The 55743-nt window shown below is 72.1% G+C and carries 55 protein-coding genes and 1 riboswitch (1 of these 56 only partly in view); of the genes, 13 read left to right on the top strand and 42 right to left on the bottom strand.

The genetic code is table 11. The features are described 5' to 3' along the window. Positions 1-22: 22 nt before the first annotated feature. Positions 23-1252 carry a spermidine/putrescine ABC transporter substrate-binding protein gene (locus ACFYXS_RS09570; RefSeq protein WP_389245650.1) on the bottom strand — a complete coding sequence of 410 codons (1230 nt, stop codon included), beginning with the start codon at positions 1250-1252 and terminating at the stop codon, positions 23-25. Positions 1253-1333: 81 nt separating this feature from the next. Beyond that, entirely contained in the window at positions 1334-2851 is a 1518-nt protein-coding gene (locus ACFYXS_RS09565) for a gamma-aminobutyraldehyde dehydrogenase (protein ID WP_389245648.1), read from the bottom strand. Positions 2852-3159: 308 nt separating this feature from the next. Between ACFYXS_RS09565 and ACFYXS_RS09560 the strand changes: the two genes are divergently transcribed. Next, positions 3160-4857, top strand: coding sequence for a PucR family transcriptional regulator (locus tag ACFYXS_RS09560; RefSeq protein WP_389245646.1), 1698 nt, complete (start codon positions 3160-3162; stop codon positions 4855-4857). A 1-nt stretch (position 4858) separates the two neighbouring features. On the opposite strand, the gene ACFYXS_RS09555 is transcribed toward ACFYXS_RS09560, so the two are convergent. Beyond that, complete coding sequence (locus ACFYXS_RS09555; protein WP_389245644.1) at positions 4859-6475, bottom strand: DUF4352 domain-containing protein; 1617 nt, start codon at positions 6473-6475, stop codon at positions 4859-4861. A 114-nt stretch (positions 6476-6589) separates the two neighbouring features. Here ACFYXS_RS09555 and ACFYXS_RS09550 point away from each other — a divergent pair, with 114 nt between their 5' ends. Together ACFYXS_RS09550 and ACFYXS_RS09545 are read left to right on the top strand one after the other, a co-directional pair. Continuing rightward, a complete protein-coding gene (locus tag ACFYXS_RS09550; RefSeq protein ID WP_389245642.1) occupies positions 6590-7624 on the top strand; it encodes an adenosine deaminase in 1035 nt (344 codons plus the stop codon). Beyond that, positions 7612-8295 (top strand): glycerophosphodiester phosphodiesterase, encoded by a 684-nt coding sequence (locus ACFYXS_RS09545; protein WP_389245640.1) that lies wholly within the window; start codon positions 7612-7614, stop codon positions 8293-8295. Before ACFYXS_RS09550 ends, ACFYXS_RS09545 begins: the two co-directional genes overlap by 13 nt. A 23-nt stretch (positions 8296-8318) precedes the next feature. Here ACFYXS_RS09545 and ACFYXS_RS09540 read toward each other — a convergent pair whose 3' ends face one another. Both ACFYXS_RS09540 and ACFYXS_RS09535 read right to left on the bottom strand, forming a co-directional pair. Then, complete coding sequence (locus ACFYXS_RS09540; RefSeq protein ID WP_389245638.1) at positions 8319-8843, bottom strand: hypothetical protein; 525 nt, start codon at positions 8841-8843, stop codon at positions 8319-8321. 84 nt (positions 8844-8927) lie between these two features. Further along, complete coding sequence (locus tag ACFYXS_RS09535) at positions 8928-10379, bottom strand: gamma-aminobutyraldehyde dehydrogenase (RefSeq protein ID WP_389245635.1); 1452 nt, start codon at positions 10377-10379, stop codon at positions 8928-8930. A 178-nt stretch (positions 10380-10557) separates the two neighbouring features. On the opposite strand from ACFYXS_RS09535, the gene ACFYXS_RS09530 reads away from it, so the two are divergent. The 5 genes from ACFYXS_RS09530 (at position 10558) to ACFYXS_RS09510 (ending at position 15752) form a co-directional block, all read left to right on the top strand. Beyond that, positions 10558-11046 carry an Lrp/AsnC family transcriptional regulator gene (locus tag ACFYXS_RS09530; RefSeq protein WP_389245633.1) on the top strand — a complete coding sequence of 163 codons (489 nt, stop codon included), beginning with the start codon at positions 10558-10560 and terminating at the stop codon, positions 11044-11046. 2 nt (positions 11047-11048) lie between these two features. Continuing rightward, positions 11049-12410: an aspartate aminotransferase family protein gene (locus tag ACFYXS_RS09525; protein WP_389245631.1), complete on the top strand. Its 1362-nt coding sequence runs from the start codon at positions 11049-11051 to the stop codon at positions 12408-12410. A gap of 222 nt (positions 12411-12632) precedes the next feature. Next, on the top strand, positions 12633-13358 hold the full coding sequence (locus ACFYXS_RS09520; protein WP_384286591.1) for an ABC transporter ATP-binding protein: 726 nt from the start codon (positions 12633-12635) through the stop codon (positions 13356-13358). After that, positions 13340-14494 carry a hypothetical protein gene (locus tag ACFYXS_RS09515; RefSeq protein ID WP_389245628.1) on the top strand — a complete coding sequence of 385 codons (1155 nt, stop codon included), beginning with the start codon at positions 13340-13342 and terminating at the stop codon, positions 14492-14494. The genes ACFYXS_RS09520 and ACFYXS_RS09515 overlap by 19 nt, the downstream gene beginning before the upstream one ends. Positions 14495-14624: 130 nt before the next feature. Beyond that, positions 14625-15752, top strand: coding sequence for an LOG family protein (locus tag ACFYXS_RS09510; protein ID WP_389245626.1), 1128 nt, complete (start codon positions 14625-14627; stop codon positions 15750-15752). A gap of 165 nt (positions 15753-15917) precedes the next feature. Here ACFYXS_RS09510 and ACFYXS_RS09505 read toward each other — a convergent pair whose 3' ends face one another. From ACFYXS_RS09505 to rlmN, 4 genes are all read right to left on the bottom strand, one after another. Beyond that, positions 15918-16946, bottom strand: a complete 1029-nt coding sequence (locus ACFYXS_RS09505) for an ABC transporter ATP-binding protein (RefSeq protein WP_389245624.1) — start codon at positions 16944-16946, stop codon at positions 15918-15920. Further along, the gene (locus ACFYXS_RS09500) at positions 16946-18577 is read right to left on the bottom strand and encodes an ABC transporter permease (RefSeq protein WP_389245846.1); all 1632 of its coding nucleotides are present in this window, start codon (positions 18575-18577) and stop codon (positions 16946-16948) included. The genes ACFYXS_RS09505 and ACFYXS_RS09500 overlap by 1 nt, the downstream gene beginning before the upstream one ends. Positions 18578-18636: 59 nt before the next feature. Beyond that, positions 18637-19713 carry a thiamine ABC transporter substrate binding subunit gene (locus tag ACFYXS_RS09495; protein WP_389245622.1) on the bottom strand — a complete coding sequence of 359 codons (1077 nt, stop codon included), beginning with the start codon at positions 19711-19713 and terminating at the stop codon, positions 18637-18639. Continuing rightward, positions 19705-19809, bottom strand: a riboswitch (TPP riboswitch). Its footprint overlaps the gene before it by 9 nt. A gap of 69 nt (positions 19810-19878) precedes the next feature. Next, on the bottom strand, positions 19879-20985 hold the full coding sequence (gene rlmN, locus ACFYXS_RS09490) for a 23S rRNA (adenine(2503)-C(2))-methyltransferase RlmN (RefSeq protein ID WP_389245620.1): 1107 nt from the start codon (positions 20983-20985) through the stop codon (positions 19879-19881). A 311-nt stretch (positions 20986-21296) separates the two neighbouring features. Here rlmN and ACFYXS_RS09485 point away from each other — a divergent pair, with 311 nt between their 5' ends. Beyond that, the gene (locus tag ACFYXS_RS09485) at positions 21297-21788 is read left to right on the top strand and encodes a hypothetical protein (RefSeq protein ID WP_389245618.1); all 492 of its coding nucleotides are present in this window, start codon (positions 21297-21299) and stop codon (positions 21786-21788) included. Positions 21789-21978: 190 nt separating this feature from the next. Here the strand turns inward: ACFYXS_RS09485 and ACFYXS_RS09480 are convergent, their stop codons facing one another. Together ACFYXS_RS09480 and ACFYXS_RS09475 are read right to left on the bottom strand one after the other, a co-directional pair. Then, positions 21979-23259: an MFS transporter gene (locus ACFYXS_RS09480; protein WP_389245616.1), complete on the bottom strand. Its 1281-nt coding sequence runs from the start codon at positions 23257-23259 to the stop codon at positions 21979-21981. Between the two features lie 149 nt (positions 23260-23408). Beyond that, complete coding sequence (locus tag ACFYXS_RS09475; protein WP_389245614.1) at positions 23409-23987, bottom strand: TetR/AcrR family transcriptional regulator; 579 nt, start codon at positions 23985-23987, stop codon at positions 23409-23411. 323 nt (positions 23988-24310) lie between these two features. On the opposite strand from ACFYXS_RS09475, the gene ACFYXS_RS09470 reads away from it, so the two are divergent. Both ACFYXS_RS09470 and ACFYXS_RS09465 read left to right on the top strand, forming a co-directional pair. Further along, positions 24311-25576 carry an APC family permease gene (locus ACFYXS_RS09470; RefSeq protein ID WP_389245612.1) on the top strand — a complete coding sequence of 422 codons (1266 nt, stop codon included), beginning with the start codon at positions 24311-24313 and terminating at the stop codon, positions 25574-25576. 149 nt (positions 25577-25725) lie between these two features. Next, positions 25726-26196 (top strand): hypothetical protein, encoded by a 471-nt coding sequence (locus ACFYXS_RS09465; protein WP_389245610.1) that lies wholly within the window; start codon positions 25726-25728, stop codon positions 26194-26196. A gap of 7 nt (positions 26197-26203) precedes the next feature. On the opposite strand, the gene ACFYXS_RS09460 is transcribed toward ACFYXS_RS09465, so the two are convergent. The 7 genes from ACFYXS_RS09460 to rpsB all read right to left on the bottom strand — a co-directional run bounded on the left by ACFYXS_RS09460 (position 26204) and on the right by rpsB (position 31850). After that, positions 26204-26527: a DUF6233 domain-containing protein gene (locus ACFYXS_RS09460; RefSeq protein ID WP_389245608.1), complete on the bottom strand. Its 324-nt coding sequence runs from the start codon at positions 26525-26527 to the stop codon at positions 26204-26206. An 87-nt stretch (positions 26528-26614) separates the two neighbouring features. Continuing rightward, the gene (locus ACFYXS_RS09455) at positions 26615-27082 is read right to left on the bottom strand and encodes a DUF1348 family protein (RefSeq protein WP_389245606.1); all 468 of its coding nucleotides are present in this window, start codon (positions 27080-27082) and stop codon (positions 26615-26617) included. An 84-nt stretch (positions 27083-27166) separates the two neighbouring features. Then, positions 27167-28087, bottom strand: a complete 921-nt coding sequence (locus ACFYXS_RS09450) for a phosphatidate cytidylyltransferase (protein ID WP_389245604.1) — start codon at positions 28085-28087, stop codon at positions 27167-27169. Between the two features lie 233 nt (positions 28088-28320). Further along, complete coding sequence (gene frr, locus ACFYXS_RS09445; RefSeq protein ID WP_319660044.1) at positions 28321-28878, bottom strand: ribosome recycling factor; 558 nt, start codon at positions 28876-28878, stop codon at positions 28321-28323. Positions 28879-29020: 142 nt separating this feature from the next. Beyond that, entirely contained in the window at positions 29021-29791 is a 771-nt protein-coding gene (gene pyrH / locus ACFYXS_RS09440; protein WP_389245602.1) for a UMP kinase, read from the bottom strand. Positions 29792-29955: 164 nt separating this feature from the next. Then, a complete protein-coding gene (tsf, locus tag ACFYXS_RS09435; protein ID WP_389245600.1) occupies positions 29956-30792 on the bottom strand; it encodes a translation elongation factor Ts in 837 nt (278 codons plus the stop codon). 116 nt (positions 30793-30908) lie between these two features. Next, positions 30909-31850: a 30S ribosomal protein S2 gene (rpsB, locus tag ACFYXS_RS09430; RefSeq protein WP_389245598.1), complete on the bottom strand. Its 942-nt coding sequence runs from the start codon at positions 31848-31850 to the stop codon at positions 30909-30911. Positions 31851-32137: 287 nt separating this feature from the next. Between rpsB and ACFYXS_RS09425 the strand changes: the two genes are divergently transcribed. Next, positions 32138-32785 carry a murein hydrolase activator EnvC family protein gene (locus ACFYXS_RS09425; RefSeq protein ID WP_389245596.1) on the top strand — a complete coding sequence of 216 codons (648 nt, stop codon included), beginning with the start codon at positions 32138-32140 and terminating at the stop codon, positions 32783-32785. On the opposite strand, the gene ACFYXS_RS09420 is transcribed toward ACFYXS_RS09425, so the two are convergent. From ACFYXS_RS09420 to proS, 18 genes are all read right to left on the bottom strand, one after another. Then, positions 32754-33311: a TetR/AcrR family transcriptional regulator gene (locus ACFYXS_RS09420; protein WP_389245844.1), complete on the bottom strand. Its 558-nt coding sequence runs from the start codon at positions 33309-33311 to the stop codon at positions 32754-32756. The genes ACFYXS_RS09425 and ACFYXS_RS09420 overlap by 32 nt on opposite strands. Before the next feature lie 79 nt (positions 33312-33390). Beyond that, positions 33391-34227 (bottom strand): RNA polymerase sigma factor WhiG, encoded by an 837-nt coding sequence (gene whiG, locus ACFYXS_RS09415; RefSeq protein WP_389245594.1) that lies wholly within the window; start codon positions 34225-34227, stop codon positions 33391-33393. Between the two features lie 150 nt (positions 34228-34377). Then, positions 34378-35610 carry a DNA-processing protein DprA gene (dprA, locus tag ACFYXS_RS09410; protein ID WP_389245592.1) on the bottom strand — a complete coding sequence of 411 codons (1233 nt, stop codon included), beginning with the start codon at positions 35608-35610 and terminating at the stop codon, positions 34378-34380. After that, a complete protein-coding gene (locus ACFYXS_RS09405) occupies positions 35610-37235 on the bottom strand; it encodes a YifB family Mg chelatase-like AAA ATPase (RefSeq protein WP_389245590.1) in 1626 nt (541 codons plus the stop codon). The genes dprA and ACFYXS_RS09405 overlap by 1 nt, the downstream gene beginning before the upstream one ends. Then, entirely contained in the window at positions 37235-37609 is a 375-nt protein-coding gene (locus tag ACFYXS_RS09400) for a YraN family protein (protein WP_389245588.1), read from the bottom strand. The genes ACFYXS_RS09405 and ACFYXS_RS09400 overlap by 1 nt, the downstream gene beginning before the upstream one ends. A gap of 111 nt (positions 37610-37720) precedes the next feature. Further along, a complete protein-coding gene (locus tag ACFYXS_RS09395) occupies positions 37721-38047 on the bottom strand; it encodes a DUF2469 domain-containing protein (RefSeq protein WP_018562949.1) in 327 nt (108 codons plus the stop codon). A 39-nt stretch (positions 38048-38086) separates the two neighbouring features. Further along, positions 38087-38569 (bottom strand): NUDIX hydrolase, encoded by a 483-nt coding sequence (locus ACFYXS_RS09390; RefSeq protein WP_389245586.1) that lies wholly within the window; start codon positions 38567-38569, stop codon positions 38087-38089. A gap of 2 nt (positions 38570-38571) precedes the next feature. Beyond that, positions 38572-39345 (bottom strand): signal peptidase I, encoded by a 774-nt coding sequence (gene lepB / locus ACFYXS_RS09385; RefSeq protein ID WP_389245584.1) that lies wholly within the window; start codon positions 39343-39345, stop codon positions 38572-38574. 43 nt (positions 39346-39388) lie between these two features. After that, the gene (gene lepB, locus ACFYXS_RS09380; protein WP_389245842.1) at positions 39389-40207 is read right to left on the bottom strand and encodes a signal peptidase I; all 819 of its coding nucleotides are present in this window, start codon (positions 40205-40207) and stop codon (positions 39389-39391) included. Further along, positions 40185-41312, bottom strand: a complete 1128-nt coding sequence (lepB, locus tag ACFYXS_RS09375) for a signal peptidase I (RefSeq protein ID WP_389245582.1) — start codon at positions 41310-41312, stop codon at positions 40185-40187. Before lepB (ACFYXS_RS09375) ends, lepB (ACFYXS_RS09380) begins: the two co-directional genes overlap by 23 nt. Further along, on the bottom strand, positions 41305-41943 hold the full coding sequence (gene lepB, locus ACFYXS_RS09370; RefSeq protein WP_389245580.1) for a signal peptidase I: 639 nt from the start codon (positions 41941-41943) through the stop codon (positions 41305-41307). Before lepB (ACFYXS_RS09370) ends, lepB (ACFYXS_RS09375) begins: the two co-directional genes overlap by 8 nt. 42 nt (positions 41944-41985) lie before the next feature. Further along, positions 41986-42336: a 50S ribosomal protein L19 gene (gene rplS, locus ACFYXS_RS09365; protein WP_389245577.1), complete on the bottom strand. Its 351-nt coding sequence runs from the start codon at positions 42334-42336 to the stop codon at positions 41986-41988. 132 nt (positions 42337-42468) lie between these two features. Beyond that, positions 42469-43278 (bottom strand): tRNA (guanosine(37)-N1)-methyltransferase TrmD, encoded by an 810-nt coding sequence (trmD, locus tag ACFYXS_RS09360; RefSeq protein WP_389245575.1) that lies wholly within the window; start codon positions 43276-43278, stop codon positions 42469-42471. Next, entirely contained in the window at positions 43278-43850 is a 573-nt protein-coding gene (gene rimM / locus ACFYXS_RS09355) for a ribosome maturation factor RimM (protein WP_389245573.1), read from the bottom strand. Before rimM ends, trmD begins: the two co-directional genes overlap by 1 nt. Positions 43851-43941: 91 nt before the next feature. Further along, positions 43942-44181 carry an RNA-binding protein gene (locus ACFYXS_RS09350; protein ID WP_319659722.1) on the bottom strand — a complete coding sequence of 80 codons (240 nt, stop codon included), beginning with the start codon at positions 44179-44181 and terminating at the stop codon, positions 43942-43944. Between the two features lie 2 nt (positions 44182-44183). After that, entirely contained in the window at positions 44184-44615 is a 432-nt protein-coding gene (rpsP, locus tag ACFYXS_RS09345; RefSeq protein ID WP_389245571.1) for a 30S ribosomal protein S16, read from the bottom strand. Positions 44616-44835: 220 nt separating this feature from the next. Beyond that, positions 44836-45426, bottom strand: a complete 591-nt coding sequence (locus tag ACFYXS_RS09340) for a hypothetical protein (protein WP_389245569.1) — start codon at positions 45424-45426, stop codon at positions 44836-44838. A gap of 190 nt (positions 45427-45616) precedes the next feature. Then, a complete protein-coding gene (proS, locus tag ACFYXS_RS09335) occupies positions 45617-47029 on the bottom strand; it encodes a proline--tRNA ligase (protein WP_389245567.1) in 1413 nt (470 codons plus the stop codon). 226 nt (positions 47030-47255) lie between these two features. Between proS and ACFYXS_RS09330 the strand changes: the two genes are divergently transcribed. Beyond that, on the top strand, positions 47256-48080 hold the full coding sequence (locus tag ACFYXS_RS09330) for a class I SAM-dependent methyltransferase (RefSeq protein WP_389245565.1): 825 nt from the start codon (positions 47256-47258) through the stop codon (positions 48078-48080). Positions 48081-48103: 23 nt separating this feature from the next. Here the strand turns inward: ACFYXS_RS09330 and ftsH are convergent, their stop codons facing one another. From ftsH to ACFYXS_RS09300, 6 genes are all read right to left on the bottom strand, one after another. Beyond that, complete coding sequence (gene ftsH, locus ACFYXS_RS09325; protein WP_389245563.1) at positions 48104-50053, bottom strand: ATP-dependent zinc metalloprotease FtsH; 1950 nt, start codon at positions 50051-50053, stop codon at positions 48104-48106. Positions 50054-50089: 36 nt separating this feature from the next. Beyond that, on the bottom strand, positions 50090-50605 hold the full coding sequence (locus ACFYXS_RS09320) for a GNAT family N-acetyltransferase (protein ID WP_389245561.1): 516 nt from the start codon (positions 50603-50605) through the stop codon (positions 50090-50092). Positions 50606-50679: 74 nt separating this feature from the next. Continuing rightward, entirely contained in the window at positions 50680-52212 is a 1533-nt protein-coding gene (gene ffh / locus ACFYXS_RS09315) for a signal recognition particle protein (RefSeq protein WP_389245559.1), read from the bottom strand. 84 nt (positions 52213-52296) lie between these two features. Further along, on the bottom strand, positions 52297-54774 hold the full coding sequence (locus ACFYXS_RS09310) for a [protein-PII] uridylyltransferase (RefSeq protein ID WP_389245557.1): 2478 nt from the start codon (positions 54772-54774) through the stop codon (positions 52297-52299). Between the two features lie 61 nt (positions 54775-54835). Then, entirely contained in the window at positions 54836-55174 is a 339-nt protein-coding gene (locus ACFYXS_RS09305) for a P-II family nitrogen regulator (RefSeq protein WP_319659731.1), read from the bottom strand. Next, on the bottom strand, positions 55171-55743 hold the 3' end of the coding sequence (locus ACFYXS_RS09300) for an ammonium transporter (protein ID WP_389245554.1). The gene runs 780 nt beyond the window's last position; only the last 573 of its 1353 coding nucleotides appear in the window; its start codon lies beyond the right edge, outside the window; its stop codon occupies positions 55171-55173. The genes ACFYXS_RS09305 and ACFYXS_RS09300 overlap by 4 nt, the downstream gene beginning before the upstream one ends.

Genomic DNA, 55743 nt, shown 5'->3' with positions numbered 1-55743 from the left:
GATCCCTAACTGCGGTGGCCGGTCAGGCGCCGATGAGCTTGGCGAACTTGCCCTCGAAGGCGGTCTCCTCGTCGGCGGAGAGCGACCGGAAGGGGTGGGCCTTGGCCTTCATCTCCGCGTTGGGGATGATCAGGGCGTTGTTGGCCACGTCCTTGTCGATCTTGAGGAGCTCCTCGTACACCCCTGTGCAGGGGGTGATGTAGTTGACCCATGCCGCGAGTTCGGCGGCGATCGCGGGCTGGTAGTACCAGTCCATGAGCAGCTCGGCGTTCTTGCGGTGCTTCGAGCCCGCCGGGACCAGCATGTTGTCCGTGGAGTAGATGTAACCGGCGTCCGGGACCACGAACTTGATCTCGGGGTTGTCGGCCTGCAGCTGGACCAGGTCACCGGCCCAGGCCACGCACGCGGCGATGTTCCCCGAGGCCAGGCCGTCGGTGTACTCGTTGCCGGTGAACTGGCGGATCTGCTTGCTGTCCACGGCCTTCTGGACCCGGGCGACGGCTGCGTCGAAGTCGTCCGCGGTGAAGGACTCCGGCTTCTTGCCGAGGTCCAGCAGCGTCATGCCGATGGTGTCGCGCATCTCGCTCAGCATCGCGACCTTGCCCTTGAGGGCGGGGTCGTCCAGCAGCTGGGAGACGCTGGCGACCTTCTTCCCCCTGGTGGCCTTCTCGTTGTACGCGATGACCGTGGCGATGCCCTGCCAGGGGTAGGAGTGGGCGCGCCCGGGGTCCCAGTCGGGGTTGCGGAAGCGCTGCTCCAGGTTGGTGTAGGCGTGCGGCAGGTAGGTGGGGTCCAGCGGCTGGGCCCAGCCCAGGCGGATCATCCGGGCGGCCATCCAGTCGGTGAGGACGACCAGGTCGCGGCCGGTGGACTGGCCGGCCGCGAGCTGCGGCTTGATCTTGGCGAAGAACTCGACGTTGTCGGTGATGTCGTCGGTGTACTTGACCTTGATCCCGGTCTTCTTCTCGAAGGCCTCCAGGGTCGGCATGTGCTTCTCGTCGTCGCTCATGTCGATGTAGAGCTGCCAGTTGGAGAAGACCAGCGACTTGTCCTTGTCGGACAGGTCGTCGCTCTTGACCCCGCCCTGGTTGTTGGTTGCGGCCGGGATGCCGCACGCGCTCAGCGCCCCGGCGCCCGCGACGCCGAGACCGGCGCCGAGCACCCGGCGCCGGCTGAGCGAGGCCCTTCCGCTGGTCAGGCTGCGTTCCCACGCGTTGCGTACGGGCTCGGACAGGCCCTCGAACATCTCCATGGCGGTGCTGCCTCCAGGGGCGGTATTGCGTGGGACGGACGGGCGTACGGGCCGGTGGGGGGCGGTCCGGGGGCGACCGGGTCAGCGGTCGCCGAAGACGGTGCGGTGCCACTCCTTGCGGGCCACCGCGGTGTTGTCGTACATCACGTGCTTGACCTGGGTGTACTCGTCGAAGGAGTACGCGGACATGTCCTTGCCGTAGCCGGAGGCCTTGGCGCCGCCGTGCGGCATCTCGCTGATGATCGGGATGTGGTCGTTCACCCAGACGCACCCCGCCTTGATCTCGCGGGTGGCGCGGCCGGCCCGGAAGACGTCCCGGGTCCAGGCCGACGCCGCCAGGCCGTACGGCGTGTCGTTGGCCAGATCCAGACCCTCATCATCGCTGTCGAACGGCAGCACGACCAGTACCGGACCGAAGATCTCGGACTGGACGATCTCGCTGTCCTGGGCGGCGCCGGTGATCAGCGTCGGCCGGTAGAAGGCGCCCGGCGCCGCGGGGGCCTCGCCGCCGGTGACGACGGTGGCGTAGGAACGGGCACGCTCCACGAAACCGGCGACGCGGTCGCGCTGGGCGTGCGAGATCAGCGGCCCGAGGTCGGTCTTGGCGTCAAAGGGGTCGCCCACCCGGATGCCGGCGAAGAGGTCGGCGACCCCGGTGACAAAGGCGTCGTACAACGGGCGCTGCACATAGGCGCGGGTCGCCGCCGTGCAGTCCTGACCGGTGTTGATCAGGGCGCCGGCGACGGCGCCGTGCACGGCGGCCTCCGGGTCGGCGTCGTCGAAGACGACGAACGGCGCCTTGCCCCCGAGCTCGAGGTGCAGGCGCTTGACGGTGGCGGTCGCGATCTCCGCGACGCGCTTGCCGACGGCGGTGGAGCCGGTGAAGGACGTCATCGCCACGTCGGGGTGGCCCACCAGGTGCTCCCCCGCGGGCCGGCCGGCGCCGGTGACGATGTTGACCACGCCGTCCGGGATGCCGGCCTCGCCGGCCGCCTGGGCGAACATCAGCGAGGTCAGCGGCGTCAGTTCGGCGGGCTTGAGCACGATGGTGTTGCCCGCGGCGATGGCCGGCAGGATCTTCCAGGCGGCCATCTGCAGCGGGTAGTTCCAGGGCGCGACGGAGCCGACGACACCGACCGGCTCGCGGCGCACGTAGGACGTGTGGTCGCCGGAGTACTCGCCCGCGGCCCTGCCCTCCAGGTGGCGGGCCGCCCCGGCGAAGAACGCGGTGTTGTCGATCGTGCCGGGGACGTCGAACTCGGTGGTCAGCCGCAGCGGCTTGCCGCACTGCAGGGACTCGGCCCAGGCGAACTCCGCCGCCCGTTCGGCCAGCACGGCCGCGAAGCGGTGCATGGCGTCGGAGCGGGCACCGGGGGTGGCGCCCGCCCAGCGGGGGAGGGCGGCCTTCGCGGCGGCGACGGCCGCGTCCACGTCGGCGGTGCCGGCCAGTGCGTACCGGTGCACCGCCTCGCCGGTGGCGGGGTCGGTCACGGTGTGGTCCTGGCCCGACGTGCCGGGGCGAAGTCCTCCGGCGATGTACTGGGCCCCCTCGGCGAACCGTTCCTGCACATCGAACGCGCCATGCGCACTGAGGGCCATCGTCTTCTCCTCGGATCCGCTCGGGCTGCGTGGCCAAAGCCTGGATTGGTGGACGATCCTGACAGAGTAGGCTCGCCCCAACAAGTGATTCCGTTGTTGCCTTTTGGTTACGCGACGAAATCTGTCTTCACCGGCGACGATCAGCGGGTCGCCACGGTGGACAATGCCGAAAGCGGCCCGCGCCCGGCAACCGACACATCGCATGCCGTGCCCCGGCCGCCCTTACACCCTGCGGGCTACGGTGACAGTGCCGCCCGCGGCCGGGCCCGCCCGTCCGACCCGCCCGTCCCTCCCCCGGAGGTCGCACCGTGTTCCCCACCGTCGCCGAGGTCCTGCAGCTCGACGCGCTCCGGCGAGGGTCGCCGCAGGTCGTCGCGGGCGCGCAGGGGCTCAACCGGCCGGTGCGCTGGGTGCACGTCAGCGAGCTCGCCGACATCGCCGGCATGCTGCACGGCGGTGAACTGGTGCTGACCACGGGCGTCATGCTCCCCGGGGACAAGGAGCCGCTGGCCCGCTACATCGACGACCTCGCCGACGTCGGCGCCGCGGGCCTGGTCGTCGAACTCGGCCGGCGGTACGCCGACACCCTGCCGCGGCCCCTGGTGCGGGCCGCCGAACGGCGCGGGCTCACGCTCGTGGCGCTCCGCAACGAGGTGCGGTTCGTCGCCGTCACCGAGGCCGTGCACGCGCACGTCGTGGACGCCCAGCTCGGCGAGTTGCGGGCCTCCGAGGCGATCCACCAGACCTTCAACGAGCTGTCCGTGGAGGGCGCCGAGGCCGACGAGATCGTCCGCGAGGTCGCGCGCATCGCGGGCGCGCCCGTCGTCCTGGAGAACCTCTCCCACCAGGTGCTCGCCTTCGACCCGGCCGGGCACGACCCGGAAGGGCTGCTCGACGGCTGGGAACGCCGCAGCCGCGGCGTCGCCCCGGCGGGCCGCACCGGCCACGACCCCCGCACCGGCTGGCTGGTCACCGGGGTCGGGGCCCGCGGCCGCGACTGGGGGCGGCTGGTCGTCGTCGGCGAGCCCGTGCCGGACTCCGCGGCCGCGGCGGACGAACGCCCGCATCCGCACACCGTCCTCCTGGAACGCGGCGCCGCCACCCTCGCCCTGAACCGCCTGCTGGAACGCGACCGGGAATCGCTGGAACGGCAGACCCACCGCACGCTGCTGTCCGGAGTCCTCACGCACGCCCTCACCGTCTCCGACGTCGCCCTGCGCGCCCGGGCGATCGGCGTGCCCCTGGAAGGGCGCCGGCTCGTGGGCGTCATGCTGCGGCTGCGCGGCGCGGGCGTCGCCGCGGCACTGGAGGCACAGGCCAGGCTGCGGGACTTCACCGAGACCGCCGCCCAGGCCGTGCGCGACCGGGGACTCACCGCACTCACCGGCACCCTCGACGACGGCGCGGTCGGCGTCCTGGTCTCCCTCGGCCCCGCCGACGACGAGCACACCGCGCTGGAGGGCTTCGCCGCGGCGCTCACCCGGCTCACCGAGACCGCCCCTGACGGCGGCCCCACCTTCGTCATGGCCGCCGGCTCCTCCGTCGGCTCGCTGCGCGACGCCCGCCGGACCCTTCTGGAGGCCGCCCAGGTCGCGGACGCCGCGCTGCACGGGGGCCGAAAGGAGGGGGGCAGGGCGCAGCCCTCCGACACAAGGGTGGTGGCGGGCGGCGGGCGGGCGTACTACCGGCTGCCGGACGTGCGGCTGCGCGGACTGCTGCATCTGCTGCGCGACGACGCCCGCCTGCAGACGTACGTCGAGCGCGAACTCGGCCCGCTGCTGGCGCACGACGCCGAACACGGCACGGACCTGGTGCGCATCCTCGGCGTCTACCTGGAGAGCGGCCGCAACAAGTCCGCGGCGGCGGACGCCGCACACCTGTCACGGCCCTCCTTCTACGACCGGCTGCACCGCGTCGAGCGCGTCCTCGGCGTCGACCTGGACCAGGTGGAGTCCTGCCTGTCGCTGCACGTGGCACTGCTCGCGCTGGAGGCGGTGCGGCGCTAGATCATGGGAGCGGCAACTCCCAGTAGGTGTAGTCGTAGTCGTAGCCCGGGGCGATCTCGACCTGGAACCTGCCGTCCGGGTCGTCGTCCGGCACGATCACGGTGACGTCGGACGTCATCGTGGCACCGGAGCCCAGCTCACCGGACAGCTGGGCGCCCTGCGAGACGTCCTCCAGGGTGTCCTCGTCCTCCTCATCGGCATAGGCGTTGGCCTCGGCGTCGGACATGTCGGCGGTCTCGTCACCCGTGTTCTCCACGGTCACGATGAACGTCACCGCGGTGCCGTCGGGGGCCGCCCCCGCGGGCACGTCGTCGGCCCGCCGCGCGGCGGAGACGGTCACCACCACACCGTCGTCGTACGTCACGGACCTGCCGGCGACCACCGGCGAGCCGTAGTCGCCGCCGTCCGCGCCGATGAGCTCGTCGTCCGTCGGGTCGAACCAGCCGCCGTTGATCCCGCCGATCACCAGCGCGATCATCGCGCCGGAGACCACCACGGACACGATGCCGAGGATCAGGCCGGTGAGCGCCTGGCCGCGGTTGGTCGCCTCGCCGCGGCGCGCGATGCGCAGGCCCACGATGCCGAAGGCGAGCGCCGCCAGCCCGAGCGGAAGGCCGAGGAACGCCCCGAAGCACGCGATGCCGAGGAGGGTGCCGATGATGCCGAGCACCATCGCGGTGACCCCGAACCCGTTGCGCGGCGAGGGCTGCCCCCAGGCCCCGTACGGGCCCCCGGGGTAACCGGGGTAGCCCGCGTGTTCGGGATATCCGGGATAGCTGGGATAGCCCGGGTAACCGGGATAGCCGGGGTATCCCGGATGCTGCCCCTGCGGGGGAACCGTGCCCCACGCTCCGTACGGGTGGGGCTGCGTCGGTGGCTGGGTCTGCGGCTGCGGTGCCGGCGCGTCGGCGGGCACCGGCCGCTTCGTCATCTCCACGCCGGGCGCCTGCGGTATGGGCGGCGGGACCCACGGGTCCCCCGGCGCCGCGGAGTGCGCCTGCGCCTGCGCGGGCACGGCGGCCGCGGGATACGCCCACGGAGCCGGCTGCGGCGGCGCCCACGGGTTCCCCTGCTGCGGTGCGGCGGCGTATCCGGCCCCGGGCACCGGCGGCGCCCACGGATCGCGCGCCACCGCGGCGCCCTGGTCCGCAGGTCCCGCCGGCGCCTGCGGCGTCGCGCCGAACTCCTGCGTCTGGACGCCGTCATCCGGTTCGACGCCAGTACTCGCCGGCGCAGCGGCATCCGCCGGTACCTCAACGGCGCGGTGGTCCGCAGGTCCCGCCGGTTCCGGCGCCTGCGGCAGCACCGCGCCGAACTGCCGTGTGGGCACGTCCTCGACCGGGTCGACGGCGGTGTCGGCGGCGGCCGTGGGCGGCACGTCCTCAACGGGCTCGGCGGGCTCGACGGCCGGGCTGAGGGACTCCTCCGTGTCGTCCCGGTCCGGCGCGGCAGCGGCCTCGGGTGCGACGTCCTCCTCCGCCGCCGCGTCCTCGGCCGCGTCCACCGCGGGGCGGCGGAAGGCGCGGGTGCGGTCGTCGGGGGTGTCGTCCGGCGGCGGGACGGGGGGTCGGGCGGGGGAGGCGTCGTGGGGCCCCGGGGTCTCGCGGTCGTCGGACATCGCTGGCTTCCTCCTGGCTACGTCGGGCAATGCTATGGCCTGCGAAGACGGCGGATCGCAACATTTTCGCGTCTACCATGGCCGTTGCCGCCGAGCCCTCAGGAGGATCACCGCATGTCCGACACCGTGCCCGCCCTCGACGCGTTCATCGCGGGGATGCCGAAGGCCGAACTCCACGTCCACCACGTGGGTTCCGCCTCGCCCCGCATCGTGGCCGAGCTGGCCGCGCGGCACCCGGATTCGAAGGTGCCCTCCGACCCCGCCGCGCTTGCCGAGTACTTCAGCTTCCGGGACTTCGCCCACTTCATCGAGGTCTACCTGTCCGTCGTCGACCTGATCCGCGACGCGGAGGACGTGCGTCTGCTGACGTACGAGGTCGCCCGGGACATGGTGCGGCAGAACATCCGCTACGCCGAGCTGACCGTGACCCCGTACAGCTCGGTGCGGCGCGGCATCCCGGACCGGGCGTTCGTGGAGGCCATCGAGGACGCGCGCACGGCGGCCGAGAAGGAGCTCGGCATCGTGCTGCGCTGGTGCTTCGACATCCCCGGCGAGGCCGGCCTGGCCTCAGCGGAGGAGACCGCGCGCATCGCCACCGAACTGCGCCCGGAGGGCCTGGTGAGCTTCGGCCTCGGCGGCCCGGAGATCGGCGTGCCGCGCCCGCAGTTCAAGCCGTACTTCGACCGTGCCCGCGCGGCCGGCCTGCACAGCGTGCCGCACGCGGGCGAGACCACAGGCCCGCAGACGATCTGGGACGCGCTGAACGAGCTGGGCGCCGAGCGCATCGGCCACGGCACCAGCGCCACGCAGGACCCGCGGCTGCTGGAGCACCTGGCCGAGCATCGCATCCCGCTGGAGGTCTGCCCGACCTCCAACATCGCCACCCGCGCGGTGGCCACGCTCGACGAGCACCCGATCAAGCAGATGGTCGCCGCGGGTGTGCTGGTCACGGTCAACAGCGACGACCCGCCGATGTTCGGCACCGACCTCAACTCCGAGTACGCGGTCGCCGCCCGTCTGCTGGAGCTGGACGAGGCGGGCGTGGCCGCGCTCGCCAGGAACGCCGTCGAGGCGTCCTTCCTCGACACCGACGGCAAGGCCCGGCTGTCCGCCGAGATCGACGCGCACCTGGCCGGATGGCAGCGGTAGCCGTCGCCCATCGCGGCGACCCGTACCGCCACCGCGAGAACACCCTGCCCTCGCTGCGCAGCGCGCTGCGCGCGGGGGCGGACGCGGTGGAGATGGACGTGCGGGTGACCCGCGACGGCGTGCCGGTGCTGCTGCACGATCCCACCCTCGCGCGGCTGTGGGGCGTGGACGCCGCCCTCGCCGAGCTGCCGGCGGCCGACCTGCCGCCGGGGGTCCCCACGCTGTACGAGGCGCTGGGCGCCGTCGAGGGCTGCCGGGCGCTGGTCGACATGACCGTGCCGGAGTCGGCGCCCGCGGTAGTGGCCGCGGTGCGCGACGCGGGCGCGGAGGACCGGACGTACTACTGCGGCGATGCCGCGGTGATGCTCGCGGTCCGCGACCGCGACCCGGCCGCGGAGATCGCGCTGACCTGGAAGACGGCGGCGCCGGTACCCCCGCTGCTGCTCACGGAGTTGCGGCCGCGGTGGATCAATCTCCGCTTCGGCCTGGTGCGCAGCCCGCTGGTGGCGTGGGCGCGCGGCGAGGGCCTATTGGTGGGCGCGTGGACGGCGGACCTGCGCCGCACGATGCGCCGGCTGGAGCGGCTGGGCGTGGACGCCATCACCTCCAACCGCATCGACGTGCTGCTCGACGCGCTCGGCGACCGGCAGGACCCGCCCGCTCGGCGGTGACCGCCGGCCCGCCCGCCCCGGCCTCAGGCCGGGGCGCCGGCGCCTGACACCGGCTCGGCCGGGGCGGTGGCCGCCGCGGGCATCGCCTCCAGCCGCTTGATCATGCGGCGCAGGATCAGCAGCGGGACGACGCCGAAGACGCCGAACGCCATGTCGACCGGCATCCACCACAGCGGCAGGCCCCGGATCGGGATGCAGATCGCGGCGAGCGGGATGATCCCGGCGCACGCGATCATGGCCCACTCCACGATCCAGATGTTGCGCACCGCGTCGCGCCAGACACCGTAGAAGGCGACGGCGATCACCAGGTGGGCGAAGGCGAGCCAGTCCGTCCCGTAGAACAGGAACGGGTACTGGGCGTCGGTGGCGTCCGCCCCCTCCCGCACCTGGGAGATCCAGTCGCCGACGAAGCCGGGCAGACCCCATCCGTCCACCCACCGCACCTCGTGGACCAGCGGGAACGCCGTCACGCCGCTGAGCACCAGGCACACCACGAAGACGACCAGCCATAGGCGAATGCGCTGTTCGAGCGCTCTTCGTTCCTCCATGATCCGGAGCGTACGCGGACATGCCACGGCCCCGGACACAGGGGGTGTCCGGGGCCGGCGCGGGTGCCCGCGGGGGCGGCGGGGTCAGCCGTCGAGCGAGGTCATGACGTGCTTGACGCGGGTGTAGTCCTCGAAGCCGTAGCCGGAGAGGTCCTTGCCGTAGCCCGACTTCTTGAAGCCGCCGTGCGGCATCTCGGCGACCAGCGGGATGTGGGTGTTGATCCACACGCAGCCGAAGTCCAGGCGCTTGGACATCCGCATCGCGCGCGCGTGGTCCTTGGTCCACACCGAGGACGCCAGCGCGTAGTCGACGCCGTTGGCCCACGTGACGGCCTGGTCCTCGTCGGTGAAGGACTGGACGGTGATGACGGGGCCGAAGACCTCGTTCTGGATGATCTCGTCGTCCTGCTTGAGGCCGGACACCACGGTCGGGGCGTAGAAGTAGCCCTTGTCGCCGACCCGGTGACCGCCGGTCTCGACCTTCGCGTGCGCGGGCAGTCGCTCGATGAAGCCGGTGACCAGGGCGAGCTGGTTGGCGTTGTTGAGCGGGCCGTAGAGCACGTCCTCGTCGTCCGGGGCGCCGGTCTTGGTGTCGGCGGCGGCCTTGGCGAGCTGGGCGACGAACTCGTCGTGGATGGACTCGTGCACCAGCACGCGGGTGGCGGCGGTGCAGTCCTGGCCGGCGTTGAAGTACCCGGCGACGGAGATGTCCTCGACGGCCTTGGCGATGTCGGTGTCCTGGAAGACCACGACCGGGGCCTTGCCGCCCAGCTCCAGGTGGACCCGCTTGACGTCCTTGGCGGCGCTGGCCGCGACCTGCATGCCGGCCCGTACGGAGCCGGTGATCGAGGCCATGGCGGGGGTGGCGTGCTCGACCATCATCCGGCCGGTGTCGCGGTCGCCGCAGACGACGTTGAAGATGCCCTTGGGCAGGTCCAGTTCGGCGAGGACGCCACCGATGATCCCGGCGATCAGCACAGTGGAGGCGGGAGTGGTGTCCGAGGGCTTCAGGACGACGGTGTTGCCCGCGGCGATCGCCGGGGCGAACTTCCACACGGCCATCATCATCGGGTAGTTCCACGGCGCCACCTGCGCGCAGACGCCGACCGGCTCGCGGCGGACGATGGAGGTCATCCCGTCCATGTACTCGCCGGCGGAGCGGCCCTCCAGCATGCGGGCGGCGCCCGCGAAGAAGCGGATCTGGTCGACCATCGGCGGGATTTCCTCGCTCGCGGTCAGCCCGATCGGCTTGCCGGTGTTCTCGCTCTCGACGGCCACCAGCTCGTCCGCGCGTGCCTCGAAGGCGTCGGCGATCTTCAGCAGCGCCTTCTGGCGCTCGGAGGGCGTCTTGTCGCGCCAGACCGGGAAGGCGGCCTCGGCCGCCGCCATGGCGGCGTCGACGTCGGCGGCACCGGACAGCGGGGCGGTCGCGTAGGCCTCGCCGGTGACCGGGTTGACCACGTCCGTGGTGCGCCCGTCTGCGGCGTCGCGGAATTCTCCGTTGATGTAGTTGCGCAAGATACGGAGCTCGCTCACTGCACCTCTCCCTGTCCTGTCCGATGTGTGAGACGCCCCCAGAGTACCCACATCACTGCCGTATTCGACATAGCCGAAACTCCGCGACAATGGATTCCGTGTGTTTAGAGCTCCGAAACTGCGGATTTCATTGATCAGGGGTTGCGCGACTGCTGACCTCTCATGCACAGTGTGGTCCGTGGCCACTCGTACTCCGGATCCCAGGGGCGCCAACGGCGCCTTTGTGATCGACTCCGTCTCCAAGGCGATCATCGAACAGCTCCAGGAGGACGGCAGGCGTCCGTACGCCGCCATCGGCAAGGCCGTGGGCCTGTCCGAGGCGGCCGTGCGGCAGCGCGTCCAGAAGCTGCTCGACCAGGGCGTCATGCAGATCGTCGCCGTCACCGACCCGCTCACCGTGGGATTCCGGCGGCAGGCGATGGTCGGCATCAACGTCGACGGCGACATCGAACCCGTCGCCGACGCGCTCGCCGGGATGACGGAGGTCGAGTACGTCGTCGTCACCGCCGGCTCCTTCGATCTGCTGATCGAGATCGTCTGCGAGGACGACGACCACCTCCTGGAGATGATCAACAAGCGGATCCGCACGCTGCCCGGCGTGCGGTCCACCGAGAGCTTCGTCTACCTCAAGCTCCGGAAGCAGACCTACACCTGGGGAACCAGATAGCCATGAGCGCGGACCTTTCCAAGACCGCGTACGACCACCTGTGGATGCACTTCACCCGCATGTCGTCGTACGAGAACGCCCCTGTGCCGACCATCGTGCGCGGCGAGGGCACGTACATCTACGACGACAAGGGCAAGCGGTACCTCGACGGGCTCGCGGGCCTGTTCGTGGTCAACGCCGGTCACGGCCGGGTCGAACTCGCCGAGACCGCCTACAAGCAGGCCCAGGAGCTGGCCTTCTTCCCGGTCTGGAGCTACGCCCACCCCAAGGCCGTGGAACTCGCCGAGCGGCTGGCGAACTACGCCCCCGGCGACCTGAACAAGGTCTTCTTCACCACCGGCGGCGGTGAGGCGGTCGAGACCGCCTGGAAGCTGGCCAAGCAGTACTTCAAACTCAAGGGCAAGCCGACCAAGTACAAGGTCATCTCCCGCGCCGTCGCCTACCACGGCACCCCGCAGGGCGCCCTGTCCATCACCGGCCTGCCGGGCCTGAAGGCCCCCTTCGAGCCGCTGGTCCCCGGCGCCTTCAAGGTGCCCAACACCAACATCTACCGCGCCCCGATCTTCGGCGACGACCCCGAGGCCTTCGGCCGCTGGGCGGCCGACCAGATCGAGCAGCAGATCCTCTTCGAGGGCCCCGACACCGTCGCGGCCGTCTTCCTGGAGCCCGTGCAGAACGCCGGCGGCTGCTTCCCGCCGCCGCCCGGCTACTTCCAGCGGGTCCGCGAGATCTGCGACCAGTACGACGTGCTGCTCGTCTCCGACGAGGTCATCTGCGCCTTCGGCCGGCTCGGCACCATGTTCGCCTGCGACAAGTTCGGCTACGTCCCGGACATGATCACCTGCGCCAAGGGCATGACCTCCGGCTACTCCCCCATCGGCGCGTGCATCATCTCCGACCGCATCGCCGAGCCCTTCTACAAGGGCGACAACACCTTCCTGCACGGGTACACCTTCGGCGGCCACCCGGTGTCGTCCGCGGTCGCCCTGGCCAACTTCGACATCTTCGAGCGCGAGCAGCTCAACCAGCACGTCCTCGACAACGAGGGCGCGTTCCGCGCCACCCTGGAGAAGCTGCACGACCTGCCGATCGTCGGCGACGTCCGCGGCAACGGCTTCTTCTACGGCATCGAGCTCGTCAAGGACAAGGCCACCAAGGAGACCTTCACCGACGAGGAGACCGAGCGCGTCCTGTACGGCTTCCTCAGCAAGGCGCTCTTCGAGAACGGCCTCTACTGCCGCGCCGACGACCGCGGCGACCCGGTCGTCCAGCTCGCCCCGCCGCTGATCGCCGACCAGTCGACCTTCGACGAGATCGAGGGCGTCCTGCGCACGGTGCTGACGGAGGCCTGGACCAAGCTCTGACCTGGTGTCGGGGACTCGGTTCGCCTCCTGGGCGCTCCCGGCCGGTGCGCGGACACCGGCCGGGTTCTCCTTCGGCCCACTCGCGGGAAGCCCACCAGGTCACAACAGCTAGGCCGCACGGGTGGCCGCGCGCGGGATGCCCCACGGCCACCGCGGCCCGGGGGCCCCGGGCGCGTAGCGTGCCCCAGTGACCCGGACTCCCCGCGTTCGTTAGAGGCCAACGTGAACCCACCCGACAACGACGTGCTGTGGGCCCGCGGCCTGCGCCACACGCACGACCGCTCACCCGCCCTGCTCGGTGTGTCCCTGGGCGTGCGGGAAGGCGAGATCCTCGGCATCCTCGGCCCGCACGGCGCCGGGAAGACGACCCTGCTGCGCTGCCTGTCCGGCGAACTGCTGCCGGAGCAGGGCGAGGTGTGGTTCAACAGCGCACCCGTGCACACCCTCGGCAGCGCCGCGCGTGAACGGCTGCGCCGCGAGCGGTTCGGCTGGGTCGAGAGCACTCCGCAGCTGCTGCCCGAACTGACGGTCCGTGAGAACGCCGCGCTGCCGCTGCTGCTGGCCGGCATCCCCTACCGCACCGCCCGCGCCGCCGCCCAGGACTGGCTGGACCGCCTCGACATCGGCGGCGCCGCCCGCAAGCGCCCCGGCCAGCTGCTCCAGGCCGAACGCCAGCGCGTGGCGATCGCCCGGGCCCTGGTCAACCGGCCGGCCGTGGTGTTCGCGGACGAGCCGACCGCCCCGCTGCACCGCGCCGACCGCTCCCAGGTGCTGCGCATGCTGACCAGCGCCGCGCGCTCGCACGGCATCACGGTCGTCCTGGCGTCCAACGAGCCCGAGGTCGTCTCGCTCGCCGACCGGGTCATCACCCTCATCGACGGACGCCCCGTCGCGGGCATGCCGCAGCAGGACCGGGAGGGCGCCGACTCGTGCTCAGCCTCCGTGTAGCGCTCGGCTCGCGGCCGGCCGTCCTCGCACGCCGGCTGCTGGTCGTGGCGGCGGCCGCGGGCACCGGCTTCCTGCTGCTCGCCACCTTGGGCCACGCCCTCACCCACACCGGGGACACCGCCCGCGGGCTGCTCCGGCTCGCGTGGTGCGCCGTGCCGTTCGCCGCCACCGTCCACCTGTCGGTGTTCGTGGCGCGGACGGAGCCGAGCGGGCGCCTGCACGCCGGCCTGTCCGCGGCCGGGCTCGGACGGCATGGACTGCCCCTCCTGGGCGCGGCGAGCACCGCGCTCAGCACCGGGCTCGGAGTCCTGCTCGCGCTGCTGACCTTCCTCCACCTGCGCGGCGACCTGCCCGGCTCGCCGCTGAGCGGCGCCGCCGCCGGACCGCTCGGCGCGGACCGCCCGCTGCCGGTGGTGGGCGCGCTCACGCTGCTCGCCCTGGTGCCGGTGGTCTCCGCCGTGGCGACCGCGTACTGCCTGCGGGCAGCGCGCACGGCGGCCACCGACGAGGCGGTCGTCCGCACGCCGCCCACCGGGCTGCCCTGGGGAGCGGCGCTCACCACGATCGGCCTCGCCGTCGAGATCACCGCCGCCCACGACGCGCGCCGGGCCGCGAGCGGCACCCTCTTCCCACTGCCCGGCGGCCTCGGCGGGGTCGCCCCGGCCGTCGCGGGCGGCTGGATCCTCATCGCCATCGGCCTGGTCCTCGCCATGCCGGGTCTGCTCCACGAGTGCGGCCGCCTCCTGGCCTCCTGCCGGCCGACCGCGCTGCGCCTGCTCGCCGGGCGCGCCCTCCAGGAGGAGGCCCCGCGCGTCGGACGGCCCCTTGGAGTGCTCTGCGCGGTGTGCGCCGCCGGCCTGGCCACGACAGCCCGGCTCGACGCGGGCGCCGAGCCGCTCGGCCCGCTGACCGTCCTCGGCGCCACGCTCGTCGCCGTCGCGGCCGCCGCCACCGCGCTCACCGCGACGGTCGACGCCAAGCGGGCCCGGCGCCCCTCGACGTCGGCCCTCACCCGCCTCGGCGCGCCCGCCTCCCTGCTGCGGTCCGCCGCCACCCTGCGCACGACCACCGCGCTCGTCCTGGTGGCCCCGGTCACCTGGCTGGTCTCCCACCTCGGCACCCTCCCGCTGCCGTAGTGGGCCCCGGGCCCGGCACCGTCCGGACCCCACGATGAACCGGGGCGCCCGATTCCCCTCCTCGAACCGGGCGCCCCTCATCCCCCGGTCCCCCGACCCCCGGCGGACCCGTGCGCGGGCGCTCGCTATCGTGGCGGGCGTGCAACAGCCGCCCCGCGACATCGAGATCGAGACCCTGGACGAGTTCGACCGCGTCGCCGCGTCGGGCTCCCTGCGCGGACACCGCGTGCAGTCGGTCGATCTGACGACCCGTACCTTCGCCCTGCTCTCCGCGGACACCGCCGAGGCCGTGTTCCTCGGCTGCCCGATGGAGCCGGAGGCCGCCGCGCACGTCCGTTCCACGGGCGCCCTGGTCTTCCCGCCCGTCCCGGAACTGCCCTTCGACCCGTACCGGGGCTCGCTCTACACCCCGGACGCCCTGTACGAGGGCCTGACCGGCCCCGACGGGTACGACGCGACGCCCGACGCGCACGCGTACCAGTGGTTCCTGCGCACCCGCGACACGGGCGACATCCTCGGTTCGATGCTCCGCAGCATCCACGACGACGCCGTCTCCGACGCCTTCGACGAACTCCTCGCCGGAGCCCGTGTCGTCGGCGTGATGGGCGGCCACGCCATGGCCCGGGGCACCGACGCCTACGCGGGCGCGGCCCGCCTCGGCCGTGCGCTGGCCCGCGAGGGCCTGACGGTGGCGACCGGCGGCGGACCCGGCGCCATGGAGGCGGCCAACCTCGGGGCCTACGCCGCTCCCTTCGACGACGCGATGCTCAAGGACGCGCTGGACACGCTCGCGCAGGTCCCGTCCTTCCGGCCCTCCATCACCGAGTGGGCCCGCGCGGTCTTCGCCGTGCGCGACCGCTACCCCGGCGGCGGCGCGTCGGTCGGCGTTCCGACCTGGTTCTACGGTCACGAGCCGCCGAACGCCTTCGCCGCGCACATCGCCAAGTACTTCGCCAACGCCACCCGCGAGGACGGCCTGCTGGCCCGCTGCACCGCGGGCGTGGTGTTCCTCCCGGGCGCGGCCGGCACCGTGCAGGAGATCTTCGACAACACCACGCCCAACTACTACGAGTCGAACGGCGCCCCGCGCCCCATGGTGCTGGTCGACGAGGAGCACTGGACGACCCGCCTCCCGGCCTGGCCGCTCCTCCAGTCGCTCGCCGCGGGCCGCAGTATGGCGCCGCGCATCGCGCTGGTCGACTCCATCGAGGACGCCCCCAGGGCGCTGGCACGCCTGTCGGCGGAAGCGGACCGGTAGACCTGCGTCCCGGCCCCCGCGGTGCGGGGGCCGGCCGGGACGCGATCGCGCACCAGGCGGCGGACACGACCCGCCCCTACTGCCGGGGCGCGGACCCGAGCCGGCGTGTCGCCCGGCGCCACCCGGCGCCGGTCCACCCGCACTCGCTCGTCCGGTGCACCGGCCTCAGGAGTCCCCGAGCACGACGATCTCGTCGGCGCCGAAGGCGACGCCGACCGTCTCCCCTTCGGCGGGCGCGTCGCGCAGGGCGCACGCGGCCTCCAGGCGCGGCCCACCGGCGGGCTCCAGCAGGAGGGTGACCTGGTCGCCGCGGAAGGTGCGGGCGACCACCGTGCAGGGCAGTCCCTGTTCCGCGGGCACGAGCCGCACCCCGGCGGGACGCACCAGGAGCCGGCCGGGCCCCTGCGGCGACCCGGGCGGTACGGGGATCTTGCCCCAGGGGGTGTCGGCGGCGTCGCCGATGACGGTCACGGCCGGCACGTTGCCGAACCCGAGGAAGCGGGCCACGAACTCCGACGCGGGCCGGCGCCACACCTCCAGCGGCGTGCCGGCCTGTTCGACGCGCCCGTCGCGCATGACGACGACGCGGTCGGCGAGCGCGAAGGCCTCGCCCTGGTCGTGGGTGACGGCGAGCACGGTCGTGCCCAGCCGGCGGAAGAGTTCCCGCAGTTCGACCACGAGACGTTCGCGCAGCCCGCGGTCGAGCTGCCCGAGCGGCTCGTCCAGCATGAGCAGTCGCGGCTCGGGCGCGAGCGCGCGGGCCAGCGCGACCCGCTGCTGCTCACCGCCGGACAGGGACGCCACGGCACGCCGCTGCGCGCCGGGGAGTCCGACCAGCTCCAGCAACTCCCCCACCGCGCGCTCGCGTTCACCTCGTTCCGTGCCGCGCACGCGCAGGCCGAAACCGACGTTGCCCGCGACGTCGTGCTGCGGGAAGAGCTGGTGGTCCTGGAACATCAGGCCCACCCCGCGCCGGTGCACCGGCACGCCCGTCTGGTCCCGTCCGCCGAGCAGGACGCGCCCGGCATCCAGCGGCTGCAGACCGGCCACGGCCCGCAGCATCGTGGACTTGCCACCGCCGCTGGGCCCGAGCACGCACACGGTCTCGTGCTCGGCCACGTCCAGGTCCACGGCGTCCAGGGCGGCCCGTCCGCCGAAGCGCACGGTCGCGCCGTCCAGTCGCAGCAGGGCCATCAGAACTCCCCCGAACCGTCGTCGCTGTGGACGCCGTGCATGCGGATACGTTCCAGCGCCAGCAGCGCGCCCGCGCACACCAGCATGAGCACGGTGCTCAGCGCCATCGCCTGCCCGTGGTTGAGCTCGCCCGCCCGGCCCAGCAGCCGGGCCACCGCGACCGGCAGCGTGGGGTTGTCGGGCCGCGCGATGAAGACCGTCGCCCCGAACTCGCCCAGCGAGACGGCGAAGGCGAAGCCCGCCGCCACCAGCAGGGACCGCCGCACGAGTGGCAGGTCCACCTCGCGCCACGCGCGCAGCGGCGACGCGCCGAGCACCGCGGCCGCCTCGCGCAGCCGCTCGTCCACGGCACGCAGCACCGGCAGAACGGTGCGCACCACGAAGGGCACGCCGACCAGCGCCTGGGCGAGCGGTACGAGGATCCACGAGGACCGCAGGTCCAGCGGGGGTTCGTCGAGGGTGATCAGGAAGCCGAAGCCGATGGTGACGGCCGAGGTGCCCAGCGGCAGCATCAGCAGCGCGTCGAAGCCGCGGACGAGCCGACCGGCGCGCCGGGTGAGCGCGGCCGCCGCCAGACCGCCGACGACCAGGGCGATCGCGGTGGCCGCGGCGGCGTACTCCAGTGAGTTCCACACCGCGCTCACCGGCGCGACCCCGAAGGTGCCGCCACCCGCGCCCGCCGAGCCGAGCGCGCGGTAGAAGTCCAGGCCGTAGCCGTCGGGGCCGTCCAGCGACCGCTCCACCAGCACGCCGAGCGGCACCAGGATCAGCAGCGCGGCCGGCCCGAGCGTCCCGGCCAGCAGCGCCCACTCGCCCGTGCCGCGCGGCCGCCTTGCCGTTCCGGCCGGGTCGACCAGCCGCAGCGCGCTCTCGCGGCGGCGAACGGTCCGGGCGTGCACGGCCAGGATGCCGGCGACGGCGGCGAACTGGACGATCGTCAGCACGGCGGCCGTCGGCAGGTCCAGCAGTTGGGCGGTCTCCCGGTAGATCTCCACCTCCAGGGTGGAGTAGGTGGGCCCGCCGAGGATCTGCACGACACCGAAGGAGGTGAAGGTGAAGAGGAACACCATGACCGCGGCCGCCGCCACGGCCGGCGCGAGCGCCGGCAGCGTCACGCGCCGCCACGCCGAGAACCGCCCGGCGCCCAGTACCCGCGCGGCCTCCTCCTGCCGTGGGTCGAGCTGCGACCACAGGCCGCCCACGGTCCGTACCACCACGGCGTAGTTGAAGAAGACGTGCGCCAGCAGGATCGCCCACACCGTGGTGTCCAGGCGCACCCCCCACAGCTCGTCCAGCAGTCCGCCCCGGCCCAGCAGCGCGAGGAACGCCGAGCCGACGACCACCGTCGGCAGCACGAAGGGCACGGTCAGCACCGCCCGCAGCAGGTGCCGCCCGGGGAAGTCGAAGCGCGCGAACGCATAGGCGCCCGGCAGGGCGATCGCCAGGGTGAGCACGGTCGAGGCGGCCGCCTGCCAGCAGGTGAACCACAGCACGTGCAGGATGTCGGGGTCGCCCAGCACGTCCGCGAACCGCCCCAGCCGCCACCGGCCGCCCTCGTGGAGCCCGCGGGTGACGATGGCGGCGACCGGATAACCGAAGAACACCGCGAAGAAGGCGGCCGGCAGGGCCATCAGGCCGAGTCGCACGGCGTGCGGCCGCAGGGCCGCCGCCTTCTTCCGGGGCGCTCCGGTTACTTCAGCACGAGCGAGGACCACGTCTTGACCCACTGCTCACGGTTCGCGGCGATCCTCTTCGGCTCGACGGTCGCGGAATCGCTGATCACCGGCGCGTACTTGGTGAAGACCTCGGGCAGCTTCGCGTCGTCCCGGGCGGGGTTGACGAACATGGTGAGCGGCATGTCCTCCTGGAAGGTGCGGCTCAGCAGGAAGTCGACCAGCGCCTTTCCGCCCTCGGTGTTCTTCGCGCCGTCCAGCAGCCCGGCGAACTCGATCTGCCGGAAGCAGGTGGCCGTGGCCACGCCCGTCGGGCCCTCCTCGGGCTGCTCCTTGAGTGCGAGCACCTCGGCGGGCGGGCTGGACGCGTACGACACGACCAGCGGCTTGTCGCCCTTGCCGCCGCCGGCGCCGGAGAAGTCGTCGTAGTAGGCCTGCTCCCAGCCGTCGACGACCTGGACGCCGTTGGCCTTCAGCTTGGTCCAGTAGTCCTGCCAGCCCTCGTCCCCGTACTTCGCGGTGGTCGCCAGCAGGAAGGCCAGGCCCGGGGAGGAGGTCGCGGCGTTCTCCGTGACCAGCAGGTCCTTGTACGCCGGCTTGACCAGGTCGTCGAAGGTCTGCGGGACGGGCACCTTGTGCGCGGCGAACCAGGCGCGGTCGTAGTTGACGCACACGTCGCCGAAGTCGATGGGCGTGACGCGGTGCTCGGCGGCGTCGAGTTGGAGGGCGGCGGGGACCTTGTCCAGGTCCTTCGCCTCGTACGGCGTGAACAGGCCGTTGTCCAGGGCGCGGGAGAGCAGGGTGTTGTCCACGCCGAAGAAGACGTCGCCCTGCGGATTGCCCTTGGAGAGGACGGCCTGGTTGACGGCCGCGCCCGCGTCGCCGCCGCGCAGGACCTTCACCGTGTATCCGGTCTGCTGGGTGAAGGCCTTCAGCACGGCCTTCGAGGCGGCGAAGGAATCGTGGCTGACCAGAGTGACGGTCTTGGAACCGCCACCGGCGGCGGAATCCTCGCCTCCGCCACAGGCCGCGAGGGACGCGGCGCCGAGCGCGACAACGAGGGCGGTGCCGGCGGCACGCCGGATGGTGCTCATCAAGTGACTCCCTACGCCGGTATGACCCGGATCAGGTTCGAGGGTCTGCGGCCGTGCCGCACTCTCAGCGCTGTGTGCGCTCCCCTGTCGGATGTTCTTTTGTCGACCGTTCACGGCCGTTCACGGCAAACCGCCGCAATCGACCGTCACCCTAGCAAGCGCCTCTCAGCGCTCGGAAGCCGCCAACTGCCCGCAGGCCCCGTCGATCTCCTGGCCCCGGGTGTCCCGCACGGTCACCGGCACGCCGTGCGCCTCCAGCGCCGCGACGAACGCCCGCTCGTCCTCGGGCCGCGACGCCGTCCACTTCGAACCCGGCGTCGGGTTGAGCGGGATCAGGTTGACGTGCACGCGCTTGCCCTTGAGCAGCCGGCCCAGCAGATCGGCGCGCCAGGCCTGGTCGTTGATGTCCCGGATCAGCGCGTACTCGATCGAGACCCGGCGCCCGGACACGTCCGCGTAGTGCCACGCGGCGTCCAGCACCTCACGCACCTTCCAGCGCGTGTTCACCGGCACCAGGGTGTCGCGGAGCTCGTCGTCGGGCGCGTGCAGCGACACCGCGAGACGGCACTTGAAGCCCTCGTCCGCGAACCGCAGCATCGCCGGCACCAGGCCGACCGTGGAGACGGTGATGCCCCGCTGCGACAGCCCCAGGCCGTCCGGCTCGGGGTCGGTCAGCCGGCGGATGGCGCCCACCACCCGCTTGTAGTTCGCCAGCGGCTCGCCCATGCCCATGAAGACGATGTTCGACAGCCGCGCCGGCCCGCCCGGGATCTCCCCGTCGCGCAGCGCCCGCATGCCCGCCACGATCTGGTGCACGATCTCGCCGGTGGACAGGTTCCGGTCCAGCCCGGCCTGCCCGGTCGCGCAGAACGGGCAGTTCATGCCGCAGCCCGCCTGGGAGCTGATGCACATCGTCACGCGGTCCGGGTAGCGCATCAGCACCGACTCGACCAGCGTCCCGTCGAACAGCCGCCACAGCGTCTTGCGCGTCGTGTCGTTGTCCGTGCTGCTGTGCCGCACGACCGACATCAGGTCCGGCAGCAGCCCCTCCGCCAGCTTCCCGCGCGCCGCCGCCGGAATGTCCGTCCACGCGGCCGGGTCGTCCGTGTACCGCGCGAAATAGTGCTGCGACAGCTGCTTGGCCCGGAACGGCTTCTCCCCCAGCTCCGCGACCACCTCCCGCCGCTCGTCGGGCGTGAGGTCGGCAAGGTGCCGCGGCGGCTTCTTGGCGGCGCGCGGCGCGACGAAGGTGAGTTCTCCGGGTACAGGCATGGTCCATCCAGTGTCGCAGATCGTTTGGGGCCTCCCCGTTCGGCCGGGTGAGGCTCCCGTCACTCTCAGGCGTCCTCCGTCATCGCCGCGCGATCCCGCACGGCTCCGGGACGGCCCCGGTGGCGATCACTCGGCAGACTTCGACCACTGGCCCCGTCGCACCTCGCCCGCGACGCGGACTCGCGGAACAGGCGGCTCCACGTCGAAAAATCGGCAGCCGGCGAAGGGGTCGGGACACGAGTAGCTGGTTCTGCGCTCCGCAGTATGCGCGGAACGCACGCCACGGCATCAGCCGGCGGGAGGGGAGAGCGATGCCTGAGCAGGACGGCAAAGTCGGCGTCTGGTACGTCGATGCACAGGGTCTCGTCCTGGGCTACGCACTGACCGTCATCCCCGCGGTGGCGGCAGTGGTTCGCCGGCTCTCCGTTGCCATCCACCGGGATGCCGAGCACGTGTCATCCGCGGCCCTGATCACGGCGATCGCCGTCGGCGCCGGGCTGTTCTCGTGGTGGAACCTGCTCCGAGTGCGGTGGGAACTCACCGCTGACATGATCACCATGGTCAACCCCTGGGGAACGCAGCGTCTTCCGTGGACCCGTGTCAGCGCGCTCACGCACGGGAGTTGGGGCGCGCGGTTCCATACGGTCGAAGGGGTCACGTGCACGGCGTACGCGCTCAGCGACCTGGCCGCAGGCCGCCGCCAGGACAGGCGATTGGCGGAACTCCAGCGGACAGCCGGACTCCGACTCCGGGAAAAGCGCCCCCTCAGGAGCGAGGGGGAGCGATCGCGTGACGAGTCCTAACCGCCCACGATCATGAAAAAGGAGAGCGGCGAGCCGATGATGCCGCCAATGACGAGCTCCAGATGAGCAGGAACGGGCCCGGACCGGGCTCTGTCTGGCCCGCGATGGTCATCACCCGTGCATCCTCGACGCCGTCACGGAGATCGGTCAACGGTCGCCGACGTCGTCATGGCGCCGGGGCACGGCATGCTCACGTACGGTCGAGGATTTCGGGGACGCCGTCCGCCGCGCGCTGCGCGGCCGGGGCCGAACGGGCCACGGCACCACCGGTCTTACGGGATCCGGGACGCCGCGTGCGCGACAGCATGACCAGGCCCAAGAGGAGCGCCGCGGCGAAGAAGGCGCTGAAGCTCGCGGCGCCGGTGAGCAGGCCCGCCGGCAGTCCGTGCGCGGTGACGACCCAGCCCAGCACGGGCGCGCCGACACCTTGGGCGAGGTAGCCGACGAGGTAGCCGCCGGACACCATGCTCGCGCGGTCGCGCGGCGCGGCGTAGGTGTTGAGGACGGTCAGCCCGCCGGCGAAGTCGAAGGCGTAAGCCGCGCCCGCGCACGCGGACGCGAGGAAGAAGACCGCCATCGAGTGGGTGGCGCTGGTGACGACGAAGAGCCACACAGCGGCGACCGAGACCACCGCGCCGACCGTCACCAGGGTCCACGGCCCCAGACGCCGGGCCAGCAGGGCGCTGACCGCGATGAACGCCGCGAACACCGACAGCAGCGCGCCGGTGACCAGGGCGTTGGTCGAACCCGCCAACTGGTGGGCGATCTTCGCGCCGAGCGGCAGCACGATGGCACCGAGGAGGAAGGACGACGCGAACGCGACAGCGCCGGCGGCGAAGACTCCCCGGTTGCCGCGGGGGATCGCGATCGCGCGCACGCGCCACCGGATGCTGGACCCGTTCGCGGAGTGCTGCGGTATGCCGGCGACGAAGCAGACGACGACGGCGATCACGGCGGCGAGGACGAAGAAGTTCAAGTGCAGCGGGAAGGGGGCGTACTGGGTCAGTGCCCCGCCGACCAGCATCGCCAGCGCGATACCGGACGCGGAGACGGCCGTGCCGACCGATCCGGCACGCGCTTCCTTGCCCGGGGCGCTGAACTCCACCATGGCCACGCTCGCCGGGCTCAGCGACAGGCCGACGCCGAGGCCCATGAACGCCCGTCCGGCCAGCAGCCAGGGGACGCCGTCGGCGAACGCGAAGAGGAGCACCCCGGCGAGTTCGGCCAGCAGTCCCAGCAGCATGGCGGACCTCCGTCCGATGTGGTCGGACAGGTCGCCGAAGAGGATCAGCACGGGGATCAGCGCGATCGGGTACGCGGCGAAGATCCAGGTCACCGTGGTCGTGGAGATGTGCCAGTCGGCCTGGTAGAGCGGATAGGTCATGGTGGGGCACGCGCTGGTCCAGAGCGCGAGGGCGACGACGGCGCCCGCGGTCCAGAAGGCGGCACGGGCGTTGAGGAAGGGTTGCATGGAATCACCATTCTTGAACTCAAGGTACAAAACTAAGGCGGACGGGACCCCGGGCAGGGGCACACAAAGGGGTTCGCCGGAGCCAGAAGGGCCGCCGCCGGAAGCCGGGGGCCCGGCAGCGGCGGTTGCGGGGCAGTGGAGGCAGGCGGTCAGAGGGAGTCGATCACCGCGTCGATGATGCGGGCGGGCCGCTCCGGCCCCTCGGCGACGCGCACCGCGAGCCGCAGCCCCGCCACGGTGTTCTGCAGCATGGCGGCCAGGCCGTCGGGGTCGCGTTCGGGCGAGATCTCGCCCGCGCGCTGACCTTCAACGACCACGGCGCGGAAGGCGCTCTCGATGTGCGCGAAGGCACGGAGGACGAGATCGGTCGCCACCTCGTCGGTCCGCACCACCTCGGCCGCCGTGTTCACCGCCATGCAGCCGCGGCGGTCCGGGTCGGCCAGATCCGTCCGCACCACGGCCTCGAGAGCCCTGCGCAGGCGCACCTTCGCCGGTCCGGGTTCCTCGAGCGCCCGCAGCAGCACGCTCGCCTGCCGTTCGCGGTAGCGCCGCAGCGCCCGCTCGAACAGCGCGCGCTTGCTGCCGAAGGCGTTGTAGAGGCTGCCTTTTCCGATCCCGAGGGCGTCCACCAGGTCCTGGGGCGTGGTGGACGCATAGCCCTTCCGCCAGAACACCTCCATGGCCTGTTCCACGGCGACGTCCGGGTCGAACTGCTTGGGCCTGGTCATGCGGGCGACCCTAACACGTAATTGGACCTCCAGGTCAAATAAGATCGGGAGGCCGCCCCGCGCTCACGCGGGCCCCGGTTCCTGGGGCTCCTCGGCGTCGAGATCGGACCGGACGTCAGGCGGAACGACACCGACGGACCGCCCGTAGGAGTCCAAGAGGTGACCGAGGAGCTTGACGTGCCGCAGCGTGATCACCCGGTCGGCGCCTGAGACCGTCACACCGCCGCGCGCCCGTGGTCGCGGGCCGTCCACCTGGTGCGGATATCGTGCGCCGGTACTGCGACACGGGCCGGCTCCTGCAGCGGCGGACTGAGGAGTGAGTGATGAGCACGTCGGCCACCACCGGCACCGGAGAGCTGAAGCGGCGCCTGGGGGTGGCCGATGCCGTGCTGATCGGGCTCGGGTCGATGATCGGCGCCGGGATCTTCGCGGCTCTCGCCCCGGCCGCCTCCGTGGCCGGGTCCGGGCTGCTGCTCGGCCTCGCCCTCGCGGCGGCGGTGGCGTACTGCAACGCCACCTCCTCGGCCAGGCTGGCGGCCCGCTATCCGCAGTCGGGTGGCACCTATGTGTACGGGCGGGAGAGGCTCGGGGAGTTCTGGGGCTATCTGGCCGGCTGGGGCTTCGTCGTCGGCAAGACCGCCTCCTGCGCCGCGATGGCCCTGACCGTGGGCTCGTACGTCTGGCCGGGCCAGGCCCCCGCGGTCGCGGTCGCCGCGGTGGTCGCGCTCACCGCGGTGAACTACGCCGGGGTGCAGAAGTCCGCGGTGCTGACCAGGGCGATCGTCGCGGTGGTCCTGGCGGTGCTCGCCGCGGTGGTCACCGCCTGCCTGACCTCCGGCACCACCGAGGCGGCCCGTCTCGACGTCGGCGCCGACGCCACCTTCGGCGGCGTCCTCCAGGCGGCCGGGCTGCTGTTCTTCGCCTTCGCCGGGTACGCGCGCATCGCCACCCTCGGCGAGGAGGTCCGCGACCCCGCGAGGACCATCCCCCGCGCGATCCCGCTGGCGCTCGGCATCACCCTGGTCGTCTACGCGGCCGTCTCCGTGTGCGTCCTGCTCGTCCTGGGCCCCGCGGGCCTCGCCCGCACCGCCGCTCCCCTGGTCGAGGCCGTACGGGCGGCCGGGGTGCCCGCGCTGGCGCCCGTCGTGCGGGCCGGCGCGGCGGTGGCCGCGCTCGGCTCGCTGCTCGCCCTGATCCTGGGCGTCTCGCGCACCACTTTGGCGATGGCCCGCGACCGGCACCTGCCGCACGCCCTCGCCGCCGTCCACCCCCGCTTCCAGGTCCCGCACCGCGCCGAACTCGCCGTCGGCGTCGTCGTCGCCGTCCTGGCCGCCACGACGGACGTGCGCGGCGCGATCGGCTTCTCCTCCTTCGGCGTGCTGGCCTACTACGCCATCGCCAACGCCTCCGCCTGGACCCTCACCCCCGCCGAGGGCCGTCCCGCCCGCGTCGTCCCGGTCGCCGGCACGGCCGGCTGCCTCGTGCTGGCCTTCGCGCTCCCCTTGGCCTCGGTCCTGACGGGCGCCGCGGTGATCGCCGCCGGCGCGGCCGTGTACGGACTGCGCAGAGCGGCGACCCGTCGCGCCTGACGGAACGGCCCGCGACCCCCGCGTCCCGGGACGCCCCAACACCGTCCCGCGGTGCGCCCGTTCAGGACCGCGCGCACCGTGACAGTCCTGTTGCCGGAACTGTGGGCTCCGTCACAGCCGTCCTGATCCCGCGCTGATGGACTCGCCCGATGGTCTTCCTGCTGCTCGTCCCGGCCGGCCTCGTCTCCGTCCTCGCCCTGGCCGGCTACGGCCTCGGCACCCTCGGCCGGTCCGGGGTGCGCGGCGCCGGACGCGAGGTGCGACTCAGGTGCGGCGCCACGCTGCTGGGCGCCTGCGCAGTCGCGATGTACACCTGGGGCCTGCTGAACGTCGCGGGAGCCGTCATCGAGGCGGAGGACGGCGGTGCCGATTCGGCACCGCTGCGCCCCTGCAGGTCACCGGGCCCGTGGGAGCGGGCGCTGCACGTCGTGGGCTACCGCGTGGAGTACGTGCCGCTCGGCTTCGTCTGCGAGACGAAGGACGGCGGCAGTTACGCGGCCGCGTCCGTGCCGGGCTACGTCAACCCGGCGGCCGCGGGCTTCGCCCTGGGCGCGGTCGTGTGCGCCGGCGCCGCCGCCGTCGCGTCGGAGCGCCGCGCCCGGGAGGTACAGGCCGCGTAACACCCCGTCAGAACCTGGCGGCGTGGCGGTCCGGCCGGCAGATCGCGCACGCCGTGACGTCCGGCATGCCGAGGGCGATCTCCAACTCCTTGGCGCTGAGCCGGCCCCCGCCGGGAACGCGGCAGTCGTCGCGGTGGACGACGCCGCGGCCGGGGCCGCCCTGGGGGTCGGCAACGCTCTGCAGGCGCCAGGCCCGGGCGGCCGCGGGGCGCCGTTGGGGACGGATACCGGCCTCCGCCTTCCGGATCCGGGCGTCCACGGCGTCGATCTGCAGCTGGAGGTACAGACGGATCACCCGCAGACGTTCCAGATCCGATGGAAGCTCGTACACGCGTTCGAGACTAGCCGCACGGGGACCGCCGGGCCAGCACGGGTCCGCGGTGACCGGGCTCCCCCGCGGCGCCGGGTCCCGCGCGGCTCAGAACCCCAGGTCGGACAGGCTCGGGTGATCGTCGGGGCGGCGTCCGAGCGGCCAGTGATAGGCCCGGTCCGACTCCTCGATGCGCAGGTCGTTGATGCAGGCGTGGCGGACGCGATTGAGGCCCTGGTCGTCGAACTCCCAGTTCTCGTTGCCGTAGGAGCGGTACCAGTTGCCGGAGTCGTCGTGGCACTCGTAGGCGAAGCGGACGGCGATGCGATTGCCGTCGAAGGCCCACAACTCCTTGATCAGGCGGTAGTCGAGCTCGCGGTTCCACTTCCGGGTCAGGAAGTCGACGATCTCGTCCCGCCCGTCGACGAACTCCGCGCGGTTGCGCCAGCGGCTGTCCGGTGAGTAGCCGAGCGACACCTTCGCGGGGTCGCGGGAGTTCCAGGAGTCCTCGGCCATGCGGACCTTCTCGATGGCGCTCTCCCGTGTGAAGGGCGGTACCAGGGGCTTGGCGGCCATGCTCGCTCCAACGGATCGACGTCCAGGGGATTGATCAAGTCCACCCCAGGACGCCGTTGATCGCATCCGCGCGGCGCGACCCCGTCAGCCGGAGCCGACGAACGCCACCAGGAGCAGCCAGACCACCGGAGCGGTCGGCAGGAGGGAGTCCAGGCGGTCCATGATGCCGCCGTGGCCCGGCAGCAGCTTGCCCATGTCCTTGATGCCGAGATCGCGCTTGATCATCGACTCGCCGAGGTCGCCGAGAGTGGCGCTGGCCGCGACCGCGAGGCCCAGCAGCAGGCCCTGCCACCAGTGGCCGTCGTCGATCAGGTACTCCATGGACAGCGCGCCCGCGGCCATCGCGAAGGTGACGGCCCCGACCAGGCCCTCCCGGGTCTTGCCGGGGCTGATGCGCGGCGCCAGCTTGTGCGTGCCGAAGCGCCATCCCACCGCGTACGCACCGGTGTCGCTGATGACCGTCAGCAGCAGGAAGACGAAGACCCGCCACGGACCGTCGTGCGCGGCGAGCATCATCACCACGAAGGTGGCCAGGAACGGCACGTAGAAGGCGGCGAAGACGCCGGCCGTGACATCGCGGAGGTAGTTCTCCGGGGGCTCGGTCATCCGCCAGACCAGGACGGCGAGCGAGGTGAGGGCCATCGCCACCCACGCGCCCTCCCCGCCGCGCGTGTAGCCGGCGACGACCATCGCGGCGCCGCCCACGGCGAGCGGGATCAACGGAGCCTTGATCCCCTTGCGCTCGGCGAGCCGGGAGGTCAGCTCCCACAGCCCCACCACGACCGCCGCCGCGACGACGGCGACGAACACGGCCTTGACGATGAAGAGCGAGGCGAGGATGACGACGCCGAGGCCGACGCCGACCCCTATCGCGGCGCGCAGGTTCCGCCCGGCGCTCTTCTTCGCGGGGCCGCCCGGAGCCGCCGGCTGCGGCGCGGAGCGGTCGGGCCGCGCGGAGTGATCCGCCGGTTCGGGGGCGTCGTCGCGGAACAAGGGACCGCTCATACGAGTGGCCCCTTCGTCCTCGCCTCCCCAGGAGCCGGCGCGTGGCGAAGCCCCCCAGGAAGAGTCGTTCACGGAGATTCGCCTCGCGTTTTCGTCCGGTCCGGGTCGGTCGGAGGTGGGGTGGGTGGGCGGAGGAGCAGGGTCGGCGCACGGGGCGGCCGAGGTGCGGCGCCCGGGCCCGCGGGCCCGGTGCGGCCGGTTCCGGCGCGGGGGCCGGAGTCAGACGTCGGGGCTCAGACCTCGAGCAGCTCGGATTCCTTGTGCTTGAGCAGCTCGTCGATCTGCGCCACGTACTTGTGCGTGGTGTCGTCGAGCTCCTTCTCCGCCCGGCGCACCTCGTCCTCGCCCGTCTCGCCGTCCTTGACGAGCTTGTCGAGGGTCTCCTTGGCCTTGCGGCGCACGCTGCGCACGGAGATCCGCGCGTCCTCCGCCTTGCCGCGGGCGACCTTGATGTACTCCTTGCGGCGTTCCTCGGTCAGCTGCGGGAAGACCACCCGGATGATCCGGCCGTCGTTGGTCGGGTTGACACCGAGGTCGGAGTCCCGGATGGCCTGCTCGATGTTGCGCAGCGCCGAGTTGTCGAAGGGGGTGATCACGGCCATCCGCGCCTCGGGCACCGCGAAGGAGGCCAGCTGGTTGATCGGGGTCGCGGCACCGTAGTAGTCCGCCACGATCTTGTTGAACATCGCCGGGTGGGCACGGCCGGTACGGATCGCGGCGAAGTCCTCCTTGGCGACCACGACGGCCTTCTCCATCTTCTCCTCGGCCTCGAGGAGGGTCTCTTCAATCACCATGTGCTCCTGGTCTTCAGAAGGCGGAGCCATCGAGTCGGGGCCCCTGCGCGCGTCTTCCCTGCACGGTGTCCGACCGGCAGCCTGTTGTCCATCCCCGTTCCGGGCGGATCGCCGGCCGGGTTGCGGCCGGCGTCGTCCGTCAGCGGGCGCCCGTGTCGTTGACGAGCGTGCCGATCTTCTCACCCTTCACGGCCCGCGCGATGTTGCCCTCCGCGAGCAGCTCGAAGACGAGGATCGGAAGCTTGTTGTCCTGGCAGAGCGTGATCGCCGTCAGGTCCGCGACGCGCAGGTCGCGGGCGATGACGTCGGCGTACTCCAGCGCGTCGAACATGACGGCGTCGGGGTTCTTGCGGGGGTCGGAGTCGTAGACCCCGTCGACGCCGTTCTTGCCCATCAGCAGCGCCTGGGCGTCGATCTCCAGGGCGCGCTGCGCGGCGGTGGTGTCGGTGGAGAAGTAGGGCATGCCCATACCGGCGCCGAAGATGACGACGCGGCCCTTCTCCAGGTGGCGCACGGCCCTCAGCGGGATGTAGGGCTCGGCGACCTGCCCCATGGTGATCGCGGTCTGCACGCGCGACTGGATGCCCTCCTTCTCCAGGAAGTCCTGGAGGGCAAGGCAGTTCATGACGGTGCCGAGCATGCCCATGTAGTCGGAGCGTGCCCGGTCCATTCCGCGCTGCTGGAGTTCGGCGCCGCGGAAGAAGTTGCCGCCGCCGATGACGACGGCGATCTCGTAGCCCTCGCGGACGACGGCCGCGATCTCGCGGGCCATCTTGTGCACGACGTCGGGGTCGACACCCAGTCCCCCGCCGCCGGCGAAAGCCTCGCCGGAGAGCTTGAGCAGGTACCGGCGCTGGGCGTTGGAGCCGTCGCCGTTGGTGTTGTGGGCCTTGTCGGCGCCCTGATCCATGGAGATCTCCTCGTGCACGTACGAAGAAGGCCATTGCCGAGGGTTCGTGATCGTTCCCTGTAGCAATGGCCTCCTCGTCACAACTGCGGCCGGCCGCCGGTGAACGGCAGGCTGCGTACGACCCTAGCGGGGTCGTCGGTCAATCGCTTGCGCGGTTCGGACGCTCAGACGCCGACGCGGAAGCGGGCGAAGCGCTTCAGCGTGACACCGGCCTCGTCGAGGACCTTCTGAACGGTCTTCTTGTTGTCCTTGGCGAAGGCCTGCTCGAGGACGACGTTCTCCTTGAAGTAGCCGTTGACGCGACCCTCGACGATCTTCGACAGGGCGGCCTCGGGCTTGCCCTCCTCGCGGGCGGTGGCCTCGGCGACACGACGCTCGTTCTCGACCGTCTCGGCCGGCACGTCCGCGCGGGACAGGAAGGTCGGGGCGAAGGCGGCGATGTGCTGCGCGACGTCCTTGGCGACCTCGGCGTTCTCCTTGTCCAGCTCGACCAGGACGCCGACCTGCGGGGGCAGGTCCGGGCTGGTGCGGTGCAGGTAGGAGGCGACGAAGCCGTCGGTGAACTGCGCGAAGCGGTCCAGGACGATCTTCTCACCGAGGGTGGCGTTCGCCTCGTCGACGAAGGCCTGGACGGACTGGCCGTCCTTGATCTCGGAGGAGAGCAGGGTCTCCAGGTCGGCCGGCTTGCTGGCGGCGACGTGCGCGGCGATGGCGTCGGCGGCGGCCACGAACTTGTCGCCCTTGGCGACGAAGTCGGTCTCGCACTTGAGCTCGACGAGGACACCCTCGCTGTTGTCACCGGCGATCAGGGACACCACGGCGCCGTTGGAGGCGGAGCGGCCCTCGCGCTTGGTGACGCCCTTCTGGCCCTTGACCCGGAGGATCTCGACGGCCTTGTCCAGGTCGCCCTCGGCCTCCTCGAGCGCCTTCTTGCAGTCCATCATGCCCGCGGCGGTGAGCTCGCGGAGCTTCTTGACGTCGGCGGCGGTGAAGTTCGCCATGTCTGTCAGTCTCTTCTCGGAAGTCGGTGAATCCGGTGAGTCCGGCGGTTCTACGGACGGACGGCGGGGGCCGGAGCCCCCGCCGTCCTCACACGCATCGGAAGGCGGGCGAGGCCTCAGGCCTGCTCGGCGTCGGCGTCGGCAGCCGGCGCCTCGACGGTCTCGGCAGCAGCCTCGGCCTCGGCGGCCGGGGCGGCCTCCGCAGCCGGCGCCTCGGCGGCGGTCTCGGCCGGAGCGGCCTCGGCCTCAGCGGCGGCCGGCTCGGCGGCGGACTCGTCGGCCTTGGCCTTGTCGCCCTCGAGGAGCTCGCGCTCCCAGGCGGCGAGCGGCTCGCCCTCGGCCTTGTCACCGGTGGCGGCACCGGCGCCGGAGCGGGCGATGAGGCCCTCGGCGACGGCGTCGGCGATCACGCGGGTGAGCAGGGTGACGGAGCGGATCGCGTCGTCGTTGCCCGGGATCTTGTAGTCGACCTCGTCGGGGTCGCAGTTGGTGTCGAGGATCGCGACGACCGGGATACGGAGCTTGCGCGCCTCACCGACGGCAATGTGCTCCTTCTTGGTGTCCACGATCCAGACGGCGCTGGGCACCTTCTGCATCTCGCGGATACCACCGAGCGTCTTCTCCAGCTTCTCCTTCTCACGGGAGAGAACCAGGAGCTCCTTCTTGGTGAGGCCGGAGGCGGCCACGTCCGCGAAGTCGATCTCCTCGAGCTCCTTCAGGCGCTGCAGGCGCTTGTAGACCGTGGAGAAGTTGGTGAGCATGCCGCCCAGCCAGCGCTGGTTGACGTAGGGCATGCCGACGCGGGACGCCTGCTCGGCGATGGCCTCCTGCGCCTGCTTCTTGGTACCCACGAACATGATGGAGCCGCCGTGCGCGACGGTCTCCTTGACGAACTCGTAGGCGCGGTCGATGTACGACAGCGACTGGAGCAGGTCGATGATGTAGATGCCGTTGCGCTCGGTGAAGATGAAACGCTTCATCTTCGGGTTCCAGCGGCGGGTCTGGTGCCCGAAGTGGACGCCGCTCTCCAGCAGCTCCCGCATCGTGACGACGGCCATGGCCGTACTCCTAGATGTACTCGGTTCTGAGCGGCCACCGGACGGCGGCCGCGCCTGACGCCCCGAACGCGCCATGCCACAAGGGACCGAGGAGCGCGTCCACCGCTCACAGGGAGGACGGTGGCGGGGCGTGCGAAGTCGACCCGGTGACCCGGATCGCCATGGAAAGTGTACGGGACCGCCGGAGCCGTGGGCGACATCGTGCCTGCGCGGTGCGGGCGGGGGGCGTTGTCCACAGGTCGCGACCATGATCATCTCTTCGCGGCGGGGTCCGTCACCGTTGGGGCATGACGAGATCGACGGTGTTCGTGGTGACGGTGTACCTCGCGGTGGCGACGTGGCTCGGCGGGCTCACGGGGCCGGTGAACGCGGCCGTGCGCCAGGGTGACCAGGGTGGCGGTCCGGCCGACCGTGCGTGGCCGGTGGCGGGGGCGGGCGGGGCGCGCCGACCGGTGGTGGAGCGGGGCTTCGACCCCCCGCTCGTGCGGTGGGCGGCCGGGCACCGGGGGGTGGATCTGCGGGCGGGCCCCGGCGCACCGGTGCGCGCGGCAGCGCCCGGGCAGGTGGCGTACGCCGGGTCGGTCGCCGGGCGCGGGGTGGTGGTGATCCGGCTCGCGGAGGGCCTGCGGATCACCTACCAGCCGGTGCGGGCGACGGTCGCGGTGGGCGAGGAGGTCCGCGCCGGCCAGGTGGTCGGCGTGCTGGCGGACGGGCCGTGGCACTGCCCGGGCGGCTGTCTGCACTGGGGGCTGCTGCGTGGGGAGTTCTATCTCGATCCGCTGTCGCTGCTGTCGGACCGGATACTGCGCGGCGGGCCGTCCCGGCTGCTGCCGGTCTTCGGTGTGCCGCTCCCCGAGGGGACGGGAGGAGGGGCGATGCCGGAGGGCACGGCGGCGCCCGCACTCAGCCGAGGACCCCGCGCAGCGCCGTGGTGACGGCGGCGTCGGCGATGGCGTCCGGCTCCTCGGCGGCGCCGAGTTCGATGCGGCGCACGGCGGCGTCCACGACACCCTGCAGCAGCATGGCGATGAGCCGGGGTTCATGGTGGCCGAGGGCGCCCAGGGCGTCGACGACCATGGCGATCAGGCCGCCGTGGGCGGCGCGGATCCTCTCGCGGGCCCCCGCGTCGAGCTCACCGGCGGAGATGGCGACCACGGCTCGGTGCCTGCGGTCCCCGACGAGGGCGAGCTGACTGCGCACATACGCCTCGATCTTGCCCTCGGGTCTGTCGGCCGCCGCCATCGCCGCCTCGACCTCGGCCGCCCACAGGGGGAAGTCGACCCGGCACAGCTCCTCGACGACGGCCGCGCGCGAGCGGAAGTACTCGTACACCGAGGACCTGGCCAGGCCGGTGCGCTCGGCCAGGGCGGGGAAGGTCAGCGCTTCCGTACCGCCCTCGGAGAGCAGGGTTCGCGCGGCGTCCAGCAGGGCGTCGCGCTGCATCGACCTGTGCTCGGCCACCGAGGCCGCTCGAATCTTGGGCACGCCACCACTGTACGGAAGCCGCGCGGCGGCCGGGCCCTCCCGTCGGCAACGCGCGTCATCGGCCGACGTCGGCCAGTTTCGCGCGCAATTGGAGCACGGACTTGGTGTGGATCTGGCTGACCCTGCTCTCGGTCACCCCGAGCACCTGTCCGATCTCGGCGAGTGTGAGCCCCTCGTAGTAGTAGAGGGTGACCACGGTCTTCTCGCGATCGGGCAGGGTGTTGATCGCCCGGGCCAGCAGCCGGCGCAGCTCACGGTCCTCGGCGACCTCGACGGGGTTGTCGGCGCCGGTGTCCTCCAGCGTGTCGACGAGGCTCAGCCGGTCGCCGCCCTCGACACCGCCGTGCAGCAGGTCCTCCAGGGCGACCACATTGGCGAGCGAGAGCTGGCTGAACACCGCGTGCAGTTCCTCCACCGCGATGCCCATCTCCGCGGCGACCTCGGGCTCGCTGGGGGTACGCCGCAGCGACGCCTCCAGCGTGGCGTAGGCGCGCTCGACGGCGCGGGCCTTCTGGCGCACCGAGCGGGGGATCCAGTCCAGGGCGCGCAGTTCGTCGATCATGGCGCCGCGGATGCGGGTGATCGCGTAGGTCTCGAACTTGATCGCGCGCTCGGGATCGAACTTCTCGATGGCGTCGATGAGCCCGAAGACCCCGGAGGAGACGAAGTCCGCCTGCTCGACGTTCGCCGGCAGACCCACGCTGACGCGCCCGGCCACGTACTTCACCAGGGGCGAGTAGTGCAGGATCAACTGCTCACGCAGGCGTGTGTCCCCCGTGGACTTGTAGGTCCGCCACAGCGCGTCGAGCGTGGTGGGGCCGGGAGGCCGGGGGGAACCGGTGACGGTGGTCGCCGCCGTCGCGCGGTCTGACCCGGGGGTGTGCGGGTGCATGCGTGGATTTGAGCCGTTCTGCTGTGACCTGCGGGGCGGACGGGACTCGGACCTCCTTGAGCGTAGCGTGACGGCGAGGTCGCAGAACGCGACGATGCGGCGTCCCCATAACCTCGCCATCCCGGAGGTCCCAGGTCAAGAACCGTCGTGTCACCTGATGGTGTGTTCACCGGCAGAGCGTGTCGGCGCGAACCCCTCCTTCAGATGGTTTTCCGCCAACTTCCAGCGCGCGCCGTCACGTTCCACAAAGCCGAGAACGTGCAGCTCAAGGAGCCGGCCGAGCGTCTCGTCGGGGGTGCTCGCGGCGGCCGCCGCGATCGCGGTGCACTCGGCGCCGGCCCGGCCGCCCGGCAGCGCCTCCAGGACCCGCGCGGTCTCCGCCGGCAGCAGGTCGTGCGGCAGCAGGGGCCCACGGCGCTCGGGCGCGAGGTCCTGCCCGATCCGGCCGACGAGATCGGCCACATCGGCCGCGCCGGTCACCAGCACGCCGTCCGCGCGCAGCAGTTCGTGCACCCCCTGCGACAGCGCCGACGTGCAGGGTCCGGGCACGCCCATGACGAAACGTCCCAGCTCACGGGAGCGGCGGGCGGTGATCAGCGAGCCGCTGCGGTACTGGGCCTCGACCACGACCGTGCCTCGCGTCAGCGCGGCGATCACGCGATTGCGGAGCACGAACCGCGACCGTGTCGGATGCGATGCGGGCGGCAATTCACTGACGAGCAGCCCTTGTTCGGCGATGCGTCCGATCAACTCGGCATGACCTGGCGGATAGGGCACGTCCACCCCGCTCGCGACGACCCCCACGGTCGCGCCACCGGCGGACAGCGCCCCCCGGTGCGCCGCACCGTCGATCCCGTACGCCGCGCCGGATACCACGACCCAGCCCGCCTCGGCGAGGTCCGCACCGAGGGTGGACGCCATGTGGGAGCCGTAGGACGTGCACGCGCGGGCACCGACGACGGCGACCGAGCGCAGTGCCCACATCCGCAGCGAGGGCCGCCCCCGCGTCCACAGCCCGAACGGCCGCTCGTCCCCGAGGTCGTCCAGTTGACTCGGCCAGTCCGTGTCCCCCGGGCACACGAAGCGCCCGCCCATCGCCCGCACCGCGGCCAGGTCCCGCACCGGGTCGACACGGGCCGCCCGCAGGGCGTAGCCCGCCCGCCGCCGCTCGCTCGCCCCGGGCAGCGCGTCGCCCGCCGTGAGGGCCCTGAGCGTCTCCACGGGGCCGAACTCGCGCAGCCACCGCCCGGCGATCTCGCCGCCGGGGTCCGCGACGCGTGTGAGTGCGGCCCGGGCGAGGCGTTCCTCGTCGGTCGGGGGCGGTTCGTCCCCAGGGAGGGGTTCGCCGAGCGTGTCGTCGGTGTCGAAGAGCGTGGCGGCCATCAACGGCCTCCCGTCGCAGTCGCCGTGGCCGCCGCTGCCACGAGGCTGCGGCGGACCCCGGTGCGCAGTTCCAGGGCGCGTTCCATGTCGACGCCGTCGGGCCGGTCCCGGCCGGCCAGGTCGGCGACGGTCCAGGCGACCCGCAGCACACGGTCGAGGCCGCGGGCGGTGAGCAGCCCGCGTTCCATGTCCCGCTCGGCGGCGCGCAGCGCGCCCGGGGCGACAGCCCAGCGGGTCCGCAGTTCGTGACCGGGGACCTCGCTGTTGATCCGCCAGGGGGTGCCCGCGTACCGCGCCGCGGCCCGTTCCCGTGCCTCGCGCACCCTTGCCGCCACCGTCTGCGTGCTCTCGGCTCCGCCGGTGTTGCCCATCAGCTCGCAGCGGCTGACCGCCTCGACGTCCACGCGCAGGTCGACCCGGTCCAGCAGCGGCCCGGACAACCGCCCCTGGTACCGGCGGACCATGCTGGGCGTGCAGTCGCACATGCCGCCGGGCGAGCCGTACCGCCCGCAAGGGCAGGGATTCGCGGCCAGGACCAGCAAGAAGCGCGCCGGAAGGCGTACGACGCTGGCGGCACGGGCGATGACGACGTGGCCGGACTCCAGCGGCTGACGCAGCGCGTCGAGCGCCTGACCGCTGAACTCGGGTGCCTCGTCAAGAAAGAGCACGCCTTTGTGGGACAGCGAGACGGCACCGGGGCGCGGCAGGGCGTTGCCGCCGCCGACGAGGGACTGCATCGTTGCCGAGTGGTGCGGGGCGCAGTAGGGCGGCTCGTCGACCAGGGGCTTTCCCGGAGGCAGGATGCCGGCGACCGAGTGGACGGCCGAGACCTCGACCGACTCCTGCCGCGTCAGGGGCGGCAAAAGGCCGGGCAGCCGTTCCGCGAGCATGGTCTTGCCGGCGCCCGGCGGTCCCTTGAGATACAGGTGGTGGCCGCCCGCCGCCGCAACCTCCAGGGCCGTGCGGGCCGTGCCCTGCCCGGCGACGTCGGCGAGGTCGGGCGTCCCGGTGTCGGACAGGCCCGTGCCGTGTCCCGCTCCGGGCAGCGCGAGGCCGGCCAGCATCGGGTCGGGGCGCCCCTCACCCGGGTCCTCGGGCTCCTCGGGTGCCAGTTCGTCGTTGAGCAGTGCGATCAGCTGCCGCAGGCTGCGCACCCCGAGCACGGAGACGCCCGGCACGAGCGAGGCCTCCGCCACCGTCCGCTCGGGGACCACCACGTGCCGGTACCCGGCTTCCGCGGCGGCCAGGACGGCCGGGAGCACCCCGCGCACGGGCCGGACGCGGCCGTCGAGGCCCAGCTCGCCGATCATCATCAGATCGGCGATGTCCTTCGGGGCGACCCGTTCATTGGCGGCGAGCACGGCGCACGCGACGGCCAGGTCGAAGCCGCTGCCGCCCTTGGGGACGGACGCGGGGCTCAGGCCGACGGTGAGCTTCTTCTGCGGCCAGGTCTCGCCGCTGTTGACGAGCGCGGCGCGGACCCGGTCGCGGCTCTCGCTCAGGCTCTTGTCGGGCAGTCCCACCAGCGTGAACGCCGCGACGCCGGGTTCCAGGTCGGCCTGGACCTCGACGACGACGCCCTCCACGCCGAGCAGCGCCACCGAACACGTACGGGCGAATCCCATCAGGCGGCCCCCCGTACGTGCTCGACCCGGGCGGCGCCCCGCTCGGGCAGGGTCACGCCGACCACGTCGATGCGGACCCCGCCCTGCGGCGGTGGGCCGCCGTGGTCGGCCAGCCAGCACTCGGCGAGCCGCCGCAGCCGTTCGGCCTTGCGTGCGGTGACCGCGGCCATGGGATGCTCGGGGCCGCCCTCCGCCCGCGATTTGACCTCGCACACGACCACGGCGTCGCCGTCGGCAGCCACGATGTCGATCTCGCCGTGACGCTCACGGTGCCGGCAGCGCCAGTTGCGCTCCAGCACGGTCATCCCGGCCGCCGCCAGGGAGCGTGCCGCCAGTTCCTCGCCGTACCGTCCGAATGCCCCTCGGGCGTTCATGTCACACCACCTCCGTCACTCACTGTGACGGAGGTGGTGCCCGAAAGATGATCTTGCCGAAGCCCTGTGGATAACTCCCCGCGGGGGCTGACCGCGCCGGGCCCGCGCGGCTCAGCCGTTGAAGCCGGAGTCGTCCGAGGGAAGGTCGAGGTCGGCCTTGTTGAGCTCCTCGATGTTCACGTCCTTGAACGTGAGCACCCGCACCTGCTTCACGAAACGCGCCGGACGGTACATGTCCCAGACCCACGCATCGGCCATCGACACTTCGAAGAAGACCTCACCCTGCACCGAGTGCACCTGCATCTCGTAGTCGTTGGTGAGGTAGAAGCGACGCTCGGTCTCGATCACGTACTTGAACAGGCCGACGACATCCCGGTACTCCCGGTAGAGCTTGAGCTCCATCTCGGTCTCGTACTTCTCGAGGTCCTCGGCACTCATGGCATGTTCCCCTTCAGCCGTACGTCCCCCCATTGTGCGTCAGTCACGCTCTGTCCCCAGGTGGATCGGGGACAGAGGGGGTCCTTCGTCCAGCAGCGCGCCCAGCAGTCCGGCGAGTCTGGTCGGGTACACCGTCTCACGCGTGCCGAGAAGTTCTTCACAGGTCCACCATCGCAGGCCCGTGACGCTGCGCCGCTCCAATTCCGTCAATCCGGCCGTATGGAATCGGGTGTCGTCGGTCCGGGCCAGGAAATACCACTCGTCCTGCTCCCAGCGCCGCCCGTCGAAGTCGAACGCGCACGAACGCTCCCAGAGCACCGGCCCGAGCTTCACGCCCGTGAGGCCGGTCTCCTCGGCGAGCTCGCGCCGTGCCGCGTCCTCCAGGCTCTCGCCCTCCTCGACCCCGCCTCCCGGGGTGAACCACCAGGTCACCGACGGGTCGTCCGGCTCGTAGCCGTGCAGCAGCAGGATCCGGTCCAAGGGATCGAGCAGGATCACCCGCGCCGCGCGCCGCCGCGCCATGGTCAGCGCGCCGTCCGCCGGCGGCCGGCCACCCGGGCGAGCGGCCCGTACGCGGCCCCGCAGAAGATGAGCACGGCACCGCCCACCACGGCCGCCACGACCGCCTTCAGCGGTCCGGGGGCCGACGGTCCGTCCCCCGACAGGCCGGCGAAGGCCGCGGGCCGCTGCAGCATGCCCATGCGGCCGCTGGGCCAGGCGATGGCGTCGGCGCGGGCGTTCACCGCGCTGCGCGGCACGGAGCCGTCGTCGGAGTCGGTGAGCCGGACGCGGGAGTCCTCCGACGTGGCGCGGTTGTCGCCCATCATGAAGAGATTGTCCTTCGGCACGGTGGCCGAGAAGCCGGTCGGCGAGGCCGGTGCCTTGGGGTCGAGCAGGTACGGCTCGTCGATCGGCTTGCCGTTGACGGTCAGCCGCCCCTGCTTGTCGCAGCAGGCGACCTTGTCGCCGCCGACCGCCACGACCCGCTTGACCATGGGGACGTCCCCCCACAGCGGGTCGTTGAAGACCACGATGTCGCCGCGGCGGACCTCGGAACCGTCGATGCGCTGGGCGAGGATCCGGTCGCCGGCGTCCACGGTCGGGGTCATCGACCCGGTCGGAACGGTGTAGGGCTGGTAGAGGATCGCACCCCAGACGAAGCCGCCGAGGAAGAGGACGGAACCGAGGGCGACGGCCAGGCCGGAGAGTATTCCTCCGGCCCGTCCGCCGCCCTTACCGCCCGTCCCGCGCGTGCCGCCCGTCGTCGTACGCGTGCCCGTGCGTGTGCCTGTGCTCATGCGACGGCACCCTACCCGGCGGTACGGATCCGGGGCAGCCCCGTCACTTCGCCTGGTTGACCAGTCGGCGCCGCCGGAGCAGCACCAGCGGCACCGCGCCCGCGACACCCGCCGCGGCGGGCAGCCCCGCGGCGGCGGCCGCGCTGATGCCCGGCTGGTCGAAGGTGCTGGGGATCGGCAGGGTCGACCAGCGCCCGATCGGCCAGGCCACGACGAACGCGCGGCCGACGACCTCGTCGTTGGAGACGGTGCCGTTGCCCGGCAGATCCTGGTGGTACCGCGAGTCCAGGGAGTCCTGACGGTGGTCGCCCATCACCCAGATCCGGTCCTTGGGGACCCTGATCGGACCGAAGGGACGGTCGCCGCAAGGGGTGTTCCCCGGGTAGATGTACGGCTCGTTCAGCGCCTTGCCGTTCACCTTGACCGGGCCGGTGCCCTGGCACTCCACGGTGTCACCGCCGACCGCGATGACCCGCTTGATCAGGTCCTTCTCCTCGGCGGACGGCATGAGCCCGACGAAGCTGAGGACCTTCTGGATCGCCGAGGTGACCGGGTTGGTGTCGACCGGCGCGGTCTCGCCGAGCCAGCCGCCCGGGTCGTGGAAGACCACGACCTCGCCGCGCTCGGGCTCCGAGCCGAACCAGGGCGTCAGTTTGTCGACGAGGACCCGGTCGCCCTCCTGCAGTGTGTTCTCCATCGACGCGGACGGGATGGAGAAGGCCTGCACCAGAAACGTCTTGATCAGCAGCGCGAGCACCAGGGCGATCACGATGAGCAGCGGCAGTTCCTTCCAGAACGAGCGCTGCTTCTGCGGCGTGCTGCCACCGCCGTCGGTCGCGTCATCCGCCTCGTCGGAGGAGATGCCCGAACCGGAGTCCGCGCGCACGCCGTCGCCGGGCTTCACCCCGTCCTCGCCGGTCGCGCCGGCCGAGGACCCCCGGTCCTCCGGCTCTTCGCGTCCGGACCTTGCGCCGACCACCAGGTCCCCCACGTCCACTCCTCACTCCACGCTGCCGCCCGCGTCGCCAGATGCGGCGCAGGCCCACGACTCCCATAACGAGCGGGAGTTCCGCAGGAGGCGGGAGCGCAATCATTCCTTGCCGATTGTTGGATGTTGCCACCCTATTGCTCACAGTGGCGGCAGACGCGCCAGAGAGAGCCGGTGCGGCGACGGTGGAGAAAGTGGTCGGCTCCTTCAGCCCGGACCAGTGGCCGAGGGGCCAGGCCACGGCGAAGGCACGCCCGACGACCAGGCTCTCGGGCACGGTGCCGTCACCGGGGTCCTTCAGGTGGAACCGGGAGTCCGCGGAGTTGGAGCGGTGGTCGCCCATGACGAACAGCCGGCCCGGTGGAACCTTGACCGTGAATTTAATGTCAGAGGGCGGATTGCCCGGATAGATGTACGGCTCGTCGAGCGGGGTGCCATTGACGGTGACCCGGCCGTCCTTGTCGCAGCACTTCACCGTGTCGCCGCCGACCGCGACGACCCGCTTGATCAGGTCCTGCTCGTCCGCGGACGGCAGCAGGCCGATGAAGGTGAAGAACTCCTTGACCTGCTTGACCCCCACGGGGTCCTGGCCGCTGGAGGCCTGCTCGCCCTCCAGCCAGTTGCCGGGGTCCTTGAAAACGACAACGTCACCGCGGTGCGGCTTGGCGCCGAACCAGGGGGTGAACTTGTCGACGACCACGCGGTCGCCGATGCGGATCGTCTGCTCCATGGAGCCGGACGGGATGACGAACGCCTGGAGCAGGAAGGTCTTCAGGACCAGTGCGATCAGCAGGGCGACGCCGATCAGCAGCGGTATCTCCCTGGCTGCGGAGCGCCGGCGTTTGCGCTTGACCTTCCGGGCCAGCCTGCGGCGCTCGGCACGGCCGCCGCTCCTGCGCGGGCCCGCGGTCTCCGCCTCGTCGCCCAGGTACGCCGCGCGGACGGGCCGGTCCTCGCCCGGCCGCCCCCGGCTACCCACGGGCGCCGTCCAGCGACCGGCGCCGGCCCAGCGGCCAGAAGGTGGCCTCGGCCCTGCCGATCACCTTGTCCACCGGGACCGTGCCCCCTCCGGGGTCACCGAGGTGGTCGCGGGAATCCCGGCTGTCGGCACGGTGGTCGCCCATCACCCACAGCCTCCCCTCAGGAACCTCGATGTCGAACGCTACCCGTGACGGTGTGTCGCCGGGATAAAGATAGGTCTCGTCCAGAGGGCGGCCGTTGACGGTGATCCGGCCCTGCCGGTCGCAGCAGGTCACCCGGTCCCCGCCGACACCGATCACCCGCTTGATGTAGTCGGTCCTGCCGGACTCCTGCACGAAGGATCCCTCGCCGTCGAACACCACGACGTCTCCCCGGGCCGGGGCGCCGCCGAAACGGTACGCCAGTTTGTCGACCAGCACCCGGTCCCCGGATCGCAGGGTGTTCTCCATCGACCCGCTGGGAATCTCGAAGGGCTGTGCCACGAAAGTGTTGACCGCGGCGATCAAGGCGGCGAACGCCACGACGAGAAGCGCATACCGCTGTGTACGTACGCCGAAGCGCGACCGCTCATCCTGCCTTGGGGCCGGATCTGTGCGGTCGCGCTCCGGAAGAGGTACCTCAGTGTCCATCGAGCGCAGAGCCTATACGGCCCCGCATATGCCCGGACGGACTCACCTGTCGCGCTTCTCCTTGATCTTCGCGGCCTTGCCGCGCAGCTCACGGAGGTAGTACAGCTTCGCGCGACGGACGTCACCGCGGGTCACGAGCTCGATCTTCTCGAAGATCGGGCTGTGCACCGGGAAGGTACGCTCGACGCCGACGCTGAAGGAGACCTTGCGGACCGTGAAGGTCTCACGGACGCCGGAACCCTGGCGGCGGATGACAACGCCCTTGAACTGCTGGATACGGGAGCGGTTGCCCTCGATCACGCGGACGTGGACGTTGACGGTGTCGCCCGGACGGAAGGCCGGGATGTCGCTGCGCAGCGACGCGACGTCGACGGTGTCGAGCAGGTGGGACATGTCTGTCTGCTTTCTTCGCCCATGCCACAGGTCATCGGCGGACATAGTGATGGTGATCGAGTGCCACCGCGTCGGACGGGCGTCGTGTCCCCCTGTGGCAGGGGCGCGCGGCGGACGCGGAGCGGCAGCCGCCTATTCTTCCACGGCTTCGGGGGCTCGCCAAAATCGGCCGTCCTCGCGCGGCGCCCAGCCGAGGGCCGCGAGGATCGCGCGGTCGTGCTTGTCCAGCGCGGCGGGGTCGCAGCGCTCGATCAGATCGGGGCGGTGCGCGGCGGTGCGCCGGAAGGCCTCGTCGCGGCGCCAGCGGGCGACCTTGCCGTGGTGACCGCTGAGCAGCAGGTCCGGCACACCGCGGTCCCGCCAGACCGGCGGCTTGGTGTAGACGGGGCCTTCCAGCAGGTCGGCCATGGCGCCGGGGGCGAAGGAGTCGTCGCGATGGGACTCCGCGTTGCCCAGCACGCCCGGCAGCAGCCGGGCGATCGCCTCGACCATGACCAGCACCGGGGCCTCGCCGCCGGCCAGTACGTAGTCGCCGATGGACACCTCGCGCACGTCGAGCCGGTCGCCGTACTCGTCGATGACGCGCCGGTCGATGCCCTCGTAACGGGCGGGGGTGAAGACCAGCCAGGGCTTCTCGGACAGCTCGACCGCGAGTTCCTGGCTGAAGGGGCGGCCGCTGGGGGTCGGTACCACGATCACGGGCGCGCCCTCGCCCGACGCCAGGACGGCGTCCAGCGCCTCGCCCCAGGGCTCGGGCTTCATGACCATGCCCGGGCCGCCGCCGTAGGGGGTGTCGTCGACCGTGTTGTGCCGGTCGTGGGTGTGCTCGCGCAGGTCGTGGACGCGTACGTCCAACTGACCGCGCGTCCTGGCCTTGCCGACCAGGGAGACGTTCAGCGGTTCCAGGTACTCCGGGAAGATCGTGACGACGTCGATGCGCATTACGCCGGCTCCGCCCCGCCCTCGCCGTCGCCTTCTTCGCGGCTGCCGGCGGTCTCGGCCTCGGCCTCGTCGAGCAGGCCCGGGGGCGGGTCGATGACGGCCCGCTGCTGATCCAGGTCGATCTCGGGGACGATCTCGCCGACGAAGGGCACCATGACCTCGCTGCCGTCCGGCCGCTCCACGACGAGCAAGTCGTGGTAAGGCAGGTGGGAGATCTCGGTGATGCGGCCGACCTCGGTCCCGTCGACGGTGACCACGTCGAGGTCGATCAGCTGGTGGTCGTAGAACTCCTCGGGGTCCTCCGGACGCTCTTCCGGGTCGACCTCGGCGATCAGCAGGATGTTGCGCAGCGCCTCGGCGCCCGTACGGTCCTTGACGCCCGCGAAGCGCAGCATCAACCGGCCGCTGTGCACACGGCCGGTCTCGATCGTGAGCGGTCCGGCCGAGGCCGGGTCCGTGGCCAGCACGGCGCCGGGCGCGAGCCGCAACTCCGGCTCGTCGGTGCGCACCTCCACCGAGACCTCGCCCTTGATGCCATGGGCGCGGCCGATGCGTCCCACTACCAGCTGCACTTGTTCGCGCTCCTGTGCGTTGCGTGTCGGATACGGCTCGGGCCGGGGGCGGCGGTGACGCCTCCCCCGGCCCGAGCCGGTGCTTCGTTACTCAGCGAACCTGGTCGACGTCGACGAGGTCGACGCGGACACCACGTCCGCCGATCGCGCCCACGACGGTGCGCAGGGCACGGGCGGTACGGCCGTTGCGGCCGATCACCTTGCCGAGGTCATCGGGATGCACCCGGACCTCCAGGACCTTCCCGCGACGCAGGGTGCGCTCGGCGACCTGCACGTCGTCGGGATTGTCGACGATGCCCTTGACCAGGTGTTCGAGGGCCTCCTCGAGCACGATCAGGCCTCGGTCGACTCGGCCGCGTCGGCGGCCTCGTCCTTCTTGTCGGACTTCTTGGCCTTCTGGGTGATGGCCTCACCCTTGGGCTCGTCCCCGGCGTCCTTGGCCGCGGCCTCGAAGAGGGCACGGTGGTCGGCCTTGGGCTCGGCGACCAGGAGCGGGGCCGGAGCCGGCTCGCCCTTGTACTTCTGCCAGTCGCCGGTCTTCTTGAGGATCGCGAGCACGGGCTCGGTCGGCTGCGCGCCGACACCCAGCCAGTACGCCACGCGCTCCGCGTCGACCTCGATGCGCGACGGGTTCTGGACCGGGTGGTACAGGCCGATCTCCTCGATGGCCCGGCCGTCACGGCGGGTCCGGGAGTCGGCGACGACGATGCGGTAGTGAGGCGAACGGATCTTGCCCAGACGCTTCAGCTTGATCTTGACTGCCACGGGAGTGGGTTCTCCTGGTGTTGACGTGGGTTGGGCACACCTGACCGCCACGTGGGGTTGTGGAGCCGGATGCCCGACGGACGCGTCAGCCGAAGGAGAGAGGGGTCCTGCACGGCTGCCGAGTGCTCAGCTGACCATTGTGCCATACGGCAGGCACGCCGCCGCACGCCGGGAACGTCCCCGGCGGTGCTCCGCGCACCCGCCGCCGCGGGCGGCCGCCTCAGGCGACCGCCGCGGCCTCCGGGATCCGGAAGGGTGTCCCGCACGCCCCGCAGACGATCGGCGCCTGTGCGAGCACGGACGGCACGACCCGGACATTGCGCCCGCAGTCGCAGACCGCCTTCACCCGAACGCCGCCACCCGAGGACCCGTGCCGGGCGGCGGGCCCGCGGAAGCTGCGCGCGGTGTCGGCGGTGGTCGCCGCGGTGTGCGCTCTGAGGGCGCGCTGCAGCCGGTCGATCGTGGCCCGGTAGCGCTTCTTGGTGTCGGGGCGCATCTGGACCAGGGAGAAGCCGCTGCTGGGGTGCGGCTCTTCCGAGTGGTCCAGGCCGAGCTCATCGGCGATGGCCAGGAACCGACGGTTGTGGTAGCGGCCCGCCCGCGAGGTGTCCCGGACGCCGCGCGCGGCGGCGACTCCGTGGACGGCCTCGTGCAGCAGGCGCTCGAAGGAGAGCTCTGTGCCGCACGCGGACGAGGACTCTCCGATCAGGGACTCGGGGGCGGCCAGATCGGGCAGCTCGGGGTGGTGCCGTTGAATGTCGGCCCATGCGACTGCCAGCTCGGCGGCGAGGACTGGTGGTGTCGTGCTCACGTCGTGACAACGAGCCGGGGGCGCCCGGTGTTCCGATACCGGGCCATCCCAAATATTTTGCACGTACTAGTCAGTTCAGGATGATGAGTACGCCTGAGGGCGGGTGCGGAGAACAGCGGAGAAGCCACGCACCCGCCTCAAGCAAGGACGTACTGCCGATTACGTACGTCGCTTTTCAGTCATCTGACGGTCAGTATGCCCGCGCGACGACCGCCACGGTACCCGGCGCGTCGTCCGTTTCCGGCACCGCCCCGTCCTCGGTGAGCAGGCAGCGCACCGACACGCTCTGCTCGGCGAGCTTGGCCTCGCCCTCCGGGCCCAGGTCCGCCCACGGGATGCGGGCCCAGCCGGTGGCCGCGGCCTCGGCGGCCTCGCCGATCGTCGCGACGTCCACGGTGCGCGCCTCGCGGCGCTCGCGGGACTGGCGCAGCAGCGTGGCCTGGTCCTCCTCGAGCGCCTTGGGGATCAGCGCGGTCAGCTCGTCGATGGCCACCGGCTCCTTGCCGCCGGGAATGCGGCGGGCCAGCATCGCGGTGCCGTTCTCCAGGTCGCGCGGGCCGACCTCGACGCGGACGGGCACGCCCTTGAGCTCCCAGTCCACGGCGCGGCGGCCGAAGGGGGTGTCGGTGCGCACGTCCACCTGCACGCGGATGCCCGCGGCCTTGAGCCGGTCGCCGATCTCGCGGACCTTGGCCACGACCTCGTCGTCGCCCTTGATCGCCAGCACGACGGCCTGCACGGGCGCCAGCCGCGGCGGCACGCGCAGTCCGTTGTCGTCGCCGTGGGACATGATCAGGCCGCCGACCATGCGGGTGGTCGCGCCCCAGGAGGTCTGCCAGACCAGTTCCTGCTTGCCCTCGCTGGACAGATAGGAGGTGTTGAACGCCTTGGCGAAGGTCTGGCCCAGCTCATGGCTGGTGCCCATCTGCAACGCCTTGCCGTCGCCCATCATGCCTTCGAGGGTGAGGGTGTTGATGGCGCCCGCGAATCGCTCCTTGGCGGTCTTGCGGCCCAGCACCACGTCGATGCCCAGCACATTGGTCATGAAGTCGCCGTACACCTCGCGGTGGATCATGCCGGCGTAGTCGCGCGCCTCCTCATAGGTCGCGTGCGCCGTGTGGCCCTCCTGCCAGAGGAACTCAGTCGTACGCAGGAACAGCCGGGGGCGCATCTCCCAACGGACGACGTTCGCCCACTGGTTGATCAGCAGCGGCAGGTCGCGGTAGCTCTGCACCCACTTGGAGAAGTAGTCGTTGATGATCATCTCGGAGGTGGGTCGGACCACCACCGACTCCTCCAGCTCCTTGCCTCCGCCGTGAGTGACCACCGCCAGCTCCGGGGCGAAACCCTCGACGTGCTCCGCCTCCTTGGCGAAGTACGACTGCGGGATGAAGAGCGGGAAGTAGGCGTTCTGAGCCCCCGCCTCCTTAATGCGCCCGTCAAGATCCTGCTGCATCCGCTCCCAGAGCGAGTACCCGTACGGCCGGATGACCATCGAGCCGCGCACCGGGCCGTTGTCGGCCAGCTCGGCCTTGTTGATCAGGTCCTGGTACCAGCGCGGGAAGTCGTCCGCCTGGGGCGTGAGTACGGGAGCCTTTGCCATGCGGCAGATGGTACGGGTCCGCCGCCGCCGGACGTGAATCGACGGGGCGCGCCCCGGCCGCCGGTTCGGCTCAATCCCCGCCTTCAAACCTCTGGACTACGGCCCGGAAGGGGAGTTGGCTGACCTAGGGGGCATGCGCCGCGTAACCGTGAACATGCGCGGCGTAACGGGGGAGCGTACGAGGAAAGCTTTCAGCGAGACCGCGACGCGGCTGAAGGGGCGATCTATGACACCTACGCTCGCACACCCACGCATCCACCGGGCCGACGGCAGGGCGCGGGACTGGGCCGAGATCCAGGAGCGGATGCTCGTCCCGCTCTACGAAGCCGTGCACGAGCGCCTGGGCGTCGGCACCGCCACGCGCCTGCTGGGCGTCGGCTGCGGTTCGGGGCTCGCGCTGCTCATGGCCGCCGCCCGCGGGGCCACCGTCACCGGCTGCGACCCCGACGACCACCGGCTGGCACTCGCCCGGCAACGACTCCTCCCCGCCCCGCAGTGGGGCATCCCCGCACCCTCCCGCGGCCGCACCCGGCTCGTGCCCGGCGGACCTGAGGCGGCCGCCGCGCCCGGTGCGCAGCCGTTCACGATGATCACCGCGTTCGACCCGGCGGCGCTGCCGTCGGGCCTGGTACCGGCGCTGCGTGCGGCGGCCGGCCTCGCCGAGCGCGGCAGCCCCGTCGTCCTGGCCGGCTGGGGACCGCCCGAGCGGTGCGCGACGGGACGGGTGCTGCGGGTCGCCGCACGCCTCGCCGAGCCGCGCGGCGCCGCGGTGGAGACCCGTCTCAGCGGCCGGGACGACCTCGAGGACATGGCCCGCGGCGCGGGTCTGCGCCCGGACGGCTCCGGCCGGGTGTCCTGCCCGTTCGGCTACCCCGACATGGACAGCGCGGTCCGCGGCCTGGTCTCCACCGGGCTCTTCGACGCGGCGGCGGCGGCCACGGACGTGGACCAGGTCCGCAAGGAACTGCGGGAGGCACTGCACCCGTACCGGCGCGCGGACGGCACGGTGCGGATGGAGAACGTCTTCCGCTACCTGGTCGCGCGGGTCTGAGCCCAGGACCGGCGGACCGGGCCCTACTCGAGGTTCCCGGACGGCTTCTCCAGCCGGGGGATGCCGGCGGCCGCGTACGCCTCGCTCTCCTCCAGCGTCTCCGCCTCCAGGAGCCGCTCGGCCAGCGAGTCCAGCTGCTCGCGGTGCTGGTCGAGGAGGCGGCAGGCGGTGCCGTAGCACTCGTCGACGATGCGGCGCATCTCCGCGTCGACCACGTCGAGGGTGGACGGGGCGGCGGACAGCCCGTACGGCTGCTGGGCGTCGGCCGGGATCGCCGACAGCGGCCCGACCCGGTCGCTCATCCCCCATCGGCCGACCATGCCGCGCACGAGGTTGGTGACCTGCTCCAGGTCGTTCTCGGCGCCGGTGGTGATCACCCCGAAGACGACGTGCTCGGCGGCCATGCCGCCGAGGGCGCCGATGATGCGGCCGCGCAGGTACTCCTCGCTGTAGGCGTAGCGGTCGGAGTCGGGGGTGGAGAGCGTGACGCCCAGGGCGCGGCCGCGCGGCACGATGGTGATCTTGCGTACCGGGTCGGCGCCGGGCTGCAGCATGCCGAGCAGCGCGTGGCCGGACTCGTGGTACGCCGTGCGGCGCCGTTCCTCGGGAGACAGGACGAGCGGCCGCGCCGCGCCGAGCTGCACCTTCTCCAGGGCGTCGGACAGCTCGCTCTGCCCGACGGTCTTCTTGCCGCGTTTGACGGCGAGCAGCGCGGCCTCGTTGGCGAGGTTGGCGAGTTCCGCGCCCGTCATGCCGGGGGTCGCGCGGGCGATCCGGGTGAGGTCGATGTCGGCCTGGAGCGGGACGTCGCGCAGGTGGATGCGGAGGATCGCCTCGCGGCCGGTCCGGTCGGGCGGGCTGACGTGCACGGTGCGGTCGAAGCGGCCCGGCCGCGTGAGGGCGGGGTCGAGCACGTCGGGACGGTTGGTGGCGGCGATGACGACGACTCCCTCGGAGCCGGAGAAGCCGTCCATCTCGGTGAGGATCTGGTTCAGGGTCTGCTCGCGCTCGTCGTGGCCGCCGAGTCCGCCGGCGGCGCCGCGGGCGCGGCCGATGGTGTCGATCTCGTCGATGAAGATGATCGCGGGGGCGACCTTGCGGGCCTCGGCGAACAGCTCGCGCACCCGGCCGGCGCCCACGCCGACGATCATCTCGATGAACTCAGAGGCCGAGGCGGAGAAGAACGGCACGTCGGCCTCACCGGCGACGGCCCGCGCCAGGAGCGTCTTGCCGGTGCCGGGCGGTCCCGCGAGCAGCACGCCGCGCGGCATGCGCGCGCCGAGCGCCCGATAGGCGTCGGGCCGCTTGAGGAAGTCCACGACCTCGTTCAGCTCGGCCTCGACCTCGTCGATGCCGGCGACGTCCTCGAAGGTGGTGCGCCGGCCCTCGTCGGGCCGGATCGGCACGGGCGTCTTGCGGCCGAAGCCGCCGAGCCCGCCGAGGCCTCCCCCGCCGGTCAGCCGGCTCATGCGGCGTGCGACGAAGAGCCACAGCAGGACCAGCAGCAGCACCGGCGCCAGCGAGAGCGCGATGTTGTAGAGGATGCCGCGCTGTTGGACGACGGGCTGCGCGGTGACGGTGACCTTGTTCTTCGTCAGCGCGCCCCACAGGTCGTCCTTGGCGAAGACCGGTCGCTGGGTCTTGAACTGGGTGTACGTCTTCTCCCCCGAGCTCTTGGGCGCGGGGGCGGCCTCCCTGAGCTGCCCCTCGATGGCGTCGCCCTTGGAGTAGATCTTCGAGATGTTGTTCGCGGCGAGCTGCCGGCCGAACTCGGAGTACGAGATCGTGGTCGGGCGTGATCCGGCGACCAGCGACAGCACCAGGTCGGTGATCAGGAACACGGCGACCGCGGCCAGGATCATCCCGCCCCAGCCGCCCAGTCTGCGCCGTCGCCGGGTGGGCGGCGACGACGGAGCTCCCTCCGCCCGCCACGGGTCGCCCGGGTTCTTCCGGGGCGGTACCGAATTGGCCATATTGGCACCATACGGACAGCCGCCCGAGTGCGCCCCTCAGGCTCCGGGCCACTCCTCGGCGGTGAGCGCGAAGCGCTCGTGGTCCCGCCAGGCGTCGTTCAGGTAGAGCATCCGGGGCGAGAAGCCCTCGTGGCGGAAACCGAGCCGCTTGGCCATGGCGACCGAGCGCTCGTTCTCCGGCTGGACGTTGATCTCCAGCCGGTGCAGGCCCAGCCCGCGCGGCTCCGCGGTGAAGCAGCGGTCCACCACCAGGCGCAGGCCCTCGGTCATCCGGCCGGTGCCGACGAAGGGCATGTAGCTGTCGTAACCGAGCGAGGCGTTGCGGAAGCGGCCCATGGAAATGTTGGCCACGTTGCACTTCCCGGCGATCTCGCCGGTCTCCTCGTCGATGATCAGGAAGGTCCGCAGGACCGGCCCCTGGCGGCGCAGCAGTTCCGGCAGCCCGTCCGGCTCGACGGGATTCCACTGGCCCACGTGCTCGGCCGAGCGGAGGACGGCCTCGCGGTACGCGGGAGCGTCGGCGAATTCCGGTGGGCGGATGTGAACGCGCATACGTCCATCATGCCCGTACGACGGAGGCGCCCCCGTCGCGGGGGGCGCCTCCGGGCACGACACGGGTGACGGGCTCAGCCCATGAACTTCTTGAACTCGTCGGGCAGTTCGAACTGGTTGCCCTCGTCCTGCGGGGCCCCGAAGGCATTGCCGGCCTGCTGCTCCCGGCGGGCGGCCGCGGCCTTCTCCTCCTCGGCGCGCTTCAGCGGGTTGCCGCTCTGGCGCTTGCCCTTGGCCTTCTTCTGCTGCTTCTTCTGGCGGCCGCCGCCCAGGCCCGGCATGCCCGGCATCCCGGGGATGCCGCCCTGGGCCATCCGGGACATCATCTTGCGGGCCTCGAAGAACCGCTCGACCAGGCCCTTCACCGCGCTGACGTCGACACCGGAACCGCGGGCGATGCGGGCCCTGCGGGAACCGTTGATGATCATCGGGTCCTGGCGCTCGCCCGGAGTCATCGACTTGATGATCGCGGCGGTGCGGTCCACGTCGCGCTCGTCGAGGTTGTTGATCTGGTCCTTGATCTGGGCCATGCCCGGGAGCATGCCGAGCAGCTTGGAGATCGACCCCATCTTGCGGACCTGCTCCATCTGCTGGAGGAAGTCGTCGAGGGTGAACTCCTTGGGGCCCTTGGCCAGCTTCTCGGCCATCTTCTGGGCCTCGGCCTGGCTGAAGGTCTGCTCGGCCTTCTCGATCAGGCTGAGGACGTCGCCCATGCCGAGGATGCGCGAGGCCATCCGGTCGGGGTGGAAGGCGTCGAACTCGTCCAGCTTCTCGCCGTTGGAGGCGAACATGATCTGGCGGCCGGTGACGTGCGCGATCGACAGCGCGGCACCACCGCGCGCGTCGCCGTCGAGCTTGGACAGCACCACACCGTCGAAGCCGACGCCGTCGCGGAATGCCTCGGCGGTGTTGACCGCGTCCTGGCCGATCATGGCGTCGACGACGAAGAGGATCTCGTCGGGCTGCACGGCGTCGCGGATGTCCGCGGCCTGCTGCATCATCTCGGCGTCGATGCCGAGGCGGCCGGCGGTGTCGACGACCACGACGTCGTACTGCTTGCCCCGGGCGTGCTCGATGGAGTCCTTGGCCACCTGCACCGGGTCACCCACGCCGTTGCCGGGCTCCGGGGCGAAGACGGCGACGCCGGCCCGCTCACCGACGACCTGGAGCTGGTTGACGGCGTTGGGGCGCTGGAGGTCGGCCGCGACGAGCAGCGGGGCGTGGCCCTGGGTCTTCAGCCAGAGGCCGAGCTTTCCGGCCAGCGTGGTCTTACCGGCACCCTGCAGACCCGCGAGCATGATCACGGTCGGCGGCTGCTTGGAGAATCGCAGGCGGCGGGTCTCGCCACCGAGGATGCCGACCAGCTCCTCGTTGACGATCTTGATGACCTGCTGGGCCGGGTTCAGCGCCTGTGAGACCTCGGCGCCCGCGGCCCTCTCCTTGACCTGCTTGATGAACGCTCGGACCACCGGCAGGGCGACGTCCGCCTCCAGCAGCGCGATGCGGATCTCGCGCGCCGTGGCGTCGATGTCGGCCTCGGAGAGGCGGCCCTTGCCCCGGAGGTTCTTGAATGTCGCTGCGAGGCGGTCGGAAAGGGTGTCGAACACGTCGGTCGCGGATCCTCAGGTCGGGGGCGGGAGGTAGGTCGCCCTCCAGGGTATCCGCCCGGCCCGTGAAAGGTCTCCATGGCGTCAGCGCAGAGCCCGCTCCACCTGGTCGGCGATCTCGGCCGCGCGTACGTCGGGAAGCGGATCGCCGTTGCCGTCGGTGACGTAGAACGCGTCCACCGCGTTGGCGCCGAGCGTGCTGATCCGGGCGGAGCGCACATTGACGCCCGCCGTCTCCAGGGCGCGGCCGATCCGGTGCAGCAGGCCCGGGGCGTCGTGCGCGCGGACCTCGATGACGGTCGCCGCCTTGGAGGTGCCGGGCGCGACGGTGACCCGCGGCGGGGGCGGGGTGACGCCGCGCCGCCGGGGATACGCCGACTCGCGCTCGGCGAGCCGGGTCCCGATGTCCAGTGAGCCCGCGAAGGCGCGGGCGAAGTCGTTGCGCAGCCGGGCCGCCTCGGGCAGGGAGCCGTACTCGGCGGCCACCCGCCAGCGCAGCAGGGTGACCGGGCCGTCATCGATGGGGTCGACGGTGCGCAGGTCGGCGGCCCGGACGGTGAGCCGGTGCAGGGCGAGGACACCGGCGGCGGCGGCCAGCAGACCTGGGCGGTCCGGCACGGCGAGCAGCAGCTCGACGCCGACCGGCTCGGGCTCGTCGTCCGCCGCGGCACGCGGGGCGTCGTCCGGGTCCGGCTCGGCGTGCGCGTGCAGCGCGATCACCGGCCCGCGGGTACGGGCGGCCTCGACCGCCAGGCGCTCCTCCTCGGCGGTGGTCTCGGGCGCCGCGGGCTCGGGCACCTCGCCGGTCGCCAGGACGGCGGCGACCCGCTTGACCAGATCGGCGACCAGGGAGGCCCGCCAGGCGCTCCACGCGGCGGGACCGGTGGCCAGCGCGTCCGCCTCGGTGAGCGCGTGCAGCAGCTCCAGGGTCTCGGTGTCGCGCACGGTCTCGGCGACGCCCTCGACCGTGACCGGATCGTCCAGGTCGCGACGGGTCGCGGTCTCGATCAGCAGCAGGTGGTGGCGGACCAGCAGGGCCAGCGTCGCGACGTCGGCGCGGCCGAAGCCGAAGCGGGCCGCGACGTCGCGCGCGATGACCTCGCCCGCCTCGGAGTGGTCGCCGGGCCAGCCCTTGCCGATGTCGTGCAGCAGGGCCGCGATGAGCAGCAGGTCGGGGCGGCCGACCCGGCGGGTCAGCCGGGAGGCGCGCACGGCGCACTCGATCAGGTGCCGGTCGACGGTCCACACGTGCACGGCGTTGCGCTGCGGGCGGCAGCGCACCCGGTCCCAGTCCGGGATCAGCCGGGTGATCATGCCCTCGGCCTCCAGCGCCTCCCACACCGGGACGGTGGACTCCCCCGCCCCCAGCAGCGTCACCAGCTGCTCGCGGGCCTCGGCCGGCCACGGCACCGGCAGCGGGCGGGTCGCCTGGGCGACGCCGAGCCGGCGGACCGCGTGCAGGGACAGCGGCAGGCCGTTCTGCGCGGCGGCCGCGGCGGCGCGCAGCGGCAGCGCCGGATCGCGTTCCGGCCGGACCGTACGCGCGAGGACGGCCTCGCCCTCGTGCTCCACGACCCCCTCGGCGAGCGGGGTGCGCTCGGCCGCCGCCGCGCTCTGCTCGGGGCGGCCGAGGCCGAGCAGACCGCGCCGGCGGGGCCGCGACTGCCGTGAGCGCAGCACCCGGCCGACCTCGCGCCAGGTGACGTCGAAGGCGTAGGAGACGGTGCGGGCCGACTCGTACACCTGGCGGAGCAGGGTGTCGGCGTCCAGCAGGCCGAGGGCGGCGGCGACCTGGTCCTGCTCCTGGAGGGCGAGGCGGTCGGTGGCGCGGCCGGTGACGAGGTGCAGGGCGTCGCGGGCGTCGAGCAGGCGGGTACGGGCGTCCTCCAGGCCCTCGCGGGGCGCGTCGGCCAGCCAAGAGGCGGCCACGGCGCGCAGTGCCGTGGCGTCGCGCAGGCCGCCGCGGGCCTCCTTGAGATCGGGTTCGAGGAGGTAGGACAGCTCGCCCTGGCGTTCGGCGCGCTCCAGGCAGAGCTCGTGGAGCGCGGGGAGCCTCTTCGGGGCCTGGTTGCGCCAGTCGGCCAGGACGGCGGTGCGCAGGGACGCGGTGAGGGCGGCATCGCCCGCGATGTGGCGGGCGTCGAGCAGGCCGAGCTGGACTTTCAGGTCCTCGGCCGCGGTCCTGCGGGCCTCCGCCGGGGTGCGGACGGAGTGGTCGAGGGCGACGCCCAGGTCCCACACGGGGTACCAGACGCCGTCCGCGAGGGAGGCGACGGTGGCGGCCTTGCCGGTGCCGTCGTGAAGGAGCAGCAGGTCGAGGTCGCTGCGCGGGGAGAGTTCGGCCCGGCCGTAGCCGCCGACGGCGACCAGGGCCCAGGTGCCGGCGCCGGCCCGGGCGGCCGCCCCGTGGGCGAGCGCCGCCAGCCAGCGGTCGGTGATGTCGGCCAGCGCCCTGCGGCGCGACGGTCCGGAGGGACCGTCGTCGTTCAGCAGCGCCAGCCGGGCGGCGGCATAGCCCTCCGGGGTGTTGTCGCCGGCCCTGGCCTCGACGCTCTCCGTCACACTGTCTCCCGTCGCCGTGCGAACGGGGCGCGGCCGGAGTCCGGCCGCGCCCCGCGCTGTCTCAGAGTGCGTCCGGCCCGCGCTCGCCGGTGCGGACCCGGACCGCCGTGTCCACCGGCAGGCTCCAGACCTTGCCGTCACCGATCTTGCCGGTGCGGGCCGCCTTGACGATGACGTCGATCAACTGGTCGGCGTCGCTGTCCTCGACCAGCACCTCGATGCGGATCTTCGGGACGAGGTCGACGGTGTACTCGGCGCCCCGGTAGACCTCGGTGTGGCCCCGCTGACGGCCGTAGCCGCTGGCCTCGGTGACCGTCAGGCCCTGGACGCCGAAGGCCTGCAGCGCCTCCTTGATCTCGTCCAGCCGGTGCGGCTTGACGACCGCGGTGATGAGCTTCACGCGTCCACCTTCTTCGACGGGGCAGCCTCGGTGCCCTTGCCACTGCTGTTGTCCAGGGAGGAGACCAGGGCGCGCGCGGCGCCGGCCACACCGGCGAAGTCGTAGCCGGTCTCCGCGTGCTCGGCCTGGTCGATGCCCGCGACCTCGGTGTCCTCGCTCACCGTGAATCCGATCACCAGGTCGATGAGCTTGGCAAGGATCGCCGACGCGATCAGGGAGTAGAACAGGACCACGCCGACGCCGAGGAACTGCTTCCACAGCTGGTCGAAGCCGCCGCCGTAGAAGACGCCCTTGGCGGTCTGGCCGACGCCGCCGGTGGCCAGGAAGCCGATGAGCAGGGAGCCGACGATGCCGCCGACCATGTGGACGCCGACCACGTCGAGGGAGTCGTCGAAACCGAACCGGTACTTCAGGCCGACCGCGGCTGCGCAGGCCACACCCGCGATGACACCGACCGCGATGGCGCCGAGCGGGCTGACCGAGCCGCAGGCCGGGGTGATGGCGACCAGGCCGGAGACCGCGCCGGAGGCCGCGCCCAGGGTGGTGAAGGAGCCGTGCTTGATCCGCTC

It is taken from the genome of Streptomyces sp. NPDC002574 (assembly GCF_042889545.1).
Classification (GTDB): Bacteria; Actinomycetota; Actinomycetes; order Streptomycetales; family Streptomycetaceae; genus Actinacidiphila.
The sequence above is the reverse complement of the archived record's forward strand: the minus strand, read 5'-3'. Positions and strand labels throughout refer to the sequence as shown.

Bases quoted from the DNA above. Each gene is read 5' to 3' on its own strand.
- ACFYXS_RS09405 (WP_389245590.1), bottom strand. From the start codon at position 37,235: ATGGGATTCGCCCGTACGTGTTCGGTGGCGCTGCTCGGCGTGGAGGGC.
- whiG (WP_389245594.1), bottom strand. From the start codon at position 34,227: ATGCACCCGCACACCCCCGGGTCAGACCGCGCGACGGCGGCGACCACC.
- ACFYXS_RS09330 (WP_389245565.1), top strand. From the start codon at position 47,256: ATGACACCTACGCTCGCACACCCACGCATCCACCGGGCCGACGGCAGG.
- ACFYXS_RS09455 (WP_389245606.1), bottom strand. From the start codon at position 27,082: ATGGCCGCCAAGCCCCTGGTACCGCCCTTCACACGGGAGAGCGCCATC.
- ACFYXS_RS09495 (WP_389245622.1), bottom strand. From the start codon at position 19,713: ATGAGCACCATCCGGCGTGCCGCCGGCACCGCCCTCGTTGTCGCGCTC.
- ACFYXS_RS09540 (WP_389245638.1), bottom strand. From the start codon at position 8,843: ATGGAGGAACGAAGAGCGCTCGAACAGCGCATTCGCCTATGGCTGGTC.
- ACFYXS_RS09555 (WP_389245644.1), bottom strand. From the start codon at position 6,475: ATGTCCGACGACCGCGAGACCCCGGGGCCCCACGACGCCTCCCCCGCC.
- ACFYXS_RS09500 (WP_389245846.1), bottom strand. From the start codon at position 18,577: ATGGCCCTGCCGGCCGCCTTCTTCGCGGTGTTCTTCGGTTATCCGGTC.
- lepB (WP_389245584.1), bottom strand. From the start codon at position 39,345: ATGAGCACAGGCACACGCACGGGCACGCGTACGACGACGGGCGGCACG.
- ACFYXS_RS09545 (WP_389245640.1), top strand. From the start codon at position 7,612: ATGGCAGCGGTAGCCGTCGCCCATCGCGGCGACCCGTACCGCCACCGC.
- rlmN (WP_389245620.1), bottom strand. From the start codon at position 20,985: ATGCCTGTACCCGGAGAACTCACCTTCGTCGCGCCGCGCGCCGCCAAG.
- ACFYXS_RS09570 (WP_389245650.1), bottom strand. From the start codon at position 1,252: ATGGAGATGTTCGAGGGCCTGTCCGAGCCCGTACGCAACGCGTGGGAA.
- trmD (WP_389245575.1), bottom strand. From the start codon at position 43,278: ATGCGCATCGACGTCGTCACGATCTTCCCGGAGTACCTGGAACCGCTG.
- ACFYXS_RS09550 (WP_389245642.1), top strand. From the start codon at position 6,590: ATGTCCGACACCGTGCCCGCCCTCGACGCGTTCATCGCGGGGATGCCG.
- pyrH (WP_389245602.1), bottom strand. From the start codon at position 29,791: ATGGATCAGGGCGCCGACAAGGCCCACAACACCAACGGCGACGGCTCC.
- proS (WP_389245567.1), bottom strand. From the start codon at position 47,029: ATGGCAAAGGCTCCCGTACTCACGCCCCAGGCGGACGACTTCCCGCGC.
- ACFYXS_RS09485 (WP_389245618.1), top strand. From the start codon at position 21,297: ATGCCTGAGCAGGACGGCAAAGTCGGCGTCTGGTACGTCGATGCACAG.
- ftsH (WP_389245563.1), bottom strand. From the start codon at position 50,053: ATGGCCAATTCGGTACCGCCCCGGAAGAACCCGGGCGACCCGTGGCGG.
- ACFYXS_RS09470 (WP_389245612.1), top strand. From the start codon at position 24,311: ATGAGCACGTCGGCCACCACCGGCACCGGAGAGCTGAAGCGGCGCCTG.
- rplS (WP_389245577.1), bottom strand. From the start codon at position 42,336: ATGTCCCACCTGCTCGACACCGTCGACGTCGCGTCGCTGCGCAGCGAC.
- lepB (WP_389245580.1), bottom strand. From the start codon at position 41,943: ATGGACACTGAGGTACCTCTTCCGGAGCGCGACCGCACAGATCCGGCC.
- rpsB (WP_389245598.1), bottom strand. From the start codon at position 31,850: ATGGCCGTCGTCACGATGCGGGAGCTGCTGGAGAGCGGCGTCCACTTC.
- ACFYXS_RS09565 (WP_389245648.1), bottom strand. From the start codon at position 2,851: ATGGCCCTCAGTGCGCATGGCGCGTTCGATGTGCAGGAACGGTTCGCC.
- ACFYXS_RS09320 (WP_389245561.1), bottom strand. From the start codon at position 50,605: ATGCGCGTTCACATCCGCCCACCGGAATTCGCCGACGCTCCCGCGTAC.
- dprA (WP_389245592.1), bottom strand. From the start codon at position 35,610: ATGGCCGCCACGCTCTTCGACACCGACGACACGCTCGGCGAACCCCTC.
- ACFYXS_RS09465 (WP_389245610.1), top strand. From the start codon at position 25,726: ATGGTCTTCCTGCTGCTCGTCCCGGCCGGCCTCGTCTCCGTCCTCGCC.
- ACFYXS_RS09480 (WP_389245616.1), bottom strand. From the start codon at position 23,259: ATGCAACCCTTCCTCAACGCCCGTGCCGCCTTCTGGACCGCGGGCGCC.
- ACFYXS_RS09450 (WP_389245604.1), bottom strand. From the start codon at position 28,087: ATGAGCGGTCCCTTGTTCCGCGACGACGCCCCCGAACCGGCGGATCAC.
- ACFYXS_RS09525 (WP_389245631.1), top strand. From the start codon at position 11,049: ATGAGCGCGGACCTTTCCAAGACCGCGTACGACCACCTGTGGATGCAC.
- ACFYXS_RS09505 (WP_389245624.1), bottom strand. From the start codon at position 16,946: ATGGCCCTGCTGCGACTGGACGGCGCGACCGTGCGCTTCGGCGGACGG.
- ACFYXS_RS09400 (WP_389245588.1), bottom strand. From the start codon at position 37,609: ATGAACGCCCGAGGGGCATTCGGACGGTACGGCGAGGAACTGGCGGCA.
- ACFYXS_RS09395 (WP_018562949.1), bottom strand. From the start codon at position 38,047: ATGAGTGCCGAGGACCTCGAGAAGTACGAGACCGAGATGGAGCTCAAG.
- ACFYXS_RS09390 (WP_389245586.1), bottom strand. From the start codon at position 38,569: ATGGCGCGGCGGCGCGCGGCGCGGGTGATCCTGCTCGATCCCTTGGAC.
- ACFYXS_RS09475 (WP_389245614.1), bottom strand. From the start codon at position 23,987: ATGACCAGGCCCAAGCAGTTCGACCCGGACGTCGCCGTGGAACAGGCC.
- tsf (WP_389245600.1), bottom strand. From the start codon at position 30,792: ATGGCGAACTTCACCGCCGCCGACGTCAAGAAGCTCCGCGAGCTCACC.
- ACFYXS_RS09425 (WP_389245596.1), top strand. From the start codon at position 32,138: ATGACGAGATCGACGGTGTTCGTGGTGACGGTGTACCTCGCGGTGGCG.